The following is a 56,390-nucleotide window of genomic DNA, read 5'->3' as shown; positions in this document are numbered from 1 at the left end:
TCTACCCCACCAGCTATCTGAAGAGCCGCGGCCTGGGCAAGGAATGCGCCCTGCTCACCGACGGCCGCTTCTCCGGCGGCACCTCCGGCCTCTCCATCGGCCACGCTTCCCCGGAAGCGGCCGAGGGCGGCGCCATCGGCCTGGTGCGCACCGGCGACACCATCGAGATCGACATCCCCGGCCGCCGCATCCATCTGGCGGTCTCCGATGCCGAGCTGGAAAAGCGCCGCGCCGAGGAAAACGCCAAGGGTGACAAGGCCTGGAAGCCCACGGAAGAACGGGGCCGCGTCGTTTCCAAGGCCCTGCAGGCCTACGCCCTGATGGCCACCTCCGCCGACAAGGGCGCCGTGCGCGACCTGGGCCAGCTGACCAAGTCCAAGTAAGCCCGCCCGCAGCGAGGCCACCGGAACCCGGCCCCAGGCACATGCCCGGGGCCGGGTTTTTCTTTGCCGGCCCCAGGCCGGCAAGACGCTCAACACCTTGATTCTTATAATGGTTGGCTGAACTTTTCGCCCCGTTAGCACTCTACTGACGTGAGTGCTAAACTGTGCACAAGAAGTTCAAGGAGGACCCACCCTATGACCCAAGCTTTGACCCTGTCTCATGGCCTGCCCTCTGCGGTAGGCAACCTGGATGCCTACATCCAGGCGGCTCGGCGCTTCCCGATGCTGAGCGAGGCTGAGGAATTCGCCCTGGCCCGCCGTCTCCGCGAGGAAGACGACGTGGATGCTGCACGTCAATTGGTGCTCTCCCATCTGCGTCTGGTCATCGCCATCGCCCGGGGTTACCTGGGTTACGGCCTGCCCCATGCGGACCTGATCCAGGAAGGCAACATCGGCCTGATGAAGGCGGTGAAGCGCTTCGACCCCAGCCGCGGCGTGCGTCTGGTGTCTTTCGCCATGCACTGGATCAAGGCTGAAATCCACGAATACATCCTGAAGAACTGGCGCCTGGTCAAAGTGGCCACCACCAAGGCCCAGCGCAAGCTGTTCTTCAACCTGCGCAGCCTCAAGGCCAGCAGCGACACCCTGACCCCGGCCGAAGTGGACGAGATCGCCTACAAGCTGGGGGTCAAGGCCGAGGAAGTGGTGGAAATGGAAACCCGCATGGGTGGCCGCGACCTGGCCCTGGACGGCTCGCCGGATGACGAGGACGACAACCGGGTGGCACCCATCGCCTACCTGGCCGACAGTGCCGCCGAGCCGACCCAGGTGCTGGAAGCCCGGGAATACGACCGGCTGCAGAGCGACGGCCTGCAACAGGCCCTGGCCGGCCTGGACGAGCGCAGCCGGCGCATCGTCGAAGCCCGCTGGCTGGACGAGGAAAACCCGGCCACCCTGCACGACCTGGCAGCCGAATTCGGCGTTTCCGCCGAGCGCATCCGCCAGATCGAGGTCAAGGCCCTGCAGAAGATGAAGGGCCTGCTGGCAGCCTGAACGCCCGGCATCCCGCGGCAAGAAGGCCGGCTCCCGTCAGGGGCCGGCCTTTTTCTTTGCCCGATCCTTTGCCCGATCCTTTGCCCGACCGCGGCCCCGGCTCAGTCCTCACGCAGCAACCGGCGCAGGTCCGCCACCACGGCGGGCATCTGGGCGTTATCCGGAATGAGGAGCCGCAGCCGTCCCCGGGGATCGTAGACGTAGGCGCCGGCCGTGTGATCCAGGGTGTAGCCCAGGCCGCCGCCCACCTCCTGGCGCACGGCGGTGATGCGGAACTCGGCCACGGTCCGGGCCAGGGTTTCCCGGTCGCCCCACAGGCCGAGGAAGGACGGGTCGAACCAGGTGACGTACTCGCCCAGGCGGGCCGGGCTGTCCCGCTCCGGGTCCAGGGTGACGAACAACACCTGCAGCCGCTGCCGCTCCTCCCCCAGGGCCTCCCGCACCGCGGCGAAGCGGGCCAGGGCGGTGGGGCAGATATCGGGGCAGGAGGTGTAGCCGAAGAAGAGGATCACCACCCGGCCGCGGAAGTCCGCCAGACGCCGGGGCTGGCCGCCCTGGTCCGCCAGGGCGCGCGGGAACTCGGCGGCGAAGGTGGCACCGCTGAGATCGGTATGGTGAAAAGGCTGGGGCGGCGAGCAGGCCGTCAGGCCCCAGCACAGCGCCACCCAGAGGAGGAGGTGCTTCACGGCAGCGCCAGGCGGGCCTCAATGGCCCGGGCCAGGGCTTCCGGCTTGGTCATGGGCCCATAGCGCCCCACCGCCCGGCCCTGCCGGTCCACCAGGAACTTGGTGAAATTCCACTTGATCGCGGCCGTGCCGAGCCAGCCGGGCTGCTCCTGCTTGAGCCAGCGGAAGAGCGGATCGGCCTGGGGACCGTTGACCTCGATACGGGCGAAGACGGGAAAGCTGACGTCGTAGTTGAGGGAGCAGAAACTGGCGATCTCCTCGGCGCTGCCCGGCTCCTGGGCGCCGAACTGGTTGCAGGGAAAGGCCAGCACCGTCAGGCCCTGCTCCCGGTAGCGCCGGTAAAGGGCCTCCAGACCCGCATACTGGGGCGTGAAGCCGCAACGGCTGGCCGTATTGACGATGAGCAGCACCTGCCCCCGGTAATCGGCCAGGGACTGCTGGCTGCCGTCGGCACGGCGGACGGAAAAATCGAAGACGGTCGTCATGGCGCAAACCCCGGTGGAGAAGCCGCCACTTTACCCCAGCCCGCCCCTCAGCCCAGGAAGCGGCTCATCCAGAGGGGCATGGTCAGCATGGAGGCCAGGGTGGAGGCGGAGATGAGCCAGGCCACGCTCTGCCCGTCGCCCCCCATGCGCATGGCCAGGATGTAGGCCGAGGAGGCCGTGGGCAGGGCGGCGAAGAGGATGGCCACGTGGTAGTAGAGGCCGGACAGCCCCAGCAGGGGGCCGGCGAAGATGGCCACCAGGGGCAGCAGCAGGAGCTTGACCCCCAGGATGTAGAAGGAGGCGGAACGCACCTCGGCCTGGCCCCGCAGGCGCAGGGCCGCCCCCACGGCCAGGAGGCCCAGGGCGATGGAGGCGTCCCCCAGGCGGGAGAGGAACATCTGCAGGGGCGCCGGCGGCACGAAGCCGGTCAGGTTGAGCAGGAAGCCGGAGGCGGTGGCCCAGATCAGGGGATTGCGGGCCACCTCCCGCAGGGCACCGGCCTCGCCGTGGCGGGCCAGCATCCACACCGCCGACAGGTTGGCCAGGGGCACGGCGGCGCCGATGATGAGGCCCATGGTGGCGATGCCCGGGGTGCCGAAGAGCAGCCCCGCCGCCGCCAGGGCGATGTAGGAATTGAAGCGATAGCCGCACTGGAAGAGGGAGGCCAGCACCAGGGGCTTGAGGCGGAAACACTTGAGGCCGGCCCAGCTCAGCACCATGCCCGCGCCCATGGAGAGCAGGGCGGTGGCCAGCAGGGGCGCCGCCGCCGCCAGGTCCAGGCGGGTCTTCAGCACCGCATTGACCAGCAGGGCGGGGAAGAGGATGAAATAGACCAGCTTCTCGATGCCGGCCCAGAAATGATCCCCCAGATGCATGTAGCGGCGCAGCAGCAATCCCAGGAGGATCAGGCAGAAATCGGGCAGGAGCAGGAGGGCGGTGGTCATGGCGACATTCTACCGAGGCCGGAGAAAGCACCCCTTGGCCTTTGCCGCATAGTGAATTCGGTCACGCCGAAGGCTGGTGCCGCCGTGGGAGAATGGCGCCAAACAACATTCAGGGAATCGATCATGCGCGACAACGCCATTGTCCAGTTTGGCCCCCAGTACCATGTGGGCATCCCCCAGGTGGACCAGGAGCACCAGCAGCTGTTCGCCATCGTCGCCCGCATCCAGCAGGCCCTGGAGCAGGACGGCGACACGGCCCAGAACGAGGCCCGCCGAGCGGTGGCCGAGCTGCTGGAATACACCCGCACCCACTTCGCCAGCGAGGAGGCCCTGATGGAGGCGGCCGCCTACCCTGCCCTGCCGGCCCACCGGGAACTGCACCGGGAACTGCTGCTGCAGGTGGGGGAAATGGAACTGCGGGTGGAAGTGGGCGAGCCTTCGGCCAGCCTGGATCTTTCCCGCTTCCTGGCCAAGTGGCTGATCAACCATATCCAGGTGGCCGACCAGCGCTTTGGCGCCTTTGTCGCAGAACGCAGCTAGGCCCCAGCCTGGCCGCCGTGGCGGCCACCCAGGAAAAAAGGCGCCCGCGGGCGCCTTTTTTGTCGCAGCAGTTCCGGCTTAGAGGCGGTACTGGGCCACCACCTGCTGCATCTCCTGGGCCAGGTGGGCCAGTTCGCCGGCGGTGTCGGAGGTGGATTGGGCGGCGGCGCTGTTCTCCTCGGACATCTGGGCAATCTTCTCCACCTGCTGGGCAATGGCGGTGCTGGCCATGCTCTGCTCCCGGATGGCATCGGAAATGTCGCCCACCATGTCCACCGTCTTGCGCGAACCCTCGCCGATTTCCTGGATCGCCTCGTTGGCCTGCTCGGCCCGGGAGACGCCCTCGTCCACCTTTTCCACCACGGCGTGGATGCCATGGACGGCAGCCTGGGCGCCTGCCTGCATCTCCAGGATGGTACTGGCGATTTCCTGGGTGGACTGGGTGGTGCGCTCGGCCAGCTTGCGCACTTCGTCGGCCACCACGGCGAAGCCGCGGCCCTGCTCGCCGGCCCGGGCTGCCTCGATGGCGGCGTTGAGGGCCAGCAGGTTGGTCTGGTCGGCCACTTCCTTGATCACTGCCACCACGTTGTTGATGCGCTCGCTCTGCTGTTCCAGGCGGGCGATCTGCTCGGAGGCGTTGCGCACCGTTTCGGCAATGCCGTTGATGCCCTGCACCGTGTCGCCGATGATGCCCTCGCCCTTGTGCGCCAGTGCGCCGGAAGCGGAGGAAAGCTGATTGGCCTCGCCGGCCCGGTCGGCCACATGGGTGATGCTGACGGTCATCTCCTCCACCGTGGCGGCCATGCTGGAAGCAGCTTCGCTCTGGTGGCCGGAGGCGATGGACATCTGGTGGGAAGCGGTGGCCACCCGGTTGGCGGCATTGTTCACCGCATCGGTATGGTTGCTGATTTCCCGGAAGCTGGCCTGCAAACGGTCCAGCAGGCGGTTGAAGGCGGAAGAGGCCTGGGCCACTTCATCGGTGCCGCGGACCTCCAGGCGACCGGTGAAATCCAGCTCCTTCTCGATGCGGGAGAACATGGAGACCATGTTGCCGAGGGAGCTGTCCACATGGCGGTAGACCATGAAACCGAGCCCGGCGACGCCGGCGGTACACAGCAGGATCACCACGATGGAGATCACCTTGCCGGTTTGATAAGCCTCGCCGGCCTTGCGCACTTCCTCTTCGGCCAGATGCTCGTTGTACTTGCTGTGGGCTTCGACGTTCTCTGCCAGGCGCTTGGACACCTCGCCGGCCTGGCCCATACCGTTCTTGGCTTTTTCCCCATGCCCGGCCTTGGTATCGGCGATGGCCGGGTCGATCAGGGCGTAGTACTCCTTCACCAGGGCTTTGCTGGTTTCCAGGTACTGGCGATCCTTGTCGTCGCTGATCAGCTTCTCGTAATCCTGCAGGGCCTGGAGCAGATCCTTCTTGGCGCCTTCGATGCGCTGTTCCACCGCCGGCCGCTGCTCTTCCGTACTGAGGAGAAACACCAGCATCTGGGTGCGCAGGCGCAGGAAATTGGATTCCATGCTGGCCACCTTGCGGATGCTGGGGATGGAGTTCTCGTGGGCATACTCCAGGTTGGCATTGATGGCCCCCATCTCTTTCAGGCCGAAACCGCCGACCACGATGAGGCCGGCCACCGCCAGCAGGATGAGGAGGGCGAGGCGTTTGGCGATCGTCATTTTTATCCCTTTTCCAATCAAACCATGCAATATGGCTATAACTTATCGCATATTACCTGCGATGAGGATAGGGATTATGTCCGCTTTTTGCCTGACCGCACCCTGACATTTCCTGTCATGCCGCCATCTCCTCAAACCACCCCCAGATTCTGCAGGCGCTGCAATTCCTCCGCCGTCACCCCGAACTCGGCCAGGATGGCCTGGCCATGCTCCCCGGGCGCCGGCGCCGGCCGCACCGGCTCGACCGGCATGTCGGAGAGGCGCACCGGCGGCCCGTACTGGGTAATGCCGTCAGCCTGGAAGCCCATGCCCCGGGCCTGGAAGTGGGGATGGGCCAGGGCCTCGGCCACGGTCAGCACCGGCGTGACGCAGCAATCGACCCGGGCGAACTTTTCCGTCCAGTAGGACTGGGGCTGGCTGGCGAAAAGGGTCTCCAGCTCTGCCCGCATGGCCCTGGCCTCGGCCCCGGTGGCGCCATGGCGGGCCTTCCACCGGGGCTGGCCGAGGGTGTCGCAGAAGAGGTCCCAGAACTTGCGCTCCAGGGGCGCCACCGCCATGTAGCGGCCATCCGCCGTGGCGTAGACGCCGTAGCCCGCATCGCCGCCGCTGAGCATGTCCCGGCCCCGCTCCGCAACGCCCGCCCCGCCTTGCAGGGCGAACAGGGGGAAGAGGTTGTGGGCCAGGGCCGCATCGCTCATGGAGACGTCCACGAAACGCCCCTGGCCGCTGCGCCGGGCATCGAAGAGGGCCGCCAGGATGCCCATCACGGCGCTCATGGCACCGCCCAGCAGATCGCCGATCTGCAGGTTGGGAATGGCCGGCTGGCCACCGTCCACGCCGATCTGGTCGAGGATGCCGGCGTAGCCGATGTAGTTGAGGTCGTGGCCCGCCGCCAGGGCCAGGGGACCGCTCTGGCCGTAGCCGGTGATGGCACAGAACACCAGGCGGGGATTGAGGCTGCACAGAGCCTCGTAGCCCACGCCCAGCTTGTCCATGACGCCGGGGCGGAAGCTCTCGATGACCACGTCGGCCTCCGCCGCCAGGCGCCGGAACAGGGCCGCCCCTTCGGGATTTTTCAGGTCCAGGCGCAGGCCCCGCTTGTTGCGGTTCACGGCCCGGTAGAAGACGCTGACCCCCTCGGGGCCGTCGCCCATGGTGCGGGCGTAATCGCCGGCGCCGTGGTCTTCGATCTTGATCACGTCGGCCCCCAGGTCGGCCAGATGCAGGGTGGCCACCGGGCCGGGCAGGAGGCGGGTCAGGTCGAGGATGCGGACACCTTGCAGGGGCTTGCTGGCCATGTTTGCTCGCTGGGATTGAAGACAATAAAACGGGGTGGCGCCGGTCGGACGCCACCCCGTCGCTTTCCCGTGGGGTCGGGGTGGGTTTGTATTTATTCGTAGGTGCGGATGTCCTCGATGACCTTGCCGTCGTTGGGCAGGTCGCCGGGGCTGACGAATCTGACTTCGCCGCGCAGCTTGGTGACGTCCCGAATGCTGGCGACCACCGCGTCGCCGAGCACGTCGTCGCCCCGCCCGCTCTCGCAGTGCAGGACCATGCGGTCCTGGCCGAGGGCATTGTCCACCACCAGGCGGGCCTTGCCGATTTCCGGATGGCGCTTGACCACCGCCGCCACCTGGTGCGGATGGACGAACATGCCTTTGACCTTGGTGGTCTGGTCGGCACGTCCCAGCCAGCCCTTGATGCGCACGTTGGTGCGGCCGCAAGGGGAGATGCCGGGCAGCACGGCGGACAGGTCGCCGGTGGCGAAACGAAGCAGGGGGTAGTCCAGGTTGAAGGTGGTGATGAGCACCTCCCCCACCTCGCCGTCGGCCACCGGATCGCCGGTGCCGGGACGGACGATTTCCATCAGCACGTCCTCGTCCAGGGTCAGCCCCTGCTGGGCCTCGGATTCGTAGGCGATCATGCCCAGGTCTGCCGTGGCGTAGCACTGGCGCACCGTGATGCCGCGGGCGTTGAGAGCCTGGCGCAGGGAAGGCGGCAGGGCCTCGCCGGAGACCAGGGCCTTGGTCAGGGACGTGGCGTCGGCCTTCAGCTCGTCCGCCTTCTCCAGGATGATCTTGAGGAAGGAGGGCGTGCCGACGTAGGCCGCCGGCTTCAGGTCGTTGATGGCCTGCACCTGCATCTCGGTCTGGCCGATGCCGGCGGGAAATACCGGGCAGCCCAGCTTGTGGGCAGCCCCTTCCAGCATGAAGCCGGCCGGGGTGAAGTGGTAGGAAAAGGTGTTGTGGATCAGCTCTCCGGCGCGGAAGCCGGCGCCGTGCAGGGCCCGGGCGAAACGCCACCAGTCCTGGCCCCGCCCTTCCGGATCGTAGATGGGCCCGGGGGAGGCATAGACCCGGGAGAGCCCGGAGAGAGGCGTCGCATTGATGCCGCCGAAGGGCGCCTGCTCCCGCTGCAGATGCACCAGGTCGCTCTTGCGCGTCACCGGCAGGCGGGCCAGGGCGGCACGGTTGTGGATGTCATTGGGATTGACCTCCGCCAGCAGCCGCGCGAAGTACGGCGAATGCAGCTTGGCGTGGGCCACCTGCCGCGGCAGCCGCTCCATCAGTGAGCGCTCCCGTTCCTCAGGATCGCGGGTTTCCAGGGAGTCGTAGTATTTCATCTGGCGTTCCTTAATCGACGCTCATCAATTCTGTTTTTGTTCCGACGCGAGACAGGTCCTGAGACGGCCAAGTAGCGCTGCAAGACTAGGCGCGCATCCGCGCCGTGTGCACCGGGCACATAAGCGGATAAGCAACGACGTATTGCAGCGCGCACGGCCTTCTCACGAGAGCCAGCGTTTGCGGCGGCGGTAGTGCTTGACGTCCTTGAAGCTCTTGCGCCCCGCCGACGACAGCCCCAGGTAGAACTCCTTCACGTCCTCGTTGGAGGCCAGTTCCTTGGCGTCCCCTTCCATCACCACCCGGCCGTTTTCCAGGATGTAGCCCAGGTCGGCGTAGCGCAGGGCCACCATGGTGTTCTGCTCGGCCAGGAGGAAACTGACGTTCTCCCGGGAGTTGAGGTCCTTCACGATCTCGAAGATTTCCTCGACGATCTGGGGCGCCAGGCCCATGGAGGGCTCGTCCAGCAGGATCATTTCCGGCTTGGCCATGAGGGCGCGGCCGATGGCGCACATCTGCTGTTCGCCGCCGGAGGTGTAGCCGGCCTGGGAAGTGCGCCGGGTCTTCAGGCGCGGGAAGTAGTGGTACACCATCTCCAGGTTCTGCTTCAGCTCGGCCCGGGAGTTGCCCCGGGTGTAGGCGCCGGTGAGCAGGTTTTCCTCGATGGAGAGGTGGGCGAAGCAGTGGCGTCCTTCCATGACCTGGATGACGCCCCGCTTGACGAGTTCGTTGGGGGTCAGCTGATCCACCCGGGTGCCCTTGAACTCCACGCTGCCCTTGGTGACGTCGCCCCGTTCGGCGTGCAGCAGGTTGGAGATGGCTTTCAGGGTGGTGCTCTTGCCGGCGCCGTTGGCGCCCAGCAGGGCCACGATCTTGCCCTTGGGCACCGTCAGGGAGACGCCCTTCAGCACCAGGATCACGTGGTCGTAGATGACCTCGATGTTGTTGATGCTGAGGTAGTTCTCCGGGGCGGCCGGGGTGGCTTGAGTGGTCGTGTTCATAGGCTTAGATTCCCTTCTCTTGGGGCGGGGGGACGGGGCCTGCCGGCCCCGTCCCGGGCTCAGGTCGCTAGGGCGCCTCAGCCTTCCTTGCTGCAGTCACGCGGGGTGATGCCCTTTTCCTTGGCGTACTTGCCGGCGGATTCCTCGATCATGGGACGGACCATGTCCTTGTCCGCATCGACCCAGTCGGAAACCACCTTCCAGGCCTTGCCGTCCCACTGCTGGAACTTCACCTTGCCGGAACCTTCGTGGTCGGCGCAGGTGATGGTCAGGTCGGGCATGAAGCCTTCGGCTCCCAGTTCCTTGAGGCGCTTGGCATCGATCTGCAGATGCTCGAAGCCCCAGCGGGCCTGCTCGGCGGTAAGGGGCTTGCCCTTGCCGAACTTCTCCTGGGCGACACGGATGGCTTCCACGGTGATGATGCCGTGCACCACGCCCCGGTTGTAATAGACGGAGCCGACCCGGGACTTGTCTTCCATGTTGCCCTTGTTCTTCTTGTAGACGTTGTCCTGGATCGCCTTCACCACCGGGTAGTTGGTGCCGGCCACGTTGAAGCCGGCGGCGGTGAAGCCCTTGGCGGCATCGCCGGCGGGCACGGTGTCTTCCTCGGCACCGGACCACCACACGCCCACCATCTTCTCCCGCGGGAAGCCGGTCTTGGCGGCGGCCTTGAGGGCTGTCGGGTTCATCACGCCCCAGCCCCACAGGATCACCCAGTCGGGACGCTCCTGGCGGATGGTCAGCCACTGGGACTGCTGCTCGTTGCCCGGGTGGGCCACGGGGATGGTCTTCAGGTTGAAGCCGTGCTTGGCGGCCTGCTTTTCCAGCACCGGGATGCCTTCCTTGCCGAAGGCGGAGTCGTGGTAGAGATAGACGATCTTCTTGCCCTTGAGCTTGTCCAGGCCGCCTTCCTTCTGGCCGATGTACTTGACCATGCCGGTGGCCTGGGACCAGTAGGTGGTGATCATGGGGAAGACCCAGGGGAAGACCCGGCCGTCAGCCGCGTCGGTACGGCCGTAGCCGATGGTCACCATGGGGATCTTGTCCTGGGCCACCTTGTCCAGCACCGAATAGGTGATGCCGGTGGACAGGGGCTGGAAGGTGGTGTTGCCGGTGGCGCCCTTCTTCTTCAGCCGCTCATAGCACTCCACGCCGCGGGCGTTGTTGTACTCGGTCTCGCATTCTTCCCAGGTCAGCTTGACGCCGTTGATGCCGCCGTCCCGCTCGTTGACCAGGGTCATGTAGTCGATCCAGCCGCCGTAGATGCCGGAGCCGCCGGCCGCATAGGGACCGACCCGGTAGGAAGGCAGGCCGATGAACTGTTCCTTGGCCTGGGCCAGGACGGAACCGGAAACCGCTGCGGAGGCTACCGCGGCAGCGAACAGGGCGATGGTTTTCACTTTCATTGTCTTGTCTCCTCTACTGATTATGTGGGTGCTGCTTTGACTTCCAATGCCTGGGTTAGTGGGGGAAAGGCCACAGACGCAGCTTTTCCTTGCCGATCTGCCACAGTCTCGCCAGGCCGTGGGGCTCGACGATGAGGAAGAAGATGATGAGCCCGCCGAAGACCATCAGCTGCAGGTTGGAGCTGATGCTGGGGGGCAGGAGGCCGGTGAGGAAATCCTGGATCAGCACGTCCAGGAAAATCGGCAGCAGCACGATGAAGGCCGCGCCGAGGAAGGAGCCCATGATGGAGCCCACCCCGCCGATGATGATCATGAACAGGATCTTGAAGGACAGGTCCAGGTTGAAACCTTCCGGCTCCACCGTGCCCAGGTAGGCATAGGCGTAGAGGGCGCCGGCGACACCGCAGTAGAAGGAGCTGATGGCGAAGGCCAGGAGCTTGGTGTGCATGATGCGGATGCCGATCACCTCGGCCGCCACGTCCATATCCCGCACCGCCATCCAGGCCCGGCCGACGGAGCTGCGCACCATGTTCTTGGCCGCCAGTGCCATCACCGCCACGATGGTCAGCACCAGCAGGTAGAGGGAAATGGGCGTGTCGAAGCGGTAGCCGAGAATCTGGATCTCCTGGGCGGTGATGACGCCGGAGGAGGAATCCATGGAGAACCAGCCAAACTTGGTCAGGGCCCAGACGATGAAGAACTGGGCCGCCAGGGTCGCCACCGCCAGGTAGAAGCCCTTGATGCGCAGGGACGGCAGGCCGAAGAGAATGCCCACGGCCGCCGCCGAGAGGCCGCCGCCAACGAAGGCCAGCAGCACCGGCATGCCCTCGATGCGGCCCATGAAGTTGTAGGCGGCGAAGGCCCCCACCGCCATGAAGGCGGCGGAGCCCAGGGACAGCTGGCCGGCGTAGCCGGTGAGGATGTTGAGGCCCAGGGCCGCCAGGGAAAAGATGAGGAAGGGGATCAGGATGGCCTTGATCCAGTATTCGCTCGCCACCATGGGCACCACCAGGGCCGCCACCACCAGGATCAGGCCGATGGCGATACGGTCCTGGCGGATGGGAAAGATCTGCTGGTCGGCAGCGTAGCTGGTCTTGAATTGTCCGGCTTCACGGTAAAGCATGGTTTTGTCCTCTCCTTAAACCCGGTCGATGTGCTTCTCGCCGAACAGGCCTTCGGGCCGGATCAGCAGGAAGGCGAGGGCCATCACATAGGGGAACCAGGAGTCGATGCCGCCGCCCACATAGCCCCCCAGATACACTTCCGCCAGCTTCTCGGTGGAACCGATGATGAGGCCGCCGACGATGGCGCCGGGGACCGAGGTGAAGCCGCCGAGAATCAATACCGGCAAGGCTTTCAGGGCGGTGAAGGTGAGCGCGAACTGGACCCCGTTGCGGGCGCCCCAGAGCAGGCCCGCCACCAGGGCGACGAAGCCGGCCACGGCCCAGACGATGCGCCAGATGTTCTGCAGCGGGATGCCGATGGAGAGGGCCGCCTGGTGGTCGTCCGCCACGGCCCGCAGGGCGCGGCCCACCCGGGTGTATTGGAAGAACAGGGCCAGCAGGGTGACCAGGGCCGCGGCAACGCCGGCGGCGAAGAGGTCGAAGCTGGAAACCAGGATGCCCGCCTTGTCCATGATCCACTCGATGGGCTCGTCCTGGATGCCCAGGTCCAGGCCGCGCACGGTGGAGCCCCAGATGCCCTGGGCCAGGCCTTCGACGAAGAAGGTGAGGCCGATGGTGGCCATGAACAGGGTGATGTGGGGCTGGTTCACCAGGGGCCGCAGGACGATGCGCTCGGTGGCGATGCCCAGCAGCACCATGGCGCCGAAGGCCAGGATCAGGGCCAGCCAGAAGGGCGCCCCCATTTCCTGGAAGCCGACGAAAGTCAGGGCGGCGAAGAAGACCATGGCGCCCTGGGCGAAATTGAAGACGCCGGATGCCTTGTAGATCATGACGAAGCCCAGGGCCACGAAGGAGTACATCACCCCCGAGAGCAGGCCGCCGATCAGCACTTCGAAAAAGAATTGCATATTCCGTTCCTCCTTTTAGTGGGCCACGCCCAGGTAGGCGGAAATCACCTCCTGGTTGTTGCGCACATCGTCAGGCGTGCCGTCGCCGATCTTCTTGCCGTAATCCAGGACCACCATCCGGTCGGAGATGTCCATCACCACGCCCATGTCGTGCTCGATGAGGACGATGGTGGTGCCGAACTGGTCGTTCACATCCAGGATGAAGCGGCACATGTCCTGTTTCTCTTCCACGTTCATGCCGGCCATGGGCTCGTCCAGCAGCAGCAGGGAAGGCTCGGCGGCCAGGGCCCGGCCCAGCTCTACCCGCTTCTGCAGGCCGTAGGGCAGGCGCCCCACCGGGGTCTTGCGGATGTGCTGGATTTCCAGGAAGTCGATGACCTCCTCCACCTTCTCCCGGTGGGCCAGCTCTTCCTTCTGAGCCCGGCCCAGGTACAGGGCCTGCTCCAGGAAGCCGCACTTCATCTTGGTGATGCGCCCGGTCATGATGTTGTCGAGCACGCTCATGCCCTTGAACAGGGCGATGTTCTGGAAGGTGCGGGCGATGCCCTGGGTGGCCGCCATGTGGGGCTCCATCTTCTTGCGCTCTTCGCCGTGGAAGACGATGCGGCCTTCCTGGGGGTGGTACACCCCGTTGATGACGTTGAGCATGGAGCTCTTGCCGGCGCCGTTGGGGCCGATGATGGCGCGGATCTCGTGTTCCTTCACGTTGAAGGAAATGTCGGTGAGGGCCTTCACCCCGCCGAAGCGCAGGGAGATGTTCTGCAGGTCGAGGATCACCTCGCCGACCCGGCGCCCATTCTGGTTTTGTTCGCTCATGAAACGCTCCGTTCGGGATTAGGCGGCCTGGCGCACCACGGGGAAGGTCTTGGCATCACGGATCACCAGATCCGCCGCCACCTTGCCGACGCGGCCGTCTTCGAATTTCACCTGGGTCTCGATGAACTGGGATGTCTTGCCTGCGTAGAAGGCGTCGATCAGCACCGCGTACTTTTCCGAGACGAAGTTGCGCCGCACCTTGCGGGTCCGGGTCAGTTCGTCGTCGTCCGGGTCCAGTTCCTTGTGCAGGATGAGGAAGCGGTGGATCTGGGAGTCGGCCAGCATGCCGTCGTGCACCAGCTGGGCATTGACCTCCTCGACGCACTCCTGGATCAGGTTGTACACGTCGGGCTTGGCGGCCAGGTCGGTGTAGCCGGAGTAGGAGATGCCGCGGCGCTCGGCCCAGTTGCCGACGGCGCCCATGTCGATGTTGATGAAGGCGCACACCTGCTCGCGGCCGTTGCCAAAGGCCACCGCCTCCTTCACGTACTGGAAGAACTTGAGCTTGTTCTCGATGTAGTTGGGGGCAAACATGGCGCCGTTGGCCATCTTGCCCACGTCCTTGGCCCGGTCGATGATCTTCAGGTGACCATCCTCGTCGAAGAAGCCCGCATCGCCGGTCATGAAGTAGCCCTCGCCGTTGATGGCCTCGGCGGTGGCATCGGGACGCTGGTAGTACTCCTTGAGCAGCATGGGCCCCTTGACCAGGATCTCGCCGTTGTCGGCGATCTTCACCTCCACCCCGGGAGCCGGCTTGCCAACGGAATCCAGCTTGATCTGGCCGTCGGGCTGCAGGCAGACGTAGGCGCAGGTCTCGGTCTGGCCGTAGAGCTGCTTCAGGTTCACGCCAATGGAGCGGTAGAAACGGAACAGGTCCGGACCGATGGCAGCGCCGGCGGTGTAGGCGACGCGGATGCGGCTCATGCCCAGGACGTTCTTGAGGGGCCCGATCACCAGCAGGTTGGCCACGGCGTAGGCCAGCCGGTCGCTGCCGGAAACGGGCTTGCCGTCCAGGATCTCGGCGCCGCAGCGCTTGGCCACGTCCATGGCCCAGGCGAACAGCTTGTGCTTGATGGCGCCGGCGTCCTCCATGCGGATCATCACCTGGGTCAGCAGGTTCTCGAACACCCGGGGCGGAGCGAAGTAGTAGGTGGGGCCGATCTCCCGCAGGTCGGTCATCACCGTGTCGCCGGACTCGGGACAGTTGATGGTGAAGCCGGCCACCAGAGCCTGGGCAAAGGAGAACAGGTGGTCGCCGACCCAGGCCATGGGCAGGTAGGAGAGGATATCCTCGTCCTGCGTCAGCTGGTCGAACTGGCATCCGCCTTTGGCGGCGGCGATGAAGGCTTGGTGGGCCAAGCAGACGCCCTTGGGCTTGCCGGTGGTACCCGAGGTGTAGAGCATGACACCGGTGTCGGTGGCGACGCCCTGCTCGATTTCCCGTTCGAGGAAATCGGGATGGTTCTGGTGGTGGATGCGGCCCATGGCCATGACGGCTTCGATGTCATGGATGAAGGGCTGGTTGTAGTGACGCATGCCCCGGGGATCGTCGTAGATGATGTGGTCCAGCTGGGGCAGCTGCTCCCGCACTTCGAGCAGCTTGTCCACCTGTTCCTGGTCCTCGACGATGGCGAAGCGGATGCCCGCATCCTGGAGCACGAACAGCATCTCGTTGGCCACCGCGTCCTGATACAGGGGCACCGGCACGCCGCCGAGGCTCTGCACCGCCGCCATGGTCATGTACAGGCGCGGACGGTTGTCGCCGATGATGGCCAGGTTGTCGCCGCGCTTGAAGCCCAGCTCGGCCAGGCCGCAAGCCAGGGCCCGGACGTTCTCGGCCACCTCGGCCCAGGTCCAGGTCTGCCAGATGCCGAGATGTTTCTCGCGCATGGCGGGGTGCTGGCCCCGCACCTGGGCATGGTGAAAGAGCAGGCGCGGGAAGGTCTCACCCGTCAGATTACGGGTGTGCGCCGCCTGGGAAGAAGCCACTTCCGGCATAACATCTCCTCCATTGTTATCCCCGCATAACCGATGCCGGCTTGCGGTTTTGTCCGGCCCTTCCCTGATGGGAAATTCCGGGTTCTGCTTCGGTGTTGGAACGGGGCTCCGGTCTTCCCGGTAACCCTGCTCCGGCTTGTCTCCTCCACCCTGGTCGAACACCTCATCGAGGAGGGTCGCCGGCTGGCATTTGGTCTCAATTTAGCGACGCGTCATGGCTATAATTGTCGTCGACCTGACAATTGGCTAAATAAATGCTGACGCTCTCCGAGTTGTTGCACAGCACCACCTGGGGCAGGGAACTGACTGGCGAGGAATTCGCCCGAATCGAGGCCGGCACTTTTGTGCGCCGCATTCCGGCGGGAGGATTCGTCTGTTACAAGGGTGAGCCCGTGGATTACTGGCTCGGGGTCATCGACGGCCTGGTGAAAATCGCCAGTCACGGCGTCACCGGCAAAACCGCCACCTTCACCGGGGTGCCCGCCGGCGGCTGGTTCGGCGAGGGCTCCATGCTCAAGAACGAACCCCGCCGCTACGACGTGGTGGCCCTGCGCGACTCCCAGGTGGCCTGTATGAGCCGCACCACTTTCCAGTGGCTGCTGGACCACAGCATTCCCTTCAACCGCTTCCTGCTCAACCAGCTCAACGAGCGTCTCGGCCAGTTCATCGGCCGGGTGGAAATGGACCGGCTGCTGGAAACCGACGCCCGCATCGCCCGCTGCGTCGCCTCCCTTTTCAATCCCGTGCTCTACCCGGGCATCGGGCCCCAGTTGCAGATTTCCCAGGAGGAAATCGGCTACCTGGCCGGAGTCTCCCGGCAGCGGGCCAACCAGGCCCTCAAGCTGCTGGAGGAGCACGGCCTGCTGCGGGTCGAGTATGGCGGCGTTACCGTCATCGACCTGGAAGGACTGCGCCGCTTCGGCGCCTGATTCGCTTCACCCCACACTGAGAGAGACAAGGAAAATTCATGACCACCGATCGCCAACGCCTCGTCGATGAAACCATCGATTCCCGTCGTTCCGTGCGGGCCTTCCTGCCCACGCCGGTGCCCCGGGAAACCCTGGAGGAGATCCTGCGCATCTCCTCCCGCGCTCCTTCCGGCACCAATGTGCAGCCGTGGAAGGTGTACGTGCTGACCGGCAACGCCAAGGACCAGCTGTCCCAGAAAATACTCGCCGCCTACAACGATCCGGAAGAGGCCCAGACCCATACCGAGGAATATCCCTACTACCCGGCCAAATGGGTCTCCCCCTACATCGACCGCCGGCGCAAGGTGGGCCTGGATCTCTACGGTCTGCTCGACATCAAGAAGGGCGACGCCGCCCGCATGCATGCTCAGCACGGTCGCAACTACACCTTCTTCGATGCGCCGGTGGGCCTCATCTTCACCATCGACCGCATCATGCAGCAGGGCAGCTGGTTCGATTACGGCATGTTCGTGCAGACCATCATGCTGGCCGCCCGGGCCCGGGGCCTGGACACCTGCCCCCAGGCCGCCTTCACCCAGTTCCACCGCATCATCGGCGAACAGCTGAACCTGCCGGAAAACGAGATGGTGGTGTGCGGCATGGCCCTGGGCTATGCGGACGAAAGCAAGCCGGAGAACAAACTGCGCACCGAGCGCGCGCCCCTGGAAGAGTGGGTGCGTTTCTGCGACTAAGGCAGAGCGCGGCGGCGGACTGACATCCCCGCCACAAGAAGGAAAGGACGCCGACCTGCAGGGCCCATGGCCCGGGGCCGGCGTTTTTGTTGCCACCTGGCAATGGCACCGCCATAGCCCAGTATCCGCCTGACTCTCAGGCCAGACAGGCTCAGAAATGCCGTCCCTTCTGCCTCCCGGCAGGGGCGAAAAAAAACCGGGCACCAGGCCCGGTTCGCAAACACAGCAGAGGTTCTTCTTGGAGCCGGCCTGCCCTGGGGCAATGCCGACGCTGTCTCCTTTTTCTCCTTTGGTTTATTCCTTGGACGAGGCCGGTACAGGCGGCCCGCCCGGGCCGCGGCTGCCCCGGCCGGGGCCTTACATGCTGCGCCGGTACTGGCCGCCCACCTCGTAGAGGGCACCGGTGATCTGGCCTAGGGAGCAGACCCGCACCGCCTCCACCAGCACGGCGAAGACGTTGCCGTTCTCGATCACCGTCTGCTTCAGCTTGGCCAGCATGGCCGGTGCCTTGTCGGCATTGCGCTGGTGGAAGTCCTTGAGGCGGGCGATCTGGGACTGCTTCTCCTCTTCGGTGGAACGGGCCAGCTCGATCTCCACCTGGGCGCTGCCCTTGGGATTCAAGAAGGTGTTTACGCCGATGATGGGGTAGGAGCCGTCGTGCTTCTTGTGCTCGTAGTAGAGCGACTCTTCCTGGATCTTGCCGCGCTGGTAGCCGGTTTCCATGGCACCGAGGACGCCGCCGCGGGAGGCGATGGCCTCGAACTCCTTGAGCACGGCCTCTTCCACCAGGTCGGTCAGCTCATCGATGATGAAGGCGCCCTGGTTGGGGTTCTCGTTCTTGGCGACACCCCATTCCCGGTTGATGATGAGCTGGATGGCCATGGCGCGGCGCACCGACTCTTCGGTCGGGGTGGTGATGGCCTCGTCGTAGGCGTTGGTGTGCAAGGAGTTGCAGTTGTCGTAGATGGCGATGAGGGCCTGCAGCGTGGTGCGGATGTCGTTGAAGTCCATCTCCTGGGCATGCAGGGAACGGCCGGAAGTCTGGATGTGGTACTTCAGCTTCTGGCTGCGCTCGTTGGCGCCGTACTTGTTCTTCATGGCCACGGCCCAGATGCGGCGCGCCACCCGGCCGATGACGGAGTATTCCGGGTCCATGCCGTTGGAGAAGAAGAAGGACAGGTTGGGCGCGAAGTCGTCGATGTGCATGCCCCGGGCCAGGTAGGACTCCACGTAGGTGAAGCCGTTGGCCAGGGTGAAGGCCAGCTGGGAGATAGGGTTCGCACCCGCTTCGGCGATGTGGTAACCGGAGATGGAGACCGAGTAGAAGTTCTGCACCTGGTTGTGCACGAAAAACTCCTGGATGTCGCCCATCATCTTCAGGGCGAACTCGGTTGAGAAGATGCAGGTGTTCTGGCCCTGGTCTTCCTTGAGGATGTCGGCCTGCACCGTGCCGCGCACGGAGGCCAGCACCCACTCGCGGATCTTCTCGGCTTCGTCTTCCGTGGGCTCGCGGCCGTTGTCGGCGCGGAACTTGTCCAGCTGCTGGTCGATGGCGGTGTTGAAGAAGCAGGCCAGGATGATGGGTGCCGGACCGTTGATGGTCATGGAGACGGAGGTGGTGGGGCAGACCAGGTCGAAGCCCGAGTACAGCACCTTCATGTCGTCCAGGGTGGCAATGGAAACGCCGGAGTTGCCGATCTTGCCGTAGATGTCGGGACGCACATCCGGGTCGCAGCCGTACAGGGTGACGGAGTCGAAGGCGGTGGACAGGCGGTGGGCCGGCATGCCTTCAGACACCTTCTTGAAGCGGCGGTTGGTGCGGAAGGCATCGCCCTCGCCGGCAAACATGCGGGTGGGGTCCTCACCCTCGCGCTTGAAGGCAAAGACGCCGGCGGTGTAGGGGAAGGAGCCGGGGACGTTTTCCTTCATCAGGAAACGCAGGGTCTCGCCATCGTCGGTGAAGCGGGGCAGCACCACCTTCTTGATCTTGGTGCCGGAGAGGGACTCGGAGACCAGCTTGGTGCGGATTTCCTTGTCGCGGATTTTCACCACGTACTCGTCGCCGGAGTAGGCCTTGACCGTGTCGGGCCACATGTCGAGCAGTTTCTTGGCCTTGGCGTCCAGCTCGCTTTCCTTGCAGGCGATGAGCTCGTCGAACTTGGGCAGGGCGGCCTTGGCAGCCTCGTCGTAGCTGTTGAAGAGGTCCTTGGAAATGCGCAGGGACTGGCGCTCCCGGGCGATCTTCACCTGCTCTTCGGTATGCTTGTGGTAGGCGCGCAGGGTGTCGGCGATCTCGGCCAGGTAACGGGTGCGCTCCACCGGCACGATGGCGCGGCCGCGGGAGGATTCCTTGACCGTCACCACGGGCAGCTTGCCGGCCTTGGCCTTGAGGCCGAACTCCACCAGCTTGGGCAGGATGGCCTGGTACAAGGCGGTAACGCCGTCGTCGTTGAAGCGGGCGGCCATGGTGCCGAACACGGGCATTTCGTCGGGGGACTGGGTGAACAGCTCCCGATTGCGCTGGTACTGCTTGCGCACGTCGCGCAGGGCATCTTCGGCGCCCTTGCGGTCGAACTTGTTGATGGCGACGAAATCGGCAAAGTCCAGCATGTCGATCTTCTCGAGCTGGGAAGCAGCACCGAACTCGGGGGTCATGACGTAGAGGGAGGCATCCACCAGGGGCACGATGGCGGCGTCGCCCTGGCCGATGCCGGAGGTCTCGACGATGATGAGGTCGAAACCGGAAAGCTTGCAGGCGGCGATGACCTCGGGCAGGGCGGCGGAAATCTCGGAACCGGTCTCCCGGGTGGCCAGGGAGCGCATGAAGATGTTGGGATGCTCGATGGCATTCATGCGGATGCGGTCGCCCAGCAGGGCGCCGCCGGTGCGCTTGCGCGAGGGGTCGATGGAGATGATGGCCAGCTTGAGCCCGTCTTCCTGGTCCAGGCGGAAGCGGCGCACCAGTTCGTCGGTGAGGGAGGACTTGCCGGCACCGCCGGTACCGGTGATGCCCAGGGTCGGGGTGGTGGCCACCAGAGCGGCGGCTTCGACGATCTGCTTGCGCAGGCCTTCGGGGTAGGCGCCGTTTTCCAGGGCGGAGACGATGCGGGCCAGGGCGCGGCGGTTGCCGGACTGCAGGGCCGCCATGACTTCCTCGGGCTTCTGGGGCGCCAGGGTGGTGAGGTTGTAGTCGGACTGCTCCACCACGTCGTTGATCATGCCCTGCAGGCCCAGGTGCTGGCCGTCTTCCGGCGAATAGATGCGGGTCACGCCGTATTCGTGCAGTTCCTTGATCTCGGAGGGCACGATGACGCCGCCGCCGCCGCCGAAGACCTTGATGTTCTCGCCGCCGTTTTCCTTCAGCAGGTCGATCATGTACTTGAAGAACTCGACGTGGCCGCCCTGGTAGGAGGTGATGGCGATGCCCTGCACGTCTTCCTGCAGGGCCGCATTGACGATGTCGCCGACGGAACGGTTGTGGCCCAGGTGGATCACCTCGGAGCCGGTGGACTGCAGGATGCGCCGCATGATGTTGATGGAGGCGTCATGGCCGTCGAAGAGGGAGGCGGCGGTGATGAAGCGCACCTTGTTCTTCGGCTTGTAGGGGACGATTTTCTTGGCGATGGAGAGGTCGGTCATGATGTCGCTCCAATAGGCGGATGGGATGGAGCCGGCGCGGCGGCCGGCGCAGGGTTCGGAAGTATCAGGCGCCGAAGTCGTCGGGCATCTGCAGGGCCACCACTTCGCCGCTGGCCGTGGCCACGCCTTCAGCATAGACGGTGGATTCGATCACCACCTTGCGGCCCTTGATTTCCTTGACGCGGCCGCGGATCTCCAGGGTCACGCCCAGGGGGGTGGGTTTCAGGTACTTGACCAGCAGGGAGCCGGTGACGAAGCGGAACGGGGGCAGGCTGTCCATTTCCCGGCCTTCGGCCCGGTACATGGCGGCCGCGGCGGTGCCGGTGCTGTGGCAGTCGATCAGGGAAGCCAGCAGGCCGCCATAGACGAAGCCGGGCACGGCGGTGTGGTAAGGCTCGGGGGTGTAGCGGGTGACGCTCTCCTCCCCTTCCCAGAAAGTCTTGATGCGGTGGCCGTGGTCGTTGCGGCTGCCACAGCCGTAGCAGTGGGCCACGCTCTCCGGGTAGTAATCCTGAAAGGCTTTCATGGGCAGACCGGCTTTCTCGACGTTTTTCTAAGAATGGCGACATCTTAAAAAGTCCGCCGGCCCAGGGCCATTGCCCGCCATGCCGCAAATCGTGCAAAATCCGCCAATATGGAATTTCAACCAATTCACGGTGTTGCAGGGCAGCAATGAGCAACCCTGACAAAATCGCCAGCTCCCTGCCCCGCCCCCGGGCCACCGTGGCCATGGGCTTCGTCCAGGGCATGCTGGCCGGGGTCACGGCCCGCGGCGGCGATGCCGGCCCCCTGCTGGAGCGGGCCGGCATCGGCCGGGAGGTGCTGCACCGGCCGGATGTGCGGGTGCCGGTGGAGCGTTACGCCGCCCTCTACAACCTGCTCATCGCCGAACTCGGCGACGAGGGTTTTGCCCTTTTTTCCACGCCCTTGCCGCCGGGCACCTTCGAATTTCTCTGCCGCAGCGTCATCAGCGCACCGACCCTGGGCGAGGCCCTGCAACGCAGCACCCGCTTCCTGGGGCTGGTGCTGCATGATCTGTCGGTGCATCTGGAAAGCGGGAGCGCCGGTCAGGCCCTGCTGCGCATCCGGGAGGAGCGCCCCCTGGCCGTCGGCCGGGTCTTTGCCTTTGAATGGCTGCTGCGCCTGCTGCACGGCCTGGCCTCCTGGCTGGCGGGGCGCAGCATCGTCCTGGAGCGGGTCCAGTTCCCCTACCCGCGCCCGGCCCATGCGGACGACTATGCCCTGATCTACACCGCCCAGTCGGACTTTGCCGCCGATTCCCTGGCCGCCAGCTTCTCCGCCACCCTGCTGGACCTGCCCATCCGCCGCGATGAGGCGGCCCTGGCCAGCTTTCTTGAAGGCTCCCCGGGCAAGATCACCACCCTCTACCGGCGGGACCGGGAAATGGTGCTGCGGGTGCGCGACATCCTGCGCGCGGCCCTGCCGGAACTGCCCGATCTGGACGGCGTCGCCCGCCAGCTCAACCTGTCGCCCCGCACCCTGCACCGGCGCCTGGAGGAGGAAGGCTCCAGCTTCCGCGCCATCAAGGATGCCCTGCGCCGGGACCTGGCCCTGTCGCGCCTGACCAAGACCAGCCAGCCCCTGGGCCAGATTGCCGCCGACCTGGGCTTTGCCGACCCCTCGGCCTTCTTCCGCGCCTTCGTCTCCTGGACCGGCACCTCGCCCAGCCAGTACCGCAAGCGCCTGCGGGCCCAGAAGGAGCGCCCCGGCAACGGCCAGGAACCGTCTCAGGCCTGAGTGTTCACCGTGGCGCCGGCCACGGCGGCAACTGCGGCACCGGCATCGCCCATGCCACCCACGTCGATATAGACCTGGGGCACACTGGCGACGCCGTCGCCCCCCTGCCCCATCAACTGGTCCAGCTTGGCCATGCTTTCCTGGATGCTGCGCACATCCTTGTCCTGCTGTCCGAGTTTCTGCTTGAGCAGGGCGACAACAGCCTTGAGCACCTTGCGCGCCTCTTCCAGGGCCTTGCGCAAAGCCTTGTCCGCATCGGACTGGCCGCCGCTCCTGACCCCCTCCGTGGCGCCCCGGCTTTCGCCGGCCCTCTTGTCTTCGGCCTTTTGCTCCGGATCGGCAGCTACCGCGGCCGCAGCTTCCGCTTCGGCTTCTGCACCGGCTCCGCTGGCTGCCGCGGCCGACTCATCGGCCGCCCCTGCCTCTGCGCTGTCGGCCTCGTCACCGCCCGTATCGGCCTGGGCCTCTGCCGCAGTCGCCTGGGCCACGGCGCTCTGGGCCGGTCCATCTGCCTTCCCCTGGGCCGCATCGCTGCCGACACTGGTGGTTTGACTGGCTGAACTGTCCGAACTGCTCACGGACAGATTGGCCGACGCGCCCGAACCGCCGCTGTTGCCGCCCAGATTGCCGGCCAGGGAAGCAAGTTCCTTGGCGATGCTGCGGACCTGCCGGGCCAGCGCCTTGGCCTGCTCCGGCGTCGCCCCGGCCAGCATGGACTTGAGCATCTGCAGCCGCCTTTTCAGCATTTCGGCCTTGTCGGCCGCCGCCTGCTTGCGGGTCTCCTGGGCCGACGGCATGGAGCGCAGCTGTTGCAGTAAACTGCTCATCTGCCGCGCCCGCTCTGATTGTCGCTTGGCCTGCTCGTCTTCCTTGGGCGAGAGGATGGACTGGGCCAGGGCTTTGGCACTTTCCCTCGCCTCGTCCGCCCCTCCCTGTCGTTCGCTGCGCTTGGCGGAAGCGGCAGACGCGGTCGTCCAGCTAAGGGAAGTGATTTTCATGGGATATCGCCGGCGAAGAACACATGGCTTGTTAACGGCAATATGCCGGCCGACTTGACCCAAGCCGGCCGGCGGTGGGAATTACTCCACCGTCACCGACTTGGCCAGGTTGCGCGGCTTGTCCACATCGGTGCCCTTGACCAGGGCTGCGTGGTAGGACAGCAGTTGCAGGGGAATGACGTGGAGGATGGGGGAGAGGCGGCCGTAGTGTTCCGGCAGGCGCAGGATATGCACCCCTTCCGACTCGGCGATTTCCGAATCCGCATCGGCGAAGACGTAAAGCTCGCCGCCCCGGGCCTTCACTTCCTGCAGGTTGGACTTGAGCTTCTCCAGCAGCACGTCATTGGGCGCCACGGCGATGACCGGCATGTCCTTGTCCACCAGGGCCAGGGGCCCGTGCTTCAGTTCGCCAGCCGGATAGGCCTCGGCGTGGATGTAGGAAATTTCCTTGAGCTTGAGGGCCCCTTCCAGGGCGATGGGGTAATGGATGCCGCGACCGAGGAAAAGGGCATGCTGCTTCATGGCGAAGCGCTCGGCCCAGGCCTTGATCTGGGGTTCCAGTTCCAGGGCCCTGCCGATGGCGGCGGGCAGGTGGCGCAGGGCCTGCAGCTGGATAGCCTCCTCGGTATCGGAGAGACGACCCTTGAGCTTGGCCAGCACCAGGGTCAGCAGGAACAGGGCTGCCAGCTGGGTGGTGAAGGCCTTGGTGGAAGCCACGCCGATTTCCGGACCGGCACGGGTGATGAAACGCAGGGCGCATTCGCGCACGATGGCCGACTCGGGCACGTTGCACAGGGCCAGGGTACGGTGGTGGCCCAGGGCCTTGGCATGGCGCAGGGCAGCCAGGGTGTCCGCGGTCTCGCCGGACTGGGAAATGGCGATGACCAGCTGGTCCGCCTGGGGCACGGATTCCCGGTAGCGGTATTCGCTGGCCGTTTCCACGGTGCAGGGAATGCCGGCCACGGCTTCGAGCCAGTAGCGGGCCGCCATGCCGGCGTGGCTGGAAGTGCCGCAGGCCAGGATCAGCACCGAGGTGGCACCGCCCAGCAGGGTTTCCGCTTCGGCCCCGAAGAGGCCGGCCTGCAGGCTCTTGGCGCCGCCCACCATTTCCAGGGTGTTGGCCAGGGCGTCGGGCTGCTCGAAGATTTCCTTCTGCATGTAGTGACGGAAGCGGCCCAGTTCCACCGCGTCCGCCGACAGGCTGGAGAGGGCCACCGGCCGCTCCACCGGCGCGCCGTCGGCCCGGGCAACGCGCCAGCTTTCGGGACGCAGTTCGGCCACGTCGCCGTTTTCCAGATAGACAATGCGACGGGTCACTTGCAGCAGGGCGGAGGCATCCGAGGCCGCATAGTTGCCCTGCTCGCCAACACCCAGCAGCAGGGGCGAACCTTCCCGGGCAACGATGACCCGGCCCGGTTCGTCTTCCTTGACCACGGCGATGGCGTAGGCCCCCTGGAGGCGCTGCACCGTGCGGCAGACGGCGCGGAACAAATCAGGCTCGCTCTTCAGGGTATGGTGGATCAGGTGGGCGATGGTTTCCGTATCGGTCTCGGAGGAGAAGCTATAACCCAGGGCCGACAGTTCGGCGCGCAGGGACTCGTAGTTCTCGATGATGCCGTTGTGCACCACCGCCAGACCTTCGGAGATGTGGGGATGGGCGTTGCGCTCGGAAGGCACGCCATGGGTGGCCCAGCGGGTGTGGGCGATGCCGGTCTCGCTGGTGGCGCCGGTGCTGTCGGCCTGGGCCGCCAGTTCGGCCACCCGGCCGACGCTGCGCAGGCGTTGCAGGCCACCGTTGAGGATGGCCAGGCCGGCGGAGTCGTAACCCCGGTACTCCAGCTTGCGCAGGCCTTCCAGGAGGACAGGAACGATATTGTTGCGGGCTGCCGCCGCGACGATGCCGCACATGGCTCAGCTCCCCGCCATTTCCAGGGCCCGCTTGGCGAACCAGGGACCCAGGCCGTAGAGGCCGCCCATGGCCAGGGCCATCAGCACGGTGCCGGCCACCAGCTGCTTGCCGGCCTTGGCGCAATCGGCCCAGTGCTTCCAGCAGAAATAGAGGGGCCCCAGCACCGGCACCAGCAGGGCACAGGCGCCCCAGCGCCAGCCGTGGGCGAAGGAGGCGGGAATGGTGTCGATGTAGCCCACCAGGAGCAGCATGCCGCCGCCGGCCACGGCCAGGGCAACGGTCAGTACGTAAAGGGTGAAATAGGCGTCCATGGAACTTCCTTACTTTTTGACTTTTTCGGGGCGCTTCCAGCCGGCCAGGCTGACCTGGCGGGCGCGGGAAACGGTGAGGGAATCGGCGGGGGCGTCCTTGGTCAGGGTGGTGCCGGCCCCCAGGGTGGCACCGCGGCCCACGGTGACCGGGGCCACCAGCTGGGAGTCGGAACCGATGAAGGCATCGTCCTCGATGACGGTGCGGTGCTTGTTGGCGCCGTCGTAGTTGCAGGTGATGGTGCCGGCACCGATGTTGACCCGCTGGCCCACGGTGGCATCGCCCACGTAGGCCAGGTGGTTGGCCTTGGAACCGGGGCCAAGAATGCTGTTCTTCAGTTCGACGAAATTGCCCACATGGGCCTCGGCCCCCAGCTCGGTACCCGGCCGCAGGCGGGCGTAGGGACCGACGATGGCATCGGGTCCGACGACGGCCCCTTCCAGGTGGCTGAAGGCAGCAATGCGGGCGCCGGCCTTGACCGTGACGTTCTTCAGGACGCAGTAGGGACCGATGTCCACGGCTTCCTCCAGCACCACCTCGCCTTCGAAGACGCAGCCCACGTCGATGGCCACGTCGCGGCCGCAGCGGAGCTGGCCGCGCACGTCGAGCCGGGCCGGGTCGGCCAGGCGCACGCCCTGCTCCAGCAGGCCGTGGGCCAGGCGCAACTGATAGACCCGCTCCAGCTCGGCCAGCTGCACCTTGCTATTGACTCCGGCCACCTCCCATTCGCCTTCCGGCTGGGCCGTATGCACCGGCACCCCGTCCGCCACCGCCAGGGCCACCACGTCGGTCAGGTAGTACTCGCCCTGGGCATTGTCGTTGGAGAGGCGGGACAGCCAGTCCTTAAGGCGGGCCGTGGGCAAAGCCATGATGCCCGTGTTGGTTTCCCGTACCAGGCGCTCGGCCGGGGTGGCATCCTTTTCCTCGACGATGCGCTGCACCCGGCCGGCGCTGTCGCGGATGATGCGCCCGTAGCCCTTGGGATTTTCCAGATCCACCGTCAGTACCGCCAGGCCGTCGCCGGCGGCCTGCACCAGCCGCTGCAGGGTGGTGGCCTGGATCAGGGGCACATCGCCGTAAAGCACCAGGGTCATGCCCTCGCCATCCAGCAGGGGCAGAGCCTGCATCACCGCGTGGCCGGTGCCCAGCTGGGGTTCCTGCACGGCACAGGCCACATCGGCTGCAGCCAGGGCGCTGCGCACCACTTCGCCGCCGTGGCCCACTACCAGGCAGATACGGGACTGGCCCAGATGGCGGGCGGTATCCAGGACGTGGGCAGCCAGGGCCTTGCCGGCAATGGGATGAAGCACCTTGGGCAGATGGGAATGCATGCGCTTTCCCTGGCCGGCGGCGAGGATGACGATATTCATGGGACTTTTCCGCGATACAGAAGCGACACGGCCGCCGGGGCGGCCATGGGGAGGGGATCAGGCGCTTTTCTTCTCTTCCTGGCCGGAGAGGATGTCGCCGAGGAGCTGTTTGCCCTTGTTGGAAACAAACCAGTGCAGCACGTTCTTTTCGTTGATGCGGGTTTCGATGATGCCGAGGTTCTTCAGCACGGTCAGACGCTGGCTGATCAGCTCCCGGCCCAGACCGGTCTTTTCGGCCAGGCCGGCCAGATTGCCGTACACGTAGTTCTCTTCGGCAATGGCGCGCACCAGTTCGACGTCGTTGTAGGACAGGGCTTCCTTCGGCAGTTCCTTGACCACGGCTTCTTGGGCTTCCGGGACCGCCTCCGGCTTGCGCTCCTGCAACTGGCGCACGTCGTCCTTGACCAGGTCGAGCTGGGACAGCAGCTTGTTGGCCATGTTTTCGAACAGGCGGCGGGAAACCACCACATAGAGCAGGCAGAAGCCGGCCAGGACGAAGAAATCCACCGGACGGGTGCGGGCCCCTTCGAGCAGATTGCTGGAGATCATGTTGAGGAAAAGAGGCACGGTCAGGGCCGCCACCATGCCCAGCAGCGGATACTTCAGCCACTCGCGCACCTCGGGTTCCACCTGGCGGTCGCGCAGGAAAAAGTTGGCGATGCCACCGAGAATGCCGGCGACGACGAGGATGCCGAGGATGATCAGGAGATGCCCGTCGAGGGCACCGAAAGTTTGGCTTACTTGCATCGCTTTTTGCAGTTCCATGTCCATGGGGCCTCCCGTCCCGCGCAGACCGTAATATGCCACAGGGGAAGACCCCTGCAAAACAAAACCCCGCCACGGGGGCGGGGTTTTCTGTCGTGCCGTTTTCCGGATGCCTCAGCGGGGCAGTTCGGAAGCGCCGGTCAGGAAGGCATCGACCTCCCGCGCGGCCTGACGGCCTTCGCGGATGGCCCACACCACCAGGGACTGGCCGCGGCGCACGTCGCCGGCAGCGAAGACCTTGGGCACGTTGGTGGCGTAGCAGCCGGCACCGTCGGTGGTCGCCTTGGCGTTGCCGCGGGCATCCTTGTCCACACCGAAGGCTTCCAGCAGGCCGGCCACCGGATTGGTGAAGCCCATGGCCAGCAGCACCAGGTCGGCGGGAATCTCGAACTCGGAACCGGCCACTTCCACCATCTTGCCGTCCTTCCACTCCACGCGCACTGCCTTCAGGGCCTTGACGTTGCCGTTGCCGTCACCAATCAGCTCCTTGGTGGACACGGCGAAGTCCCGGGTGCAGCCTTCGTCGTGGGAGGAAGAGGTACGCAGCTTGAGCGGCCAGTAGGGCCAGGTCAGGGCCTTGTTCTCTTCCACCGGGGGCTTGGGCATCACTTCGAACTGGGTGATGGAAGCCGCACCGTGGCGGTTGGAGGTACCGACGCAGTCGGAGCCGGTGTCGCCGCCACCGATGACGACGACGTGCTTGCCGTCGGCGCGGATGGGGTTCTTGCCGTCGCCGGCCACTTCCTTGTTCTGCGGGATGAGGAACTCCAGGGCGTAATGCACGCCCTTCAGTTCCCGGCCCGGCACGGGCAGGTCGCGCGGGACTTCGGAACCGCCGGTCAGCACCACGGCGTCGAATTCCTTGCTCAGCTGCTCGGCAGAAACCACGGTGGTGGCGTCATTGACGATGCCGGCCGGCAGGGTCTTGGTACCGACGATGGTCTTGGTGCGGAAGGTCACGCCCTCTGCCTGCATCTGTTCCATGCGGCGGTCGATCAGGCCCTTCTCCAGCTTGAAGTCGGGGATGCCGTAACGCAGCAGGCCGCCGACCCGGTCGTTCTTCTCGAACACGGTCACGTCGTGACCGGCACGGGCCAACTGCTGGGCAGCAGCCAGGCCGGCGGGACCGCCGCCGACGATGGCAACCTTCTTGCCGGTCTTGACCTTGGCGGGCTGGGGCTTGACCCAACCGTTTTCCCAGGCCTTGTCGATGATGGCGTGCTCGATGGACTTGATGCCCACGGGCGCCTCGTTGATGCCCAGGGTGCAGGCAGCTTCGCAGGGCGCCGGGCAGATGCGGCCGGTGAACTCGGGGAAGTTGTTGGTCGAGTGCAGGACGGCGATGGCCTCTTCCCAGTTGCCGCGGTAAACCAGGTCATTCCAGTCGGGAATGATGTTGTTCACCGGGCAGCCGTTGTTGCAGAAGGGAATGCCGCAATCCATGCAGCGCGCCCCCTGGGTCTTGGCATCGGCGTCGGACAGGTGACCGACGAATTCCTTGTAGTGCTTGAGCCGCGCCTCGACAGGCTCGTAAGCCTCGGACAGACGCTGGAACTCCATGAAACCAGTAGGCTTGCCCATTTATGCGGCCTCCTTCTGCTTGCTGTTCTTGGCGGCGAGTTCCGCCAGAGCGCGGCGGTACTCGTTCGGCATGACCTTGACGAACTTGGCGCGGTAGGTGCTCCAGCCGTCCAGGATCTGCTTGGCCCGGGTGGAACCGGTCATTTCCAGGTGGCGTTCGACCAGACCCTTGAGCAGGGCTTCGTCGGCCATGGCCAGATGGCGGATGTCCACCTTGCCGTGGCTGGTGACGTCGCCAAACTCGCCCAGTTTCTCGGAGGCAGCTTCTTCTTCCGGCACCGGCTCCAAGGCGACCTGGGCCAGGTTGCAGCGGGATTCGAAAGTGCCGTCCTCGTCCAGGACGTAGGCCACGCCACCGGACATGCCGGCAGCGAAGTTGCGGCCGGTCTGGCCCAGCACGACGACGGTGCCGCCGGTCATGTATTCGCAACCGTGGTCGCCCACGCCTTCCACCACCGCGGTGGCACCGGAGTTGCGCACGCAGAAGCGTTCGCCGCCGACACCGTTGAAGAACACTTCACCTTCGATGGCACCGTACAGAACGGTGTTGCCGACGATGATGTTCTCGGCGGTGTTGCCGCGGAAGGCCTTGGGGGCCTTGATGACGATGCGGCCACCGGAGAGGCCCTTGCCCACGTAGTCGTTGCCTTCGCCAGTCAGCTCGAAAGTCACGCCCTTGGCCAGGAAGGCGCCAAAGCTCTGGCCGGCGGTACCGGTCAGATTCACGTGGATGGTGTCATCCGGCAGACCGGCGTGGCCGTAACGCTTGGCCACCTCACCGGCCAGCATGGCGCCGGCGGTGCGGTTCACGTTGATGATCTCGGTGTTGATCACCACCTTCTCGCCCTTTTCCAGGGCGGGCTTGGCCTGCTCGATCAGCTTGTGGTCGAGGGCCTTGCCCAGGTTGTGGTCCTGGGTCTCGCAGTGCAGACGAGCTACGTCGGCACCCACGGGCGGCATGTAGAAGATCTTGGAGTAATCCAGGCCACGGGCCTTCCAGTGCTCCACACCGGCGCGCATGTCGAGCAGGTCGGCACGGCCGATCAGGTCGTCCAGCTTGCGGATGCCCATGGAGGCCATGATCTCGCGCACTTCTTCGGCAACGAAGAAGAAGTAGTTCACCACGTGCTCCGGCTGGCCGGAGAACTTGGCACGCAGGGTCGGGTCCTGGGTGGCCACGCCAACCGGGCAGGTGTTGAGGTGGCACTTGCGCATCATGATGCAGCCTTCCACCACCAGGGGAGCGGTAGCGAAGCCGAACTCGTCGGCACCCAGCAGGGCGCCGATGACCACGTCGCGGCCGGTCTTCATCTGGCCGTCCACCTGGACGCGGATGCGGCCACGCAGACGGTTCAGCACCAGGGTCTGCTGGGTTTCGGCCAGGCCGAGTTCCCAGGGAGTGCCGGCGTGCTTGATGGAGGACAGGGGGGATGCACCGGTACCGCCGTCATGGCCGGCGATCACCAGGTGATCGGCCTTGGCCTTGGAGACGCCGGCAGCCACGGTACCCACGCCCACTTCGGACACCAGCTTGACGGAGATGGAGGACACCGGATTCACGTTCTTCAGATCGTGGATCAGCTGGGCCAAGTCTTCGATGGAGTAGATGTCGTGGTGCGGCGGGGGGGAAATCAGGCCGACGCCGGGCACGGAGTGACGCAGGGCACCGATGTACTCGGAAACCTTGTGGCCGGGCAGCTGGCCGCCTTCACCGGGCTTGGCGCCCTGGGCCATCTTGATCTGGATCTGGTCCGCATTGGCCAGGTACTCGGCGGTAACGCCGAAGCGGCCGGAAGCCACCTGCTTGATGGCGGAACGCAGGGAGTCGCCTTCCTTCAGTTCCAGATCGCGGGCGATACGGCCGGCACCGATGATCTCGGACAGCTTCTGGCCAGCCTTCACCGGCTTGAAGCGGTTGGCATCCTCGCCACCTTCACCGGTGTTGGACTTGCCGCCGATGCGGTTCATGGCCACGGAAAGGGTGGTGTGGGCCTCGGTGGAGATGGAGCCCAGGGACATGGCGCCAGTGGCGAAGCGCTTGACGATTTCCTTGGCGGGTTCCACTTCTTCCAGGGGCACCGGAGCGCCGGCCGACTTGATCTCGAACAGACCGCGCAGCGTCAGGTGACGCTTGGACTGGTCGTTGATGATCTTGGCGTACTCCTTGTAGGTGTCCATCTTGCCGGAGCGGGTGGAGTGCTGCAGCTTGGCGATGGCATCCGGGGTCCACATGTGGTCTTCGCCGCGGACACGGAAGGCGTATTCGCCGCCGGTCTCCAGGCTCTCGGCCAGCACGGGGTCGCTGCTGAAAGCGGCACGGTGCACACGCAGGGCCTCTTCGGCCACCTGCAGGATGCCGATCCCTTCCACCTGGGTGGCGGTGCCGGCGAAGTACTTCTTCACCAGTTCGGAGGAAAGGCCGATGGCTTCGAAGATCTGGGCGCCACAGTAGGACTGGTAGGTGGAAATGCCCATCTTGGACATGACCTTGTTCAGCCCCTTGTTGACGGCCTTGATGAAGCGCTTCTGGGCGTCGTAGGCGGTGACGTTGCCCGGCAGGTTGCCGGCGATCTCGGCCAGGGTGTCCATAGTCAGCCAGGGACAGACGGCTTCGGCGCCATAACCGGCGAGCAGGGCGAAGTGGTGGGTTTCCCGGGCGGAACCGGTATCCACCACCAGGCCGGTGGAAGTACGCAGACCCTTCTTCACCAGGTGGTGATGCACAGCGGAAGTGGCAAGCAGGGCGGGGATCGGCGCCTTCTCGGCACAGACGCCGCGGTCGGACAGGATCAGCACGTTGTAGCCGTCGGCCACGCTCTTCTCGGCGGCGGCGCAGACGGCCTCCAGGGCCTTCTCGCAACCGGCGGCGCCTTCGGCGGCAGGCCAGGTGATGTCCAGCACCAGGGACTTGTAACGGCCCGAGGTGGAACGGTCGATGGCGCGCAGCTTGGCCAGGTCGGCGTTGGTCAGCACCGGCTGGTGCACTTCCAGACGCAGGGGCGGATTGGTTTCATCCACGCCCAGCAGGTTCGGCTTGGGACCGATGAAGCTGGTCAGGGACATGACGATCTCTTCCCGGATGGGGTCGATCGGCGGGTTGGTCACCTGGGCGAACAGCTGCTTGAAGTAGTTGTAGAGCGGCTTTTCCTTGTTGGAAAGCACGGTCAGGGGGCTGTCGTTACCCATGGAGCCGGTGGCTTCCTCACCCTGGGCAGCCATGGGCTGCAGGATGAACTTCACGTCTTCCTGGGTAAAGCCGAAGGCCTGCTGCTGGTCGAGCAGGGGCACGTCGGCCTTGGGCGCCTCGCTGCCGGCTTCCGGCAGGTCGCCGAGGAAGTAGCGGGATTCTTCAATCCACTTGCGGTAGGGCTTGGCGCCGGAAAGGGACTTCTTCAGCTCGGAGTCGTCGATGATGCGGCCCTGTTCCATGTCGATCAGGAACATCTTGCCGGGCTGCAGGCGCCACTTCTTGACGATCTTCTCCTGCGGGAAGGTCAGCACGCCCATTTCGGAGGCCATCAGCACCAGGTCGTCCTCGGTCACCAAATAGCGGGCGGGACGCAGACCGTTGCGGTCCAGGGTGGCGCCGATCTGGCGGCCGTCGGTGAAAGCCACGGCGGCGGGGCCGTCCCACGGTTCCATCAGGGCGGCGTGGTACTCGTAGAAGGCGCGACGCTCTTCATCCATGAGGGGATTGCCGGCCCAGGCTTCGGGGATCAGCATCATCATGGCCTGGGCCATGGAGTAACCACCCATGACCAGCAGTTCCAGCGCGTTGTCGAAACAGGCGGAGTCGGACTGGCCGTCCACGATCAGGGGCCACAGCTTGTCCAGGTCTTCCTTCAGCCACTTGGAGGACATGGCCTTCTGGCGGGCCTTCATCCAGTTCACGTTGCCGCGCACGGTGTTGATTTCACCGTTGTGGGCAATCATGCGGAAGGGGTGGGCCAGATCCCAGGTGGGGAAGGTGTTGGTGGAGAAGCGCTGGTGCACCAGGGCCAGGGCGGAGACGAGGCGCTCGTCCTGCAGGTCCAGGTAGTACTCGCCCACCTGATGGGCCAGCAGCATGCCCTTGTAGTTGATGGTGCGGGAGGACAGGGACGGGATGTAGAACTGCTTGCCGTCGTCCAGCTTCAGCTTGCGCACGGCATGCTCGACCCGCTTGCGGATGACGAACAGCTTGCGTTCGAAGGCGTCCTGGTCGCCGACGTTCTCGCCCTTGGCGATGAACACCTGGCGCATGACCGGCTCGATCTCGCGGGCAGCGGCAGCCAGGCCGGCATTGTCCCGGGGCACGTCGCGCCAGCCGAGGAAGGTCTGGCCTTCTTCGTGCACGATGCGGGCCACGGCGGATTCGGCGGCGGCACGACCGTTGGAGGACTGGGGCAGGAACACGATACCGCAGGCGTACTCGCCTTCCTTGGGCAGGTTGATGCCCAGTTTGGCGGCTTCGGCACGCAGGAAGGCATCGGGCATCTGAATCAGGATGCCGGCGCCATCACCCAGCAGCGGGTCATAACCGGTAGCGCCGCGGTGGTCGAGGTTTTTCAGGATCAACAGACCCTGTTCAACGATACCGTGGCTCTTCTTGTTCTTGATATGGGCAACGAAACCGACGCCGCAGGCATCCTTTTCGTTGGCCGGGTCGTACAGGCCCTGCCGCCCGGGAACGGCCCCACCAGGGACAACACTATCCATCACGCTAGAGTCCTTTTTATGAATTAAGACTGCCGCCTGGATAAACCGAACGGCGTCAAAAAAGCCGGTGCGGACGGCACCGGCCTTTTCTGTGCAAAAAGCAACACTATAGTGTAGCCCGAAAACCGTGAGCCATCAAGGCTTTGCCCAACAATGCCCCGATCGCCCGCCAGTACTCAAACCCGACCTGCACTCCTGGGAAGTCACACTAAAGTGATAGCCAGCTTTTGACCAACGCACCATACCCCATTTGGTGCACCGGATTTCAGGCGGCAGACACCCGGGCGGCAATGGCGGCGGCTATCTGCTCGTCGCTGGCCGCATCGCTCACCACCGCATCGCCGATGCCGCGGAACAGCACCAGGCGCAGCTTGCCCGCTTCCACCTTCTTGTCGTGGCGCATCAATTCCAGGTAACGCTCCACCCCCAGGTCCGGACCGCTGACGGGCAAGCCGGCCAGACGGAAGACGGACTCCACCCGGGCCACCTCGGCCGGACCGATCCAGCCGAGACGGGCCGACAGTTCCGCCGCCATCACCGTTCCGGCCGCCACGGCCTCGCCATGGAGCCAGACGCCGTAACCCAGGCCGGTCTCGATGGCATGGCCGAAGGTATGCCCCAGGTTGAGCAGGGCCCGCTCACCCGTTTCCCGCTCGTCCCGGGCCACCACCTCGGCCTTGTGGGCGCAGGAGCGATACACGGCCTCGGCCAGCAGGGCCTTGTCCCGTGCCAGCAGGCCGGGCAGGCTGGACTCGATCCAGCCCAGGAACTGGGGATCCCGGATCAGGCCGTACTTGATCACCTCGGCCAGGCCGGCCTTCAGTTCCCGTTCCGGCAGGGTGTCCAGGGTATCGATGTCGGCCAGCACCAGCTTGGGCTGGTAGAAGGCGCCGATCATGTTCTTGCCCAAGGGGTGATTGATGGCCGTCTTGCCGCCCACCGAAGAGTCCACCTGGGACAGCAGGGTGGTGGGCACCTGGATGAAGGGCATGCCGCGCTGGTAGCAGGCGGCGGCAAAACCGGTGGTGTCGCCGATGACCCCGCCGCCCAGGGCGATCAGGGTGGTGGAACGTTCGGCCCGGCTTTCCAGCAGGGCGTCGAAAATCCGGTTGAGGGTCGGCCAGTCCTTGAACTCCTCCCCATCGGGCAGCACCACCTGGGAAACGGCCACGCCATTGGCCCGCAGCAGGGCCGCCAGGGGCTCCAGATAAAGGGGCGCCACGGTCTCGTTGCTGACGATGACCGCCTTCTTGCGCCCCAGGTGGGGCAGGATCAGGTCGGCGCGCTGCAGCAGGCCGCTGCCGATGTGGATGGGATAGGAGCGGTCGCCCAGGGCGACCTGCAGGGTTTGCTGAGTCATGGCGTGGAAGGCGTTGGCGGTGCGGGAGCCGGCTCGACGCCCACCAGGGGCGCCGACTGGGTGACGCGCAGCAGGAGCTGCACCGAGGCGTTGGCGGAGTGGGAAGAGGCGTCGATGACCATGTCCGCCACCTCCCGGTAGAGGGGGTCCCGTTGCACATAGAGCTGGCGCAGCCGCCCCAGGGGATCGGCCACCTGCAGCAGGGGACGGTTACGGTCGTTGCGGGTGCGGGCATAGAGCAGCTCGGGCGGGGCGCAGAGATAGACGACGAAGCCGCCGGCCTTGATGGCCTCCCGGTTCTCGGGGCTGAGCACGACGCCGCCGCCGGTGGCCATGACCAGGCCGCTTTCCCGGGACAGGTCCTCGATCACCATGGACTCCCGCTTGCGGAAGCCGGCCTCGCCCTCGATCTCGAAAATCACCGGAATGGAAACGCCGGTACGGCTTTCCACCTCATGGTCGGAGTCGACAAAACGCTTCCCCAGGCGCTTGGCCAGGAGACGTCCGATGGTGGTCTTGCCGGCCCCCATGAGGCCCACCAGAATTATGTTGTCTTGCTTGGTTTTCACCCGGCCATTGTACCAGCAGGCGCCCCGGCCCAAATGCCCACCAGGGCCCGCCGGCCGCGCTTGGCCAACTTGCCGGCCCGGCGCAGGGCTTCCTTCGGCTCCCGGCAGGATTGCTCGACAAAGGCATTGCAGGCAGCCCAGCGCCCCTCCGCCAGGGGCAGCACCGCCACCGCCCGGCCGCCGTCCACCCAGGCCAGGAGACTGAGTTCCGGACGGTCCCAGGAGGCGGCCACCAGTTCCATGCACTCCTCCCGGGGCAGGCCCAGGGCCACCAGGGCATCGATGGGGGAATCGTGCTCGGAACGGAGCACGGCGGGGAAATACTGCAGTTCGCTATCCATGGGCCGCTTCTAACATGGGCCCGCCGCCCGTGGCAACGAGAGGACCGTAAGGGCACCCGTTCTTGTGCTGCCCCGGTGGGGCAGGCACAATCCGGGGCTTCTGGAGTCTCGTCCCATGAAATACGACATCGTTATCGTCGGCGGCGGCCTAGCCGGCCTGGCCTTCGCCTGCGCCCTCAAGGAATCCCGCCTGAAGATCGCCCTGGTGGAAGGCCGCGCCCCGAGCCGGCCCGAAGGCTGGGATGCGCGCATCTACGCCATCAGCCCGGCCAATGCCCGTTTCCTCGCCGACATCGGCGTGTGGAAGCACCTGGACGCCGGCCGCATGGCGCCGGTGCGGGCCATGGAAGTGTATGGCGACGGCGACAGCCGCCTCGACTTCTCCGCCTACCAGAGCGGCGTGCCAGAACTGGCCTGGATTCTCGAGTCCTGCCTGATGGCCCAGGAGCTGTGGGAGAACGTCAAGCGCCAGGGCAATGTGGACATCCTCTGCCCGGCCACGCCCCGGGAACTGGAATTCCGCGCCGACGCCACCCTGCTGCACCTGGAAGACGGCAGCAGCCTCTCCGCCCGTCTGCTGGTGGGGGCCGACGGCCGCGAATCCTGGGTGCGCAACCGGGCCGGCCTCGCCGCCCACTACAGCCCCTACGGCGAAAAGGGCCTGGTGGCCAACTTCAGCACCGAAAAGCCCCACGGCGACATCGCCTATCAGTGGTTCCGCGACGACGGCGTGCTGGCCTACCTGCCCCTGCCGGGCAACCGCATCTCCATCGTCTGGTCCACCCCGGACGCCCACGCCGACGCCCTCGCCGCCCTGCCTGCCGAAGAGCTGTGCGCCCGGGTGGCCGCCGCCGGCAACCACACCCTGGGCCAGCTGGAACTGCTGACGCCGGCCGCCGCCTTCGCCCTCAAGCTGATGCGGGTGCCCGAGCCGACGGCACCGCGCCTGGCCCTGATCGGCGACGCTGCCCACGGCATCCATCCCCTTTCCGGCCACGGCATCAACCTGGGCTACCGGGACGCCAAGACCCTGGCCGAGATCATTGCCGCTGCCGCGCCCTGGCAGGACATCGGCGACGCCCGCCTGCTGGCCCGCTACCGCCGCGCCCGCAAGGAGGAGGTGATGCTGCTGCAGACCACCACCGACGGCCTGCGCCGCCTCTTCCGCGAAGACCTGCCCGGCTTGAAGCCCCTGCGCAATCTGGGCCTCAACCTGGTGAACCGCCTCGGCCCCGTGAAAAGCGCCCTGGTGCGTTACGCCCTCGAATCCTGAAGTTTCCCCACCGGAGTCCTCCATGCGACAACTCAAATTCCTGGCCGCCCTGTTCTGCGCCGGCGCCCTCCTCTCCCTGCCGGCCGCCGCCGACGAAGCCTCGGTGAAAAAGGCCGTGGAAGACAAGATCAACGGCAAGGTGCAGAGCGTCACCAAGTCCGGCTATCTGGGCCTCTACGAGGTCTTCGCCGACGGCCAGGTGCTGTACACCGACGAGAAGGTCAGCGTGCTGCTGATCGGCACCCTGGTGGACGGCAAGACCATGCAGAACGTCACCGCCGAACGCCTGAAGAAACTGACCGCCGTGAAGTTCTCCGAACTGCCCCTGGAGCTGGCGGTGAAGCAGGTCAAGGGCAACGGCAAGCGCGTCCTGGTGACCTTCGAGGACCCCAACTGCGGCTACTGCAAGCGCCTCATCAAGGATCTGCAGAAGCTGGACAACATCACCATCTACACCTTCCTCTATCCCATCCTCTCGGCCGACTCCCTGGAGAAGTCCAAGCAGGTGTGGTGCGCCAGCGACCGGGCTGCCGCCTGGAGCACCATGATGACTTCCGCCAAGCCCTTCACCGGCCGCACCGACTGCGACACCGGCCCGGTGCAGAAGTCCTTTGAACTGGGTCGCCGCCTCAACATCACTGGCACCCCGACCCTGTTCTTCGCCGACGGCGAACGCATCCCCGGCGCCGTGCCCCTGGACGTCATCGAGAAAAAGCTGAACAGCCTGGGCCACTGAGCCCTCCGGCCAACGCCGGAAAGCACAAGGGCCGCTGATGCGGCCCTTGTCGTTTGCAGCCGCCGCCTTCAGGCGGCCGAGACCTTGAACTGACCCACCAGCTGATCCAGGGTACGTACTGCACCGCTGGTGAGGGCGGTGCTGCGGCTGGATTCATCCACCGACTGGCGCACCGCCTCGGCTGCCACGGCGATGGTCTCGATGCGGCCGCCGGTGGCGCGGGTAGCCGCCTCCAGCTCGTCGATGGTGGCGAACAGGTGCTCCAGGATGTCCTGCACTTCCTGCTTTTCCGAAGCCGCATCCGCCGCCAGGCGCAGTCCCTCTTCCAGTTCGCTCATGCCGGTGTCCATGCTCACCACCGCATCCTCGGCCCGGGACTGGACCCCGCCGATCATGGCGGCGATCTCCTTGGTAGCATCGGCAGTGCGCTCGGCCAGCTTGCGCACCTCGTCGGCCACCACGGCAAAGCCCCGGCCTGCCTCGCCGGCCCGGGCCGCCTCGATGGCGGCATTGAGGGCCAGCAGGTTGGTCTGGCTGGCGATCTCGTGGATCACCGTGCCGATGCGACCGATCTCCGCCGTGCTGCTTTCCAGGTCCCGGATGGTGCGGGTGGCGCCGCCCACGGACTCCAGGATGCCGGCGCTGCGGGACTGCACCAGTTCCATCTGGCGCCGGGCCTCGGCCGTCACCTGGGCGACCGCCTCGCGCATAGCCTCCACCTTCTGGCTGGCGGCGTTGATGTCCTCCACCTGGCCCCGGATGGATTCCTCGGTTTCCCGCATCTCCGCCGCCATCTGGGCCGACGCCAGGGCCGTGGCCCGGCTCTTTTCCTGCAGGGTGCCGTTGGTGCCGTCGATCTCGCCGGAGGTCTGGATCACCCGGCGGATGATCTGTTCCAGGTTGTCGATGAAGCTGTTGATCCACTGGGACATGACCGTGGTTTCGTCGCTGCCTCCCTCACTGGTGGGCAGACGCTGGCTGAGGTCGCCGCCGCCCTCGGCGATGGAGCGCAGCACGCTGCTGCTCTTGCGCAGGCGCTGGCTCAGGGGCTTCATGCCGAACAGGTTGAAGAAGAAGCCGCCGCCGATGACCAGGCCCAGCTCCAGCAGGCGGGCCGGCAGGCCGGACAGGCCCAACAGCTCCTGCACCCCGACGCCCAGGCCCCAGGCCAGGATCACCACCAGCCAGTACAGCTTCTGCAGCTTGTAGGCGATGCTGCGGTAGCGATAGACCTCCTCCAGGTCGGCCTCGCACATCATGCCCCAGCGGTCCGGCGAGCCGGGCAGGCTGAAGGTGACGCCCTTGCCGATCACCGGCACATGGCGGTAGTCGGAATAGCCCGGATAGGTGACGAACAGGTTCTGCCCCTTGCGGATGGTTTCCCGCACGCCGGGGTGCAGCTGGCCCGTGGCCGGGTCGTTGAACACCAGTTCCAGTTCCGTGTGCTCCCGCACCCGCACGGTGCCGTAGTCGGTGCGCACCCCCTGCTTCAGGTTGTCTCCCAGGGAGAAGGTGGCGTCCTCGAAACGGGAACGGGAGAGGGCCGTGCCCGGCTGGATGGACGGGTCGAACTCGGCCTTGACCATGAACAGGTAGTTGTCCCCCGAATCCCGGAAGATGTGCCCCGCCTCCCGCTGGATCAGGTCTCCCACCACGTCGTTGGGTACCCGGCCGCAGACCGCCCCGGCGAATTCCCCGGCCACGTTGATGGGCAGGTAGAACATCAGGGTCACTGCATCGTGGAAACGGGAAGAGGACGGCCCCAGAACCTTGGTCACCGGGTCCACATAGGGGCCGTGCAGGAAGCGTCCCTGGAGGCCGGCGGCGACGGCCCGGGCGGGCAGGTCCCGGGCGCCGACCCGGCTGCCCTGGGTGGATTCCAGCACCACCCCGTTGCTGTCGATGAGGAACAGCTCGGAGAAGTCCCGGGCGAAGCTCTTCTTCTCCTGGAACAGGCTGCGGGGCCGCTGGGGATGCAGGGCCTGGAGGTCCCCGGCCAGGGTTTCCAGGTGGTGCCAGCACTGCTCGGCCCAGCTTTGCAGGATGCGCACCCGGGTCGAGGCGAAGCCCTCGAAGGCCTGTTCCAGCACGGGGTAGCGGTCCCGGTTGAGGTAGGTGGCCCAGCCCATGGCGATCTTGCCGGTCTTGCCACCCAGAGGCAGCCAGCCTTTCTCGCGGCTGGACAGGGACATGGAAGGACTCTGCAGCATCTGTTCTCTCCGTATTTTTGTGTATTAGTTCACATTCTTTAGCAAGGGCGATGCCAACCCCGTACGGCGAAACGGGAAAATTCCTGCAGCCGCGTCCGCCGGACCCCGCAGGGGAAAAGGCCCCAAATGAAAAGGGGAGCCCGAGGCTCCCCTGCTGCACCGAAAGTGTCACCGCACAATATTTTCTTGAAATCGCGAAAATTCATATGGTTGAGTCATGGTTTCAAGCAATTGACTCACAGCCCCTAGATTACTCGGCTCGACAAAAAGATGTAAGTGCCTAATTTGTTAGCCTTTCAAACAACTATTGTTTTGAGGATGGCTGCGGAGGCCCGCGCGACAATCTCGTTTCAAGTTACCAAAGAGAAGGAGCGACTTCTGCGAGCCATTCCCGATCATGACGCTCCAACCACGCCAATCCATTTCCCTCTATCGACTTCAATGCCTTGATGGAAACCCCGTGCTGGGAATTAAACAACTCCATGGCACGAGCTCGATGGCTAGCACGAAGGCGCTCAAATCGCTGCGCTCTCCAGGAGTTCCGTAAAGAAGGTTCTGAGCCTGCGAATGCCCGGACAAGACTCTTTTTCAACCCAGTTATTTCAGCAATCTGCCCGTAATCGTTACCTGCTTCCAGCAGACTTCTAAGTTGCACCTTCATCTGGTCGTTTAGCACACGAGGCCGATGTTCGAACGGCACACCAACCGAATCCAGCCACCGACATGCCTGGCACAATGGTATCCTCATTGCTTTTGCAGCACGGGTCACTGACCACTTGTCAAACTCGACCAGCTGCCGCAATCCTTCACGCCAGTCGCCCACCATGGCGTCAAGCTCATTAGATATCTCGGCTGACATAGCGCTTCGATACGCGTCGAAAAAGTGTTCCCCTGAGTCAAATAGGAATGCAATCAACACAGCATGCTTTAAAGGGTGGTGCAGTCCGGGGAAGCGCCTGGTCAACAAGCCGACGACTCCTGTGCCACTCGGATCGAGGTCGGTATCGGCAAGAAAGCCGAATCCAGGCACGTTTTCGAGATCACCGAACTCGACCTTTAAGTGCTGTCTGATCAGCAATGTACGAAGCGACCCATCAAATGAGACCCATCCGCGGTCTCGCGCTCCCTGCCGATACACAATTCTCAGGCGGTCGTCATCAAATATCACCGACATTTGGGCAATACTTGCGCTTATGTCAGCAATGCGCACCAACTTGGTGATTGACGCTCCATTAAGGTGCGGCAGACTTTCCCAATCGTTGCAGGAGTGATCCTCTGGCAAAGTCCAATCCCGAAGTCCCCGTCGCTGAGCGCTGCTTTTCAAGCGACGAAGCAGAATACCGTGATGGCGACATACCCAGACGGACGGCCACTGATGCTCAAGAATCCAGCGCGAAAACCCTAATTCACCTAGGTCGTGCTGTATGCACTCAGGGCAAGCCTTCAAAGGATGCGAAGCGCCCACCCGACTGGCCATCAACCCAAGCAGGTGTTTTGGCTCTGCCGCTCGCTGATTACAAACCGCTGCCAATGCCTGTTGGTAGCGTGGTGGTGAGATGAAATTAGCGTAGTACCCCAGCAGTGTCCTTTCCAACGCCAAGGTTTCCGAGGTGCCTAAGCAGTTGCCCGTTCTCTTGCTAAACTCCGACAGATTCTTCGGGAAATCATGCTTTAGCAAGAGACGAGAGGTCCCGAATAGCTGAACACAGGAATAGCTAGCATTTACATTGCCACTTAATCGGTGATACCGCGCGCACCAGGAGTACAAGGTCTCACCGTCGACCAGCGATGGCAGGTTGATTGGATATCCGTCGAATAGACCGATATCGGTACTCATGGACTTTTCCACCAAGGCTTCCGCTCATGTCTGCCCAGCGAATTCCGGTGGTACATAAGCGGTTATTGCGCCGGTCTTTTGATAGCCGCGCCCCGCCTTTCGATACTCTTTTCCCGGGCAGGGACCTGACCAATCAAGATGGATTCCTTTAGCCTCAAGCTGTTTCTTAAACGGAGCAACGGGAATGACTGCCAACGAAACAAGGTAATGATAAACATCGCTAGCGCGGTGATGTTCAAGCCCGGCATCTTCGGTGATGAGACTTCGAGCGACGACCTTTCCATGGTGGCGAGCCATCGCCCACAGTACGCGCCGCGCATAGAAATGCCATTGAGACTCCTGGAATTCAATACACGCTGCACGAGTTAGGGGGAAGCAGATCGCATCCGGCCAGGCAGCTGGCTTGAACTCGGTGTTTCTAACTAACGACCCCATTGAAACTCGCATCGGCCGGTCAGAATCATTAAGAAGGCGAACGGCAGTTTTTTTGATTTCCTCAGCCCAATCAGCATCTCTCGGATGCACCTTGGCCGATGATCGCACCAGCTTCTTAGCCAGCTTAGAACTTCGCCTCTCTATCACCTTCTTCAAGGCTTCAATTCCCGCTTTCGACCCGGCGATAGCGATTCGCTTCATGGCTCCATAGTGATCACGCCATAAATCGCTAATATCGAGATTTTGGTCTATTGCAATTTTTGCCAGTCGATCAACGAGAAGACTCACTCCATCGGCGGTACGATTAACCGGAGTGGGAGCGTATGCGTTATCGGGAGGTACCTCATGTGCGACTACATAGGGGCCTTGAGCCTCAATATCGGCCAGCCTCTCCAGAAATGTCTCAGCGTCCTGAAACAGATAGTTTGCGAGCAATAGGTTCCTATTTAATGGCCCTTCAATTGCCCCCTTCGTTAAGCCGAGAAAGTGAAACCAATTCTCCGTCTTCCCCTTCGCATACGCTCGATCCAGTCGGGCAAGGAGCTCCGGCGAGTAGTAGGATTCCATCGCAGCTTGAAGACTCAACCGGTCGACTTTCTCAGCGCCCCAGCGAAATCCTCGCTCGAGCGCCCTTTCGCGGAGAACCCTGGGCAGGTTCTCGGCCAGCATTCTTTTCGGCACATGGGCCAATACAAGGTTTGCAAACCTTGCAATGTCCTTCTCTATACTGGATGCCACGTAGGCGGACGACTCTACCTCCGCCAGCTCAAACTGATATCCGCAACAACACCCCTGCCAGGGGGCGAGAGTCAGGTCTTTTGGTGATTCGATAGGGCAGCCGCATTCTGGGCAATTGTCCAGCAACCTCCACCCGTGCCTCCAACAGGCTGTGACAGTCGGGATTTGATGTGACCTGTGAAGATACGCAGTATCGAACTGAGCCACGTCTTCCTTAATGCATTCGAGGCAAATTCGCGTTGCGCCAGATTCGCCAACGCTTCTGCGGACATAATCAGCCGATGCCCAAGTCGCTGTGCTGGTGGTAAAGAGCCGAGTTATCGGGAGTAAGGTGCCTTCATGAATTAGCTTCTCCACGTTCACATTGAGGTCACCGGGCATTCTTTTTGCCAGGGCTTCAATTCGCGGCATGAACAAGTTGGACATAGCAAATGGTGATGAGCCGAATAGCTCCCGATACGTCTCAAGAGTTTTGGTATTTCCGCGCTCAATGTGAAAGCGACTGACACGAGATGCCAACGACTCATCAGGTAGTGATGCAGGGAAAAACGGCAGAATCTGACTCCTCTCCAGAATTACCGTGGCAGCAGACGCTGATTGATTAGCACTGCAGGCTGACTGCATACAAAGTCCCTTCTATGTGGGTGACTCAGGCGACGTCTCGGAATGCATCAAAGCCCTTGATGAGAAATTTTTTCAACCCCTCATTGCGGAGGTCATCGCCGTCACACTGGGCTTTTCCCTCAGCTCGCTTCTTCTCGGCGTTAGCTCGTTTAGCAGCTGTCTGCTTTGCGGCGGTCATCTCTCGCTCATGGGGACTCTTCTTCCGGCCAGCGGATTCCGGTGGTGCCATCTCCGACTCGGTGGTCAGAGGCGATTTGCTCCCGTATTGCTCGGCCATTGGCTCTTTGGAATTGTCTTTCGTCTGGCTCAGCAAGCCCCATTTGTTGGCATAGTGCTCGCAGCGAACGTCTTCAAAATCCAGGAGGCGAATAGGGTCGCGATGGACGAATCCTTCGATGAGGTCCCGATCCTTCTGCGAGAAATCGACCCCCTCATAAGCCTGCTGAAGATGCTCCACAGTGAGTGCTCGTTCATTCAAATCAAGCGCCAGTCGTTGGGCTGAATGACATATCCGGCATGCGTAGTCGCGAAATCCGCCGCTATATTGGAATAGGATTTTTCCTCCCGGATCGCTGAATGTCATAGGTTCAGGAAGCACGTAGTAGCGCCAAACGCCTGGCGCAATGCATTTGTGCCAGTCGAAGTCATCTAAACTGATGGGCTCAAAATCGAACGATCCAGCCGAACTCGTGCGTCTAACATCTTGAGAATAGCGATCCAACGCTCCTAGACCGAACGGATTGCCCATGAGGACCATCGGTATCCCGAAGTTCAGCAGACGGAGAAAGAACAGCGCAGCCAGACCGCCATGCGCCTTTCCAGAAAAATTGCGCTGCTGAATTTCATCAATTACCAGGACACCGACTGCATGGATTCTAAGAATAATGCCGACATGGACAGCGAGCTTCTCGTTGCTCAAACGGATGAGAGACGGTTGCGTCGAATAGCTTGTCCCGACTGCTTCGTCGATAGCGCAAAGGATATTTAGTAAGAGCCCACCGAGGGTTCCATCATGCGACATGGGTACATATAGCCACACTAGTTGGACCTGGTGTGACCAGCCAGCCGCCTTGTTTTCTGAGTGCACGATGCACTGGGGCAGCAGTCGTAATGCATTCTTAATCTCGTAGCTTTTTCCTGTTCCGGTTTCTCCGGATACACGGATACATTGGGCGTAGGCTGAAGATGATGGGAGCTCAGAAAGCTTCTTGCCGCTACATGCTGCCAACGCCATCGTTTCCTTTCGTATGCTTAACTGCCTTGGATCTCTCGATAGGTACCCCCGACGAATCATGCGGAATAGCCGCGTCGCCAGCTCCAAGGTAGTCGTCGTCGGCTCAAACAGCCGCTCCTGCATCAGATCAAGCAAGACGTGACGCTCACTATTGCTCAGGCTTGCTACATCAACTCCATCTAGCGGCGAATACCGGATGCGGGGCAAGATATCGTCGACCTGTAAAGCAGTAGCCAAGGGAGACAAGAACGGATGGCTCTCATCAGTAAGTTGTCCGAGTTCTATCGACATAGGTCAGCGCCCCGTATCCTGAAACTTAGTCAGTCGCTCGGTGAGCGCACTTTTTAGTTTCGATGATGAACTGATTGAAACAACGTTACTGGCTGCCGGCCCAACGGGATCGGAATGACCCTTGCGCCATTCCGTGGCTGGGGAAGTATTCTGGTTAGCAACCCGCCTTGTTGCTTGATCGAGCTGAGCAGCCTTTTCCTGCCGCTGGTTTTCCCGCACACGTTCCCGCTTAACCTTGGCCTCAGTGCGACGGCCTTCAGCTTCGGCGCTTTTTCGGTTTTCGCGGGCGTCATCGACCTCGGCAAGCCTGGACATCCGTTGATCAGATACTGCTTGATGGTCCTCAGACTGGGTTTCAACCCGATTCAAACGATTCGCTTCGTTGCTCGCGATCAAGTCGGCGACGTAATACTCACGTACGACGATCACGTCTCGGGAGATATTCGAAATGGGATGAATCCCCTGAGCATCAACCAGAAGAATCTCGGAAAGATCATCTGGATCGACCTTCACCTCTACATGCCGTAGCTCGTTGTGCGCAAAGTTGTGATACAGACATGACTGCTCAATGTACTCACTATTGAAAAGCGCATCTTTGAGCAGTTCAACGCGGTTCCCGGTGTCAGGCCGGTGAAGTACCAGCCCGTTCCTCTGCACACTCGCCGTGTAGGTGGGTAGTAGATTCGAACGCAGATATAGTTCGTCCACCGGTCGCTTGCTGACGTACCCCTCTCTCTCTGCCCATCGATAGATTTCAATCCGGGTGGGGTTGTAAGACCGCCCGGCCATCGCACGCTTCATCTCGGTAGGTACTAGATGCGGTACTCGTTGTTTGGTGTTTGCCCAATGCATCCATTGCCACAACAAGCGTTCGTACCCAAACAAAGATAAGAGCGCATTGCGGATTGGCAACACCTCTCCGCGCTTCGGCTTCCTCCCGTAGGTTGTTCCGGGAAGTTTATGATCGATTCCCGCGTGCCGTGCGTGATGCCCGCCTTCTGACGGTGAGTTTCTGTCGGCTCGCCCGCTTTCGACAAACTCGATTGAGACTCGGACCTTCTTCGCGCATGCTTCCATACCAGCGATGGCGCGAAGCTCACCGTTGTCAGATAACAGGCGAGTAAATAGAAAACTCGAAAAATCATCGGGGGAAATGTCAGACAGACCAAGACGAGCCAGTACCTTCTCCTTGCCAAGGGCTGCCCGTAGGATCGTGAGATTGGCATCTGCAGTACTAGGTCCACCAATCACGTTATGTGCTCCACACCAAAGCCCCAGAAGGGCTTCTCTGACGAAGAGACCACGCGGCACACCGATTGGACTGGTACTGTCGAAGCATGCCACCAGGTTCACATCGATCGGCGAGGCATCGATCGATCCGACCTGCCCGATTGCATGAATTCCGTCCCGGGCCGATCCAACAAGCGGGCGGTAGTTCTTTGCCCACTCTCCCTCCCCCATAATCCGAACCAAAGCCGTCTCACGGTCTGAACTGTTCGGTCCATGGAAGAAGAACTCACGCTCGGTGGGACGCTGATTCGCCGGCAGGAGTAGCGGAAGCTGGCGGCCATTCTCGTTCTTGTAACCATCGCTGTAGAAGGTCGAACTGAAGGCAATGAACTGTTCCTTTTGTGACACTCCAGGCCGGGCGAACATGAAAAAGCCGTCACGTATGTTTTGACGATCCTGCTCATCACAGATCTTCCCTTCCAGCTCCTTATTGCCCACTTTTTTCGCCTGATTGGGAGCGCCTAATCGAATGCCGTTCCGTCCAAAGCGAACGCTCCCCTTCCCCCCTCTATTGGGCGTATTTGGCAGCAATGCATCCTTGTTCTGACCGAAGGCATAGTAGCGATGCAGTGCGTCATAAATCTGGTTGGCGCCAATCTTGGCTGCCTTTGCTCGAGCAGGAACCAACGCATCTAATTCCGCGATACTGGACACCAACTTGGCTTCTGCCATAACGATCAACGGTTCGATCAACCGCCATTTCGCCTCCCGCGCAACTACCTCGGGAGTGGCCCATTCTTCACCAATTTGCACCCACCGCTTTCGTGGACATGCAGCGAGTAGTTCCGCATCTGACTTTCCCCACCAGGGAGGAATGGGCAATGTCTCGGACTGGAGGGCTTTCCGTTCATCTAGCAACTCATGCAGCGTATCAAGGCGTACGTATCTGAACCCCTTAGCGTAGTAGCTTGGCTGCCTCTTACCAGTCTCCCTAGGTGGCGGGGGCTCCGGAATTTGTATTACGACGAGAGGATTGTCTAGTCCATCATTCGCCCCCAATTCATCCACGACACGATAGAGACCGCGGCAGACGGTACAGTTGTCCTCCTGCACTCTGAAAATGAAGCCAACCCCGACGTTCGTCATTTCGCACTCCCTTCAAATAGGGAGCCCCGTAATTTCTCCCTAAGGACGCGACCATTCCTACGCGCAGGATAGGAGGTTAGAAGCGGGACAGAAAGATCGATGTCAATCGCCTGAGTCCAGGCACAGTGACGAAAGACCATCCAGCCTTCCTCGAGAGACATCTTCTGGCTCTCGGACGCACGGGCCACCGCATCGGAGACGGACAGATGTGGCAGCGCTGCAAATTCGTATGAGAACTCATCAACGCATTCGGCGAGGTGCGGCACATCGCTCAGACTGGCACGCTCCATACACCATTCCAGCTGACCGGCCATCAAAATTGGGACGAACCGCGAACTCATGATGAGATACCGGATTCCCATGCGTTCTGCGTAGCGTCGCTCAAGTTCCAGGCGTTCTAGCGTTCGCCACTTCACCTCCTGATCCGGATCCTCAATCGGCTTACAGGAGATTGCTACCAGTTCGAACTCGTTACCGTTCCGTACGGTGACGAGAAAGTCGATGGTGGCAACATAGGGAATATCAGTACCAGGAAAGTAGCCGTGGTCGATCCCAGCTTCCGCTGCAATGTCAAAGAGGCCAGTACAGTAGCCTAGCTGCAGCCCATCAGTTCCCGGAGTTCCATACAGGGGATGAGGATGCGCAATTGGCCAAAGGGGGTACTGCTCCCGCAGATCATGAATCTGCAGCCATAGAAGCAAAAGTGCGATCTGGTACTCGCCGCGGGAAAAGAAATACCCAACTCGATGCAGCGGATGTAAGTGTGCTGCGACTTGATTGGACTCACGAGATGAGTTCTTCCGCCGGAGGGTAAGCCATGGCTGATAGTCAGCGCCGTGTCCCATCCCGTATCCCTGCTGGACGCGCTCATTGAGCTTGTCCCATGTCATTACGCGGCGACGCTTTTTTTGCGTCCCGGTTGGCGAATTGATGCTGGCCAGCCACCGCTGTAGCTTTTCATTCCTCGCAGGACTGTCGAGTTCAACATGCCGATGCTTATCGACCAACTCACCGATATCCCGCTGGATCTGCTCAGCAAGTTCCATTCGCACACCTCCGAACATCCGGTTCGTCTGCCCAGACTTTGTTCAACGTCTAAGTTCGGGCGTAACTAGGTCTTTACTTAGCCAAACAACTAGCGTCAAACGAGTCTGAGAACGAAATAGCGCTCCGACTTCGGCACCGCCCCCTCATGGGGCATCACACATTCCCCCCGAGGTCTTAGCAAGCACATGCAGGCAACTCCACTTAGGGCATTAATATGCGCCAAATGCATATATAATGCAAAACATACATTATTCGTCACACGCCTCAATGATCACCAACATTCCCGAGTTAATCCGAAAAGCCCGTGATCGCAGGAGTCAGGCTGAATTCGCCAAGTTTCTTGGCGTTTCTCAATCGACGCTCTGTCGCTACGAAAGCGGAGAGGTCAATCCCAGAGCCGAAGTCATTGAGCAATGTATGCACCTGGTGCATGGAAACGACGATGACCAGGGATCCTCCATTGAAGAACTCGTGGCCAAGGTCCGGGGACGGTTAGGGCGAGCGGATCAGGCGCCTTTACGGACGGCCCTCTCCAAACTGATCGACGGCCTTGCAGTCTGATTAACTGGCCTAGTGAGATTAAGGACTACTGCTTGTAGGAAGGAGCTGCTATGACAACTCAAACCAGTATCGAGTGGACTGAACAAACCTGGAATCCCACAACCGGGTGCACCAAAATATCTCCCGGATGCAAGCATTGCTACGCTGAAGTTATGGCTCGTCGGTTGCATGCCATGGGGGCGCCAGGCTATGAAAATGGCTTCAAGTTGGCCATCCTGCCGGAACGGCTGAAGCAACCGCTGCAACGGAAAAAGCCGACCGTCTACTTCGTCAATTCCATGAGCGACCTCTTCCACGAGGACATTCCGGATACGTTCCTAGACCAAGTCTTTGACGTCATCCGCAATACCCCTCAGCACACTTACCAGATTCTGACCAAGCGGGCTGAGCGCCTACCTCAGTACTTCAGGGAGCGGGGATGCCCGAGTAATGTGTGGCTTGGGGTTTCGGTGGAAGACCGGAAATATGGTGTTCCCCGTATCGATTACCTGCGGCAGGTAGAGGCAAGTATCCGCTTTTTGTCGGTGGAGCCTTTGCTGGAAGATATCGGCGAGATCGACCTGACAGGGATTCACTGGGTCATTGTTGGCGGTGAATCGGGGCATCATGCCCGGCCCATGCAAGAGGACTGGGTAACCAACGTCCAGGAACAGGCAGATGCCGCCGGTTCTGCCTTCTTCTTTAAACAGTGGGGAGGATGGGGCGCAGATGGCGTTAAGCGCCACAAGAAAGCAAATGGACGAGTCTTCAAGGGCCGTACCTGGGATGCTTACCCTTCGGCCCAGCAAGTGGCCTACTAGAAAAGTCGTCCTTGGCCCTCCACATTTGCTGCCGTCTCCCAGAATTTGTGCGGCAGTTCGTGCTTGGCGGCCATGAGGAGCCAGTAAAGCGGCTGGTTTTTCGTTCCGGTAATCAGTTTCATCTCCGTTGAAGGCCATACACCAAGATTGGCCACCAATTCTCTCCAGTAATCCACCACTTGTCGGCGAACCTCAAGTTGGGTGGTGGTAGTACACACTCCTTGGCGCCAGCCGGGTGCGAATGCATCAAAGGCAGAGTGTTCTGCAGATAGATTGATCGCCAGGTTGCGTTGAAGATCCATCGCACTTAAGTGGATCAGAAGATCAATCCGTTTGAGCCTCGACAGGGCCTGGATTACCCGAAAATCTAATGCCTCCAGATTGTAGGGGTCGATAAATGCAAAGTGGAGTGCATATCCGCTAACCGCCTTGACCATTAGGTCTGCTGCTTGTGCAGCACTAGCGTGTATCGGATGCACTGGAGCTCCGAGTGCTTTTAGGCGACTGGTGCAGGCCTTCAGCCGTTCTTCGTCTAAATCCGAGATATGGAGGGCAGTGAAGGGGGCGCCTCCCTCGACACTGGTCTTCCAGGCAGCCACGACACCGCCATCAATCCATTCACCGGTATCTCGAACTTTCGAGCGGCCCGTCCCGCAGAAAAGGTCGAAATAAACAGCACCTCCCTTTCGTTCGCCTATGTACTTCCGACGAGTGGCTCGGGAAATATCCAAGTATCGAGTAAGGTACTTGTGCTTGTCTTTGGCCCAGATCCCCACTTCGTCAGCAGGGAGTCCATCATCCCCAACAATCAGCCCCATAAGGCGCGCCTCAATTCATCCAAATATCATTATTGGAAACGATAGCGCCAATGACTTTAATAGGGCAATAGACCATGAATAAAACTTACACGCATATAAGAAGGCCTGGCTACTACTTCTATAGCCTTTAATGTTTATGGAAGCATTCCTGACAATTCTTATCAAAATGCTTTCATAAACGTAACGCCTGGGTCAGCGTTCTGTTGGTTTACGACTCCTAAGATGGCATCACGGTTGGACGCGATAGTCCGCCTCAATTAACTAGATGTCACAAGGAGAAAACCATGAAGACGAAGATTTCCCAACTGATGGCAATCGCTGCTATGAGTCTAGCGGCTGTCGGTACGACTTATGCCCACGAAGACTACTCCGAGGCAGGTGCCATTCATTGGCTTAGCCATGTTGCAGAAAGCACGGGAAGCCCGACGGCAAATCAGCAAGCAGCATTTGGATACGCCGCCACCAAAAGTGCCGATCGAGAAATCACTGTGGATAGCGGTACCAAGCACGTAAATGTCACTCGCCTGGAAACCGTCAAGATCAATGTCGGAGGCAAGACTGTTGTCTGGACCTTTGATACGTTGGGAACTGCCGCGTTTCCTCTTTCGAAAATCATGCCTGGCGCAGATGGCATTACGGTCTATGTAGCTGAAAATCCGAGCTATCAGGGGGGCTAATGCACTGACACCGGGATGACACAATTGTCACCTTGGTGACGGCATTTTGTCAGGATGAAACCCCTAGTATCGGAACTGCAGTACACCTAAATAAGGAGATAAAAATGCTGAAGAAAGCACTAATCATTGCCGCCCTGAGTACCGCATGTGTATCCGCCTTCGCCGTCGACGCCTCTCAAGTTGAGAAATCGATCGAGTTGAAAGATGGCTCTACTCTCTACATCTTCAAAGATGGGAAAATGAGCATGGAAGACAAGTTCGGTCGTGCCACGCGCATGAAGAAGGACACCGTAATGGAAACCAAAGACGGCCAGAAGATCATGATGCATGGTGACGAGGTCATGCGCCTTGATAATCTGTTGCACAGCGGGCATCGCGGTTAATCAATTTTGATGTCCATCTGAACGGCTCCCTTTGGGAGCCGTTTTCGCTTCATACATTCCTATAAATTCTGCCTAACATAGTTGCTCGGCAACTTAGGTCTTTATCGGATATATCCCGGCGTATTTAGGGATAAAAAGCCGAACGCTTCATTTCAAATTTTGCAGCATCTCCATCATGTGCTTGAAATGGCCGCTGACCCGATCCAAGGAGAATTCATACATCGTCGAATTCTCTGCAAACTTTGCTCGCTCAACATCCATCTCTACTGTATTCCCATCAGCTGCTGGTTGATAGGGAACATGATATTTGAGGGGAAAAGGAGGGGGCTGCTTGCTTCCAGATAAGTGACCTTGCACAGTATTTGCCAACGGGAGAGATGCTGAAGCTCCTCGGACGATCTCAGCAGCCTGCTCAATATCAATATCAACGGCCTTATAGCCAGGGGTGTCAGCATTCGCGATGTTCGACGCAATGAGTTGCTGCCGGTAAGCACGCACCCCTAGCATTTTTTGCTGAAAATCGTGACTGCCATGCCCCCCTTGTCCGATCGGGAAATGCGCGGAGTGCCCCGCAGCATTATTGGATAGCATTCCAGATGAGTGCCCAATTCCTTGGCTATTACCACTGGACCCAACTCCACCATGAGCAGCATGGGTGCTCATGGGACTACCTGCTTGTTGCGCAATCGCCTGGCTAAAAGCCCCAGAAAAGGTTCCGCCTTCAGCATTCCCCCCCCCATTCCCATGCCCCTCATGCCCGCCTTGAGTCGGAGACATAGAGGCATTGGCTACAGAAGGAATTGACGATGCCCCAGCCATGAGAGTGATAGTTTGTCGGTATCAGGGGGTTATCTATTTTCCAGAATCTTCTTTCGCCGAATATGCGGTTAGAACCTGGGAAATCCGATACTGATATTCAAAGCAATCGATGGAATGTGTCTTCCAATAATCAATCGCAGAACAACTAAAACCCACTAGCCATTTCCCAGGCCGGTCATAGTCAAGAATAGCCAGCTCTGCTGGCTGGCGCAGAAATTCTTTGGCCGTAGAGAGATGATTTGAGAGTGCTTTGGCTGCGTACTCTAGATTTAAAATAGCCAGTTGACCGGCAAAATCCAGATGAGACTCAACCTGGGCTCTAGCGCTACTGAATGGGGTCACCTCAGACATGATTTCTCCCTCTAACATAAAGGCTCATTGCCTCATAGGGAGAGTTTGCCTGGGGTAACCTGTCTCCCCCATAACGGGGAAATTACAAACCGGTCACGTTTCGGTCAGATTCCATAGCAGTTGCCTAGACGGGAGAAGCCCCCCCTCTATGCGGAGTCACCAGTCTCTTCAACCCGGATTATGGGAATCCACCTTGGAGTGTGCTCAGCATAATCGCGCCATGCCTCACCAAACATAGCTTGGCCAACTTGCTCTTCCCGATGAGCTAGTTTGACGTAGGTCGTCACGAGAAGAGGGAACAATAGAAGGGTAATAATTGTTGGCCACTGCAACAGAAACCCAAACATGATCAGAATAAAGGCTAGGTATTGTGGGTGCCGAATCCGCCGATATGGTCCCTCCGTCGCCAGCGTACTGCTCCTTTGTGCTTTGTAGAGAACTGGCCAGGCATTCGCTAGCAGTAGGAAGCCCCCAAGAATGAATACGGTCGATAGCAAATGGAAGGGGCCAAAGTGCGGGTTACTTTTCCAACCGAACAGCATTTCCGGTAAATGACCTGCATCATGAGATAGCCAGTCGATCCCAGGGAAATACTTCGTCAACCATCCAGACAGCAGATAAATGGTCAGCGGAAATCCATACATCTCGGTAAAGAGCGCAACCAGAAAGGCTGAAAACATCCCGAGCGTCCGCCAATCCTGTTTCGTTTGGGGCTTAAAAAAGCTGACAGCAAAAAAAATGAAGAAGGCGGAGTTCAGGAATACGAGAGTCCAAAGTCCGTAACCGGATTGACCATGGTTCATAGCCCAGTCTCCTTCTTTTCACCTTGCTCGTTGTGATGTTCGCCCCTCTGCCCATGGTGTTCGTGATGACCATGGTGCATAAACAGATGCATAAAGGGGCAAGCCAGCAACAGCAAGTAGGGTAGAACGCCAAATAAATGGGCCTGGTGTTCGGACAGCAGATAGAACAAACCGGCTGCAGCAAAGAACCACCATCCCCACCATATTTTCCGCCCATGTCGTGCATGAGCAGAGTCCTCCTTCGTCTTGCTTTCATTTCGCATTTCGCGGCTCCTTATCCTGGCGTCTTAGCTGGTATGGGCCGGAGGACGATTACAACATCCTCTACTAATTGGATGGGCCGCATTCTGAATTTCATTGTCTTCAGTAAAGCGCCATATTGCTCGCATCCAACCATGAAATCCGCTGCACAGAACGAGCCCAGTGCCAGCGCAGGTTTTCTCCAGCTGGGCCAAGGTGACCTGGAACAGGTCATATTCGACCAACAGAGCATCTCCATCCGGAATGGCTGACCTGACCCCTTCCATCCCAAGAAGAAAGCCGCAAACCATACGGATTGCCTCCGGAACAGGAGATATGAAATGCAGTCGGCGCTTCTTGAAGACAGGTGCCAAGCCAAGGCGGCTTTTGACAATACATTCGCCATACGCCCCGTCAGAGGAAGACTGGGATGCAGTTCTCATCGTGGTACTCCTTATGGCGTTCCCCAACCAATCAGTTAGTCGTTGTGAATGAGGATGGCCTTGATGGAATCCATTTCTCCAAAATTCTTCCAATGGGAACTCTTAGGATCTGCCGGCGGTTGCACCCTCGTACAGCCGTGGTTGCATTGGATCTGCCAGCGTCGCATCAAGACATTCCGACAGAAGCCAAAGCGTATTTCCTTGGGATCACTACCAACTGCATCAGCCAAAAGACGGCATGAACAGAGATTACCGTGCCCCGGATTTTCATATGGCGACATAGGGAAGACGAGCCGGGATACCCGGCCCATACCTTAGTGACTTACTTGCCGTCACGCGGATGAAAGTGCTGCTTCTTGGCAACCTTCTTCTGACCTTCAGCAGGAGTGGCTTCCTTTTGATCCTTTGCAGGAGCGGTAACGCCAGTCTTCTCCTCCATGTGGGAATGGGGCTTGGTCTTGGTAGCCGTTGCTTCGGGAGCCGTTACCTTGTCGGAGTCCGCAGCAGCAAAAGCGCCATTAGAAAACAGAGCAACAGCAGCAACCAGGGTCGCAGCAAGAGTAATTTTGGTTTTCATGACAATCTCCTTGAACAGTTGAGTTGGGATCACGTCCGGTTGCCCCCGGATGATTTCCATCTTGCACCGGAAAAACCGTCAAAACCATTAACGCATCATTACTTTTATGTAAGGTTTGCCGCCTTAATGCCACGTAGTCGTAAGGCATTACTCACCACGCTGAGAGATGAAAGGCTCATGGCCGCCGCAGCGATAATCGGGGACAAGACCAAGCCGAATGCTGGATAGAGAATCCCTGCCGCTACCGGCACCCCCAAAGCGTTGTACAAGAAGGCAAAGGCAAGGTTTTGCCGCATATTACCCACCGTAGCAGCCGATAGCAGGCGGGCACGGGCGATACCACGCAAATCACCTTTTACAAGAGTCACCTGGGCGCTGTTCATTGCCACGTCCGTACCGGTTCCCATGGCAATCCCAACATCAGCCTTGGCCAGGGCAGGCGCATCGTTTATGCCGTCTCCAGCCATGGCGACTACCCTTCCTTCCCTCTGCAGGCGTTCAACCAAGGC

The 56,390-nt window shown here is 62.1% G+C and carries 49 protein-coding genes and 1 pseudogene (2 of these 50 running past the window's edge); 12 read left to right on the top strand and 38 right to left on the bottom strand.

The genetic code is table 11. From position 1 onward, the window contains the following. A protein-coding gene (ilvD, locus tag AC3QLZ_RS12575) for a dihydroxy-acid dehydratase (RefSeq protein ID WP_014236225.1) crosses the window boundary here: on the top strand, window positions 1-383 show its end. 1,477 nt of this gene lie to the left of the window's left edge; 383 of the gene's 1,860 nt are visible here — the last part of the coding sequence; the start codon falls outside the window, past its left edge; its stop codon occupies window positions 381-383. Between the two features lie 195 nt (window positions 384-578). After that, complete coding sequence (rpoH, locus tag AC3QLZ_RS12570) at window positions 579-1,436, top strand: RNA polymerase sigma factor RpoH (protein ID WP_014236224.1); 858 nt, start codon at window positions 579-581, stop codon at window positions 1,434-1,436. Between the two features lie 101 nt (window positions 1,437-1,537). Here the strand turns inward: rpoH and AC3QLZ_RS12565 are convergent, their stop codons facing one another. From AC3QLZ_RS12565 to AC3QLZ_RS12555, 3 genes are read right to left on the bottom strand one after another with little or no spacing between them, the layout of a single operon-like run. Next, a complete protein-coding gene (locus tag AC3QLZ_RS12565; protein WP_014236223.1) occupies window positions 1,538-2,122 on the bottom strand; it encodes an SCO family protein in 585 nt (194 codons plus the stop codon). After that, window positions 2,119-2,607, bottom strand: coding sequence for a glutathione peroxidase (locus AC3QLZ_RS12560; protein WP_014236222.1), 489 nt, complete (start codon window positions 2,605-2,607; stop codon window positions 2,119-2,121). Before AC3QLZ_RS12560 ends, AC3QLZ_RS12565 begins: the two co-directional genes overlap by 4 nt. A 47-nt stretch (window positions 2,608-2,654) precedes the next feature. Beyond that, window positions 2,655-3,551 (bottom strand): AEC family transporter, encoded by an 897-nt coding sequence (locus AC3QLZ_RS12555; RefSeq protein WP_014236221.1) that lies wholly within the window; start codon window positions 3,549-3,551, stop codon window positions 2,655-2,657. 123 nt (window positions 3,552-3,674) lie between these two features. Between AC3QLZ_RS12555 and AC3QLZ_RS12550 the strand changes: the two genes are divergently transcribed. Then, window positions 3,675-4,091: a bacteriohemerythrin gene (locus AC3QLZ_RS12550; RefSeq protein WP_014236220.1), complete on the top strand. Its 417-nt coding sequence runs from the start codon at window positions 3,675-3,677 to the stop codon at window positions 4,089-4,091. 78 nt (window positions 4,092-4,169) lie between these two features. Here the strand turns inward: AC3QLZ_RS12550 and AC3QLZ_RS12545 are convergent, their stop codons facing one another. The 9 genes from AC3QLZ_RS12545 to AC3QLZ_RS12505 form a co-directional block, all read right to left on the bottom strand. After that, window positions 4,170-5,777, bottom strand: coding sequence for a methyl-accepting chemotaxis protein (locus AC3QLZ_RS12545; protein ID WP_014236219.1), 1,608 nt, complete (start codon window positions 5,775-5,777; stop codon window positions 4,170-4,172). A gap of 131 nt (window positions 5,778-5,908) precedes the next feature. Beyond that, complete coding sequence (locus AC3QLZ_RS12540; RefSeq protein ID WP_014236218.1) at window positions 5,909-7,075, bottom strand: CaiB/BaiF CoA transferase family protein; 1,167 nt, start codon at window positions 7,073-7,075, stop codon at window positions 5,909-5,911. Window positions 7,076-7,167: 92 nt separating this feature from the next. Further along, window positions 7,168-8,400, bottom strand: coding sequence for a phenylacetate--CoA ligase family protein (locus AC3QLZ_RS12535; RefSeq protein WP_014236217.1), 1,233 nt, complete (start codon window positions 8,398-8,400; stop codon window positions 7,168-7,170). 162 nt (window positions 8,401-8,562) lie between these two features. Then, entirely contained in the window at window positions 8,563-9,399 is an 837-nt protein-coding gene (locus AC3QLZ_RS12530; RefSeq protein ID WP_014236216.1) for an ABC transporter ATP-binding protein, read from the bottom strand. Window positions 9,400-9,476: 77 nt separating this feature from the next. Further along, entirely contained in the window at window positions 9,477-10,805 is a 1,329-nt protein-coding gene (locus tag AC3QLZ_RS12525; RefSeq protein ID WP_014236215.1) for an ABC transporter substrate-binding protein, read from the bottom strand. A gap of 55 nt (window positions 10,806-10,860) precedes the next feature. Then, window positions 10,861-11,928: a branched-chain amino acid ABC transporter permease gene (locus AC3QLZ_RS12520; protein ID WP_014236214.1), complete on the bottom strand. Its 1,068-nt coding sequence runs from the start codon at window positions 11,926-11,928 to the stop codon at window positions 10,861-10,863. A 15-nt stretch (window positions 11,929-11,943) separates the two neighbouring features. Beyond that, window positions 11,944-12,837, bottom strand: coding sequence for a branched-chain amino acid ABC transporter permease (locus AC3QLZ_RS12515; RefSeq protein ID WP_014236213.1), 894 nt, complete (start codon window positions 12,835-12,837; stop codon window positions 11,944-11,946). Between the two features lie 15 nt (window positions 12,838-12,852). Then, window positions 12,853-13,653 (bottom strand): ABC transporter ATP-binding protein, encoded by an 801-nt coding sequence (locus AC3QLZ_RS12510; protein ID WP_014236212.1) that lies wholly within the window; start codon window positions 13,651-13,653, stop codon window positions 12,853-12,855. An 18-nt stretch (window positions 13,654-13,671) separates the two neighbouring features. After that, window positions 13,672-15,651 carry an AMP-dependent synthetase/ligase gene (locus AC3QLZ_RS12505; protein WP_014236211.1) on the bottom strand — a complete coding sequence of 660 codons (1,980 nt, stop codon included), beginning with the start codon at window positions 15,649-15,651 and terminating at the stop codon, window positions 13,672-13,674. Window positions 15,652-15,905: 254 nt separating this feature from the next. On the opposite strand from AC3QLZ_RS12505, the gene AC3QLZ_RS12500 reads away from it, so the two are divergent. Both AC3QLZ_RS12500 and AC3QLZ_RS12495 read left to right on the top strand, forming a co-directional pair. After that, complete coding sequence (locus tag AC3QLZ_RS12500) at window positions 15,906-16,580, top strand: Crp/Fnr family transcriptional regulator (RefSeq protein WP_014236210.1); 675 nt, start codon at window positions 15,906-15,908, stop codon at window positions 16,578-16,580. A 38-nt stretch (window positions 16,581-16,618) separates the two neighbouring features. Beyond that, a complete protein-coding gene (locus tag AC3QLZ_RS12495) occupies window positions 16,619-17,311 on the top strand; it encodes a nitroreductase (protein WP_014236209.1) in 693 nt (230 codons plus the stop codon). A gap of 357 nt (window positions 17,312-17,668) precedes the next feature. On the opposite strand, the gene icmF is transcribed toward AC3QLZ_RS12495, so the two are convergent. Next, complete coding sequence (icmF, locus tag AC3QLZ_RS12490) at window positions 17,669-20,950, bottom strand: fused isobutyryl-CoA mutase/GTPase IcmF (protein ID WP_014236208.1); 3,282 nt, start codon at window positions 20,948-20,950, stop codon at window positions 17,669-17,671. Window positions 20,951-21,014: 64 nt separating this feature from the next. Continuing rightward, window positions 21,015-21,476, bottom strand: coding sequence for a PaaI family thioesterase (locus tag AC3QLZ_RS12485; RefSeq protein WP_014236207.1), 462 nt, complete (start codon window positions 21,474-21,476; stop codon window positions 21,015-21,017). Window positions 21,477-21,622: 146 nt separating this feature from the next. On the opposite strand from AC3QLZ_RS12485, the gene AC3QLZ_RS12480 reads away from it, so the two are divergent. Next, window positions 21,623-22,708 (top strand): AraC family transcriptional regulator, encoded by a 1,086-nt coding sequence (locus AC3QLZ_RS12480; RefSeq protein ID WP_014236206.1) that lies wholly within the window; start codon window positions 21,623-21,625, stop codon window positions 22,706-22,708. Here AC3QLZ_RS12480 and AC3QLZ_RS12475 read toward each other — a convergent pair. The 10 genes from AC3QLZ_RS12475 to AC3QLZ_RS12430 all read right to left on the bottom strand — a co-directional run bounded on the left by AC3QLZ_RS12475 (window position 22,699) and on the right by AC3QLZ_RS12430 (window position 36,608). Next, the gene (locus AC3QLZ_RS12475; RefSeq protein WP_014236205.1) at window positions 22,699-23,706 is read right to left on the bottom strand and encodes a hypothetical protein; all 1,008 of its coding nucleotides are present in this window, start codon (window positions 23,704-23,706) and stop codon (window positions 22,699-22,701) included. The two genes, AC3QLZ_RS12480 and AC3QLZ_RS12475, sit on opposite strands and share 10 nt — an antisense overlap. An 81-nt stretch (window positions 23,707-23,787) precedes the next feature. Next, window positions 23,788-25,614 carry a glutamine--fructose-6-phosphate transaminase (isomerizing) gene (gene glmS / locus AC3QLZ_RS12470; protein WP_014236204.1) on the bottom strand — a complete coding sequence of 609 codons (1,827 nt, stop codon included), beginning with the start codon at window positions 25,612-25,614 and terminating at the stop codon, window positions 23,788-23,790. 3 nt (window positions 25,615-25,617) lie between these two features. Then, the gene (locus AC3QLZ_RS12465; RefSeq protein WP_014236203.1) at window positions 25,618-25,926 is read right to left on the bottom strand and encodes a hypothetical protein; all 309 of its coding nucleotides are present in this window, start codon (window positions 25,924-25,926) and stop codon (window positions 25,618-25,620) included. Window positions 25,927-25,935: 9 nt separating this feature from the next. After that, complete coding sequence (gene glmU, locus AC3QLZ_RS12460; protein WP_014236202.1) at window positions 25,936-27,294, bottom strand: bifunctional UDP-N-acetylglucosamine diphosphorylase/glucosamine-1-phosphate N-acetyltransferase GlmU; 1,359 nt, start codon at window positions 27,292-27,294, stop codon at window positions 25,936-25,938. Between the two features lie 57 nt (window positions 27,295-27,351). Continuing rightward, a complete protein-coding gene (locus AC3QLZ_RS12455; RefSeq protein ID WP_238526336.1) occupies window positions 27,352-28,041 on the bottom strand; it encodes a YEATS-associated helix-containing protein in 690 nt (229 codons plus the stop codon). Between the two features lie 132 nt (window positions 28,042-28,173). After that, window positions 28,174-29,640 carry a glutamate synthase subunit beta gene (locus AC3QLZ_RS12450; protein WP_014236200.1) on the bottom strand — a complete coding sequence of 489 codons (1,467 nt, stop codon included), beginning with the start codon at window positions 29,638-29,640 and terminating at the stop codon, window positions 28,174-28,176. Further along, the gene (locus AC3QLZ_RS12445) at window positions 29,641-34,338 is read right to left on the bottom strand and encodes a glutamate synthase-related protein (protein ID WP_014236199.1); all 4,698 of its coding nucleotides are present in this window, start codon (window positions 34,336-34,338) and stop codon (window positions 29,641-29,643) included. Between the two features lie 265 nt (window positions 34,339-34,603). Beyond that, a complete protein-coding gene (gene aroB, locus AC3QLZ_RS12440) occupies window positions 34,604-35,698 on the bottom strand; it encodes a 3-dehydroquinate synthase (protein ID WP_014236198.1) in 1,095 nt (364 codons plus the stop codon). Then, window positions 35,695-36,267 (bottom strand): shikimate kinase, encoded by a 573-nt coding sequence (locus AC3QLZ_RS12435; protein WP_014236197.1) that lies wholly within the window; start codon window positions 36,265-36,267, stop codon window positions 35,695-35,697. The genes aroB and AC3QLZ_RS12435 overlap by 4 nt, the downstream gene beginning before the upstream one ends. Next, a complete protein-coding gene (locus tag AC3QLZ_RS12430) occupies window positions 36,264-36,608 on the bottom strand; it encodes a hypothetical protein (protein ID WP_014236196.1) in 345 nt (114 codons plus the stop codon). The genes AC3QLZ_RS12435 and AC3QLZ_RS12430 overlap by 4 nt, the downstream gene beginning before the upstream one ends. A gap of 115 nt (window positions 36,609-36,723) precedes the next feature. Here AC3QLZ_RS12430 and AC3QLZ_RS12425 point away from each other — a divergent pair, with 115 nt between their 5' ends. Continuing rightward, window positions 36,724-37,881 (top strand): UbiH/UbiF family hydroxylase, encoded by a 1,158-nt coding sequence (locus AC3QLZ_RS12425; protein ID WP_014236195.1) that lies wholly within the window; start codon window positions 36,724-36,726, stop codon window positions 37,879-37,881. A 22-nt stretch (window positions 37,882-37,903) separates the two neighbouring features. Then, on the top strand, window positions 37,904-38,617 hold the full coding sequence (locus tag AC3QLZ_RS12420; RefSeq protein ID WP_014236194.1) for a DsbC family protein: 714 nt from the start codon (window positions 37,904-37,906) through the stop codon (window positions 38,615-38,617). Window positions 38,618-38,685: 68 nt separating this feature from the next. On the opposite strand, the gene AC3QLZ_RS12415 is transcribed toward AC3QLZ_RS12420, so the two are convergent. The 7 genes and pseudogenes from AC3QLZ_RS12415 to AC3QLZ_RS12385 all read right to left on the bottom strand — a co-directional run bounded on the left by AC3QLZ_RS12415 (window position 38,686) and on the right by AC3QLZ_RS12385 (window position 49,408). After that, a complete protein-coding gene (locus tag AC3QLZ_RS12415) occupies window positions 38,686-40,827 on the bottom strand; it encodes a methyl-accepting chemotaxis protein (protein WP_014236193.1) in 2,142 nt (713 codons plus the stop codon). Window positions 40,828-41,182: 355 nt separating this feature from the next. Next, window positions 41,183-42,664 carry a TnsD family Tn7-like transposition protein gene (locus AC3QLZ_RS12410; RefSeq protein ID WP_014236192.1) on the bottom strand — a complete coding sequence of 494 codons (1,482 nt, stop codon included), beginning with the start codon at window positions 42,662-42,664 and terminating at the stop codon, window positions 41,183-41,185. 24 nt (window positions 42,665-42,688) lie between these two features. Next, window positions 42,689-43,768, bottom strand: a complete 1,080-nt coding sequence (locus AC3QLZ_RS12405; RefSeq protein ID WP_238526335.1) for a hypothetical protein — start codon at window positions 43,766-43,768, stop codon at window positions 42,689-42,691. A 252-nt stretch (window positions 43,769-44,020) separates the two neighbouring features. Continuing rightward, window positions 44,021-44,461, bottom strand: a pseudogene (locus tag AC3QLZ_RS12400) (TniQ family protein); the annotation flags it as partial. Window positions 44,462-44,486: 25 nt separating this feature from the next. Next, complete coding sequence (locus AC3QLZ_RS12395; RefSeq protein WP_014236190.1) at window positions 44,487-45,986, bottom strand: ATP-binding protein; 1,500 nt, start codon at window positions 45,984-45,986, stop codon at window positions 44,487-44,489. A gap of 3 nt (window positions 45,987-45,989) precedes the next feature. Beyond that, window positions 45,990-48,029 carry a TnsB C-terminal domain-containing protein gene (locus tag AC3QLZ_RS12390; RefSeq protein WP_157870588.1) on the bottom strand — a complete coding sequence of 680 codons (2,040 nt, stop codon included), beginning with the start codon at window positions 48,027-48,029 and terminating at the stop codon, window positions 45,990-45,992. A gap of 329 nt (window positions 48,030-48,358) precedes the next feature. Beyond that, complete coding sequence (locus AC3QLZ_RS12385; RefSeq protein WP_014236188.1) at window positions 48,359-49,408, bottom strand: TnsA endonuclease N-terminal domain-containing protein; 1,050 nt, start codon at window positions 49,406-49,408, stop codon at window positions 48,359-48,361. A gap of 268 nt (window positions 49,409-49,676) precedes the next feature. Here AC3QLZ_RS12385 and AC3QLZ_RS12380 point away from each other — a divergent pair, with 268 nt between their 5' ends. Together AC3QLZ_RS12380 and AC3QLZ_RS12375 are read left to right on the top strand one after the other, a co-directional pair. Beyond that, on the top strand, window positions 49,677-49,970 hold the full coding sequence (locus AC3QLZ_RS12380; protein WP_043797791.1) for a helix-turn-helix domain-containing protein: 294 nt from the start codon (window positions 49,677-49,679) through the stop codon (window positions 49,968-49,970). 50 nt (window positions 49,971-50,020) lie between these two features. Then, window positions 50,021-50,770 carry a phage Gp37/Gp68 family protein gene (locus AC3QLZ_RS12375; protein WP_014236187.1) on the top strand — a complete coding sequence of 250 codons (750 nt, stop codon included), beginning with the start codon at window positions 50,021-50,023 and terminating at the stop codon, window positions 50,768-50,770. Here AC3QLZ_RS12375 and AC3QLZ_RS12370 read toward each other — a convergent pair. Beyond that, window positions 50,767-51,588: a three-Cys-motif partner protein TcmP gene (locus tag AC3QLZ_RS12370; RefSeq protein WP_014236186.1), complete on the bottom strand. Its 822-nt coding sequence runs from the start codon at window positions 51,586-51,588 to the stop codon at window positions 50,767-50,769. The genes AC3QLZ_RS12375 and AC3QLZ_RS12370 overlap by 4 nt on opposite strands. A 284-nt stretch (window positions 51,589-51,872) precedes the next feature. On the opposite strand from AC3QLZ_RS12370, the gene AC3QLZ_RS12365 reads away from it, so the two are divergent. Further along, window positions 51,873-52,265, top strand: a complete 393-nt coding sequence (locus AC3QLZ_RS12365; protein WP_014236185.1) for a CzcE family metal-binding protein — start codon at window positions 51,873-51,875, stop codon at window positions 52,263-52,265. Between the two features lie 104 nt (window positions 52,266-52,369). Then, on the top strand, window positions 52,370-52,648 hold the full coding sequence (gene copK / locus AC3QLZ_RS12360) for a periplasmic Cu(I)/Cu(II)-binding protein CopK (protein WP_014236184.1): 279 nt from the start codon (window positions 52,370-52,372) through the stop codon (window positions 52,646-52,648). A 147-nt stretch (window positions 52,649-52,795) separates the two neighbouring features. On the opposite strand, the gene flgB is transcribed toward copK, so the two are convergent. The 6 genes from flgB to AC3QLZ_RS12330 all read right to left on the bottom strand — a co-directional run. Continuing rightward, window positions 52,796-53,311 (bottom strand): flagellar basal body rod protein FlgB, encoded by a 516-nt coding sequence (gene flgB / locus AC3QLZ_RS12355; RefSeq protein ID WP_232058775.1) that lies wholly within the window; start codon window positions 53,309-53,311, stop codon window positions 52,796-52,798. 189 nt (window positions 53,312-53,500) lie between these two features. Beyond that, entirely contained in the window at window positions 53,501-53,818 is a 318-nt protein-coding gene (locus AC3QLZ_RS12350; protein WP_157870587.1) for a hypothetical protein, read from the bottom strand. Window positions 53,819-53,964: 146 nt separating this feature from the next. Beyond that, window positions 53,965-54,621, bottom strand: a complete 657-nt coding sequence (locus tag AC3QLZ_RS12345; protein ID WP_014236182.1) for a methyltransferase family protein — start codon at window positions 54,619-54,621, stop codon at window positions 53,965-53,967. Next, a complete protein-coding gene (locus tag AC3QLZ_RS12340) occupies window positions 54,618-54,884 on the bottom strand; it encodes a DUF2933 domain-containing protein (protein ID WP_014236181.1) in 267 nt (88 codons plus the stop codon). The genes AC3QLZ_RS12345 and AC3QLZ_RS12340 overlap by 4 nt, the downstream gene beginning before the upstream one ends. Window positions 54,885-55,626: 742 nt before the next feature. Then, window positions 55,627-55,881: a hypothetical protein gene (locus AC3QLZ_RS12335; RefSeq protein WP_014236180.1), complete on the bottom strand. Its 255-nt coding sequence runs from the start codon at window positions 55,879-55,881 to the stop codon at window positions 55,627-55,629. Window positions 55,882-55,985: 104 nt separating this feature from the next. Then, a protein-coding gene (locus AC3QLZ_RS12330; RefSeq protein ID WP_014236179.1) for a heavy metal translocating P-type ATPase crosses the window boundary here: on the bottom strand, window positions 55,986-56,390 show its final stretch. 1,878 nt of this gene lie beyond the right edge of the window; the window shows 405 of its 2,283 coding nt (coding positions 1,879-2,283); the start codon falls outside the window, past its right edge; its stop codon occupies window positions 55,986-55,988.

Source organism: Azospira sp. MPR-LB4 (genome assembly GCF_058809525.1).
The sequence above is the reverse complement of the archived record's forward strand: the minus strand, read 5'-3'. Positions and strand labels throughout refer to the sequence as shown.

Excerpts from the sequence above, each read along its gene's own strand:
- AC3QLZ_RS12415 (WP_014236193.1), bottom strand. The coding sequence starts at position 40,827 with ATGCTGCAGAGTCCTTCCATGTCCCTGTCCAGCCGCGAGAAAGGCTGG.
- AC3QLZ_RS12505 (WP_014236211.1), bottom strand. The coding sequence starts at position 15,651 with ATGCCGGAAGTGGCTTCTTCCCAGGCGGCGCACACCCGTAATCTGACG.
- AC3QLZ_RS12375 (WP_014236187.1), top strand. The coding sequence starts at position 50,021 with ATGACAACTCAAACCAGTATCGAGTGGACTGAACAAACCTGGAATCCC.
- AC3QLZ_RS12560 (WP_014236222.1), bottom strand. The coding sequence starts at position 2,607 with ATGACGACCGTCTTCGATTTTTCCGTCCGCCGTGCCGACGGCAGCCAG.
- AC3QLZ_RS12365 (WP_014236185.1), top strand. The coding sequence starts at position 51,873 with ATGAAGACGAAGATTTCCCAACTGATGGCAATCGCTGCTATGAGTCTA.
- AC3QLZ_RS12335 (WP_014236180.1), bottom strand. The coding sequence starts at position 55,881 with ATGAAAACCAAAATTACTCTTGCTGCGACCCTGGTTGCTGCTGTTGCT.
- AC3QLZ_RS12350 (WP_157870587.1), bottom strand. The coding sequence starts at position 53,818 with ATGTCTGAGGTGACCCCATTCAGTAGCGCTAGAGCCCAGGTTGAGTCT.
- AC3QLZ_RS12520 (WP_014236214.1), bottom strand. The coding sequence starts at position 11,928 with ATGCTTTACCGTGAAGCCGGACAATTCAAGACCAGCTACGCTGCCGAC.
- AC3QLZ_RS12395 (WP_014236190.1), bottom strand. The coding sequence starts at position 45,986 with ATGTCGATAGAACTCGGACAACTTACTGATGAGAGCCATCCGTTCTTG.
- AC3QLZ_RS12475 (WP_014236205.1), bottom strand. The coding sequence starts at position 23,706 with ATGAAAATCACTTCCCTTAGCTGGACGACCGCGTCTGCCGCTTCCGCC.
- AC3QLZ_RS12540 (WP_014236218.1), bottom strand. The coding sequence starts at position 7,075 with ATGGCCAGCAAGCCCCTGCAAGGTGTCCGCATCCTCGACCTGACCCGC.
- flgB (WP_232058775.1), bottom strand. The coding sequence starts at position 53,311 with ATGAGCACCCATGCTGCTCATGGTGGAGTTGGGTCCAGTGGTAATAGC.
- AC3QLZ_RS12550 (WP_014236220.1), top strand. The coding sequence starts at position 3,675 with ATGCGCGACAACGCCATTGTCCAGTTTGGCCCCCAGTACCATGTGGGC.
- glmS (WP_014236204.1), bottom strand. The coding sequence starts at position 25,614 with ATGTGCGGCATCGTCGCGGCGGCAGCCCGCAACAATATCGTTCCTGTC.
- AC3QLZ_RS12380 (WP_043797791.1), top strand. The coding sequence starts at position 49,677 with ATGATCACCAACATTCCCGAGTTAATCCGAAAAGCCCGTGATCGCAGG.
- AC3QLZ_RS12500 (WP_014236210.1), top strand. The coding sequence starts at position 15,906 with ATGCTGACGCTCTCCGAGTTGTTGCACAGCACCACCTGGGGCAGGGAA.
- AC3QLZ_RS12555 (WP_014236221.1), bottom strand. The coding sequence starts at position 3,551 with ATGACCACCGCCCTCCTGCTCCTGCCCGATTTCTGCCTGATCCTCCTG.
- AC3QLZ_RS12425 (WP_014236195.1), top strand. The coding sequence starts at position 36,724 with ATGAAATACGACATCGTTATCGTCGGCGGCGGCCTAGCCGGCCTGGCC.
- glmU (WP_014236202.1), bottom strand. The coding sequence starts at position 27,294 with ATGAATATCGTCATCCTCGCCGCCGGCCAGGGAAAGCGCATGCATTCC.
- AC3QLZ_RS12465 (WP_014236203.1), bottom strand. The coding sequence starts at position 25,926 with ATGGACGCCTATTTCACCCTTTACGTACTGACCGTTGCCCTGGCCGTG.
- AC3QLZ_RS12445 (WP_014236199.1), bottom strand. The coding sequence starts at position 34,338 with ATGGATAGTGTTGTCCCTGGTGGGGCCGTTCCCGGGCGGCAGGGCCTG.
- AC3QLZ_RS12525 (WP_014236215.1), bottom strand. The coding sequence starts at position 10,805 with ATGAAAGTGAAAACCATCGCCCTGTTCGCTGCCGCGGTAGCCTCCGCA.
- AC3QLZ_RS12370 (WP_014236186.1), bottom strand. The coding sequence starts at position 51,588 with ATGGGGCTGATTGTTGGGGATGATGGACTCCCTGCTGACGAAGTGGGG.
- AC3QLZ_RS12515 (WP_014236213.1), bottom strand. The coding sequence starts at position 12,837 with ATGCAATTCTTTTTCGAAGTGCTGATCGGCGGCCTGCTCTCGGGGGTG.
- AC3QLZ_RS12455 (WP_238526336.1), bottom strand. The coding sequence starts at position 28,041 with ATGCAAGTAAGCCAAACTTTCGGTGCCCTCGACGGGCATCTCCTGATC.
- AC3QLZ_RS12420 (WP_014236194.1), top strand. The coding sequence starts at position 37,904 with ATGCGACAACTCAAATTCCTGGCCGCCCTGTTCTGCGCCGGCGCCCTC.
- AC3QLZ_RS12530 (WP_014236216.1), bottom strand. The coding sequence starts at position 9,399 with ATGAACACGACCACTCAAGCCACCCCGGCCGCCCCGGAGAACTACCTC.
- rpoH (WP_014236224.1), top strand. The coding sequence starts at position 579 with ATGACCCAAGCTTTGACCCTGTCTCATGGCCTGCCCTCTGCGGTAGGC.
- AC3QLZ_RS12495 (WP_014236209.1), top strand. The coding sequence starts at position 16,619 with ATGACCACCGATCGCCAACGCCTCGTCGATGAAACCATCGATTCCCGT.
- AC3QLZ_RS12345 (WP_014236182.1), bottom strand. The coding sequence starts at position 54,621 with ATGAACCATGGTCAATCCGGTTACGGACTTTGGACTCTCGTATTCCTG.
- AC3QLZ_RS12405 (WP_238526335.1), bottom strand. The coding sequence starts at position 43,768 with ATGCTGGCCGAGAACCTGCCCAGGGTTCTCCGCGAAAGGGCGCTCGAG.
- AC3QLZ_RS12340 (WP_014236181.1), bottom strand. The coding sequence starts at position 54,884 with ATGCGAAATGAAAGCAAGACGAAGGAGGACTCTGCTCATGCACGACAT.
- AC3QLZ_RS12430 (WP_014236196.1), bottom strand. The coding sequence starts at position 36,608 with ATGGATAGCGAACTGCAGTATTTCCCCGCCGTGCTCCGTTCCGAGCAC.
- AC3QLZ_RS12450 (WP_014236200.1), bottom strand. The coding sequence starts at position 29,640 with ATGGGCAAGCCTACTGGTTTCATGGAGTTCCAGCGTCTGTCCGAGGCT.
- AC3QLZ_RS12545 (WP_014236219.1), bottom strand. The coding sequence starts at position 5,777 with ATGACGATCGCCAAACGCCTCGCCCTCCTCATCCTGCTGGCGGTGGCC.
- AC3QLZ_RS12410 (WP_014236192.1), bottom strand. The coding sequence starts at position 42,664 with ATGAGTACCGATATCGGTCTATTCGACGGATATCCAATCAACCTGCCA.
- aroB (WP_014236198.1), bottom strand. The coding sequence starts at position 35,698 with ATGACTCAGCAAACCCTGCAGGTCGCCCTGGGCGACCGCTCCTATCCC.
- AC3QLZ_RS12510 (WP_014236212.1), bottom strand. The coding sequence starts at position 13,653 with ATGAGCGAACAAAACCAGAATGGGCGCCGGGTCGGCGAGGTGATCCTC.
- icmF (WP_014236208.1), bottom strand. The coding sequence starts at position 20,950 with ATGACCGACCTCTCCATCGCCAAGAAAATCGTCCCCTACAAGCCGAAG.
- AC3QLZ_RS12535 (WP_014236217.1), bottom strand. The coding sequence starts at position 8,400 with ATGAAATACTACGACTCCCTGGAAACCCGCGATCCTGAGGAACGGGAG.
- copK (WP_014236184.1), top strand. The coding sequence starts at position 52,370 with ATGCTGAAGAAAGCACTAATCATTGCCGCCCTGAGTACCGCATGTGTA.
- AC3QLZ_RS12480 (WP_014236206.1), top strand. The coding sequence starts at position 21,623 with ATGAGCAACCCTGACAAAATCGCCAGCTCCCTGCCCCGCCCCCGGGCC.
- AC3QLZ_RS12385 (WP_014236188.1), bottom strand. The coding sequence starts at position 49,408 with ATGGAACTTGCTGAGCAGATCCAGCGGGATATCGGTGAGTTGGTCGAT.
- AC3QLZ_RS12485 (WP_014236207.1), bottom strand. The coding sequence starts at position 21,476 with ATGAAAGCCTTTCAGGATTACTACCCGGAGAGCGTGGCCCACTGCTAC.